Genomic DNA, 57503 nt, shown 5'->3' with positions numbered 1-57503 from the left:
AGCAACCCGTGTGCGCCGGCATGCTCGGCCTCGCGGGCGAGCTTGAGGCTGTGCGCGGTGTCGTTGGTGCCGGCTCCGGCGACGACGTGGGCGCGGTCTCCGACGGCCTCCACGACCGCACGGACGAGCTGGGATTTCTCCGCATCGCTGGTGGTCGGGGACTCGCCGGTGGTGCCGTTGACGATCAGGCCGTCGTTGCCGGCGTCGACCAGGTGGGTGGCGAGCCGCTGGGCGCCGTCGACGTCGAGCGCGCCGTCCGCGGCGAACGGCGTGACCATGGCGGTCAGGACCCGCCCGAAGGGCGTCTGCGGTGTGGAGGTCGGAGCCATGGGTCCCACGCTACTCGCAGGGGACGCCCGATCGCTCCCTCGGGGCTCTGGGAGAGGACACCGGCACTGCCTGCTCGGGGGTTCAGGCAGTGCCGGGTCCGTCCAACCACCCTAGAGGAACTTCGTGAAACGGTGCAATACGGACACAGTCGGCCTCTCGGGCGATGCCCTGTCCCGACCCTCGTCCCGACACCGGCCCCGATGGCGCGGTCTCACCCGGTCGGCGCGCCGGACGGCGTGTCCCCCGGGCGGCGTCAGGGCGCCACCCGGCCGTTCTTGTTGAACGCCGCGTGGGTGAGCGGCATCAGCTCGGCCCACTGCGCCTCCATCGCCTCCGCCACCATCTCGATCTCCCGCTGCGGGAACGAGGGCGTCTTCGCCAGCTCGTTCCGGGTGCGCAGGCCGAGGAAGTGCATCAGCGAGCGGGCGTTGCACGTCGCGTACATCGAGGAGTACAACCCGACCGGCAGTACGGCGCGCGCCACCTCGCGGGCGACGCCGGCGTCGAGCATCTCCAGGTAGGCGGTGTACGCCTGCTGGTACGACGCGGTCATCGCCGCCTCGACCAGCTTGAGCTGCTCGGGGGAGCCCTCCACGAACTCGTACTTGCCCGGACGGCCCTGCTGCACCAGCTTCCGCGCCTCGTCCGGCACGTAGAAGACCGGCTCCAGCTGCCGGTACCTCCCCGACTCCTCGTTGTACGACCATCCGACTCTATGACGGTGGAACTCGCGGAAGACGAAGAGCGGGGCGCTGACGAAGAAGGTCATCGAGTTGTGCTCGAACGGACTGCCGTGCCGGTCGCGCATGAGGTAGTTGATGAGCCCTTTGGACCGCTCGGGGTCCTTCTTCAGCTCGTCGAGGGACTGCTCGCCGGCAGTGGAGACCCGTGCGGCCCACAGCACGTCGGTGTCGGCCGCGCTGTGCTTCACCAGCTCGACGGTCATGTCGCTGCGGAAGCGGGGGCTGGGGGCTGTGCTGCTGTCGGCTTCGGGCACCGGCGGTTCCTTCCAGGTTCTTGCATCGCTGCGGCGCTGCATCGCTGCGCCGTTGCGTCGCGTTCGCGGCGGCGCTCAGCCTACGGGCCGCCACCGACAATGCGGGCATCCGGGGACACGGCCCACGGCCCGAGGTGGTTCACGCGGCGCCGTCTCGCTAGTCTCACCGGGCACGCCCCGACCGACCGCGACCGAGGAACCGCCGTGCCCCTGAACTTCCTGACGGCCGACCACGCCCCGGTCGCCCCCGCACACGATGCCGACCGTCCGCTCCCGCACGAAGAGCGCACACGCTGGCGGCGCCCGTACCGCCTCGGTCCGTGGCGGGTCGCGGGCGCGGCGGTGGTGCTGCTGCTCACCTCGTACGTGCTGATCTCCGCGGTCATCCTCGCCATGGCGGGGCAGCTCACCGGCGCCGCTGTCTTCGCCGCGGTGGCTGCGCTGATGACGGCCGCGGCGCTGCGCGCGCTGCGGATGGGCGTGTGGGTGAGCGGCGCCGGACTGCGTCAGGTCGGGCCGCTGTACACCGTGACGCTCCCGTGGGCGGAGGTGGCCGCGGTGCGCACCGCGCAGCAGCCGGTGAAGTGGCTGGGGCTGCCGCGGACCGTGCAGGGGCAGGCGCTGGTGGTCGAGCGGGCGCGCGGCGGTTCGGCTCTGCGGACCCAGCTCACCACGCACAACGCGGACTTCCTGAACCGTCCGGAGGCGTTCGACCGGGCCGCCGACGTCATAGAGGGCTGGTCGGCGGAGGCGCGCGGGGTGCAGGGCGAGCGGGGAGCGCGCTGAGTCGCCGCCCGCCGCCGGTCCTGGCGTGCGCAGGAGGCCCCGGCCGGGGCGGAACCGGCCGGGGCCTCCTGCGCGTCGCGGCGGTCAGCCCTCCTGGGACCAGTCGTAGAAGCCGCGGCCGCTCTTGCGGCCCAGGTGGCCGGCCTCCACCTTCTCCACCAGCAGCGCGGGCGGCGCGAAGCGCGGTCCGAGTTCCCGCTCCAGGTAACGGGCGATGCCGAGGCGGACGTCGAGGCCGACGATGTCGGTGAGCTTGAGCGGCCCGGTCGGGTGGCCGTATCCGAGGGTCATGGCGGCGTCCACGTCCTCCGCGGAGGCGACGCCGGACTCCACCATGCGGATGGCCTCCAGGCCGAGGGCGACGCCGAGGCGGCTGCTGGCGAACCCCGGTGCGTCCTGCACCACGACGGCCGTCTTGCGCAGCTGCTCCACCCAGGCGACCGCGCGCTCGCGGAGACCGTCGGCGGTGGACGGCGCGAGGACCACCTCGACCAGCTTGCTGGCGGGCACGGGGTTGAAGAAGTGCAGGCCCAGCATGCGCTCCGGGCGGGCGAGCGCATGGGCGAGGGTGTCCAGGGAGATGCTGCTGGTGTTGGACGCGATGACCGTGTCCGCGGCGACGGCGTCCTCGACCGCGCGCAACGTCGTCAGCTTGAGGTCGAGGTCCTCCGGTACCGCCTCGACGACGAGTCCGCTGCCGGCCAGGTCGGCGTGCGCGGTGACGGTGCGGAGCCGGCTCAGCGGCTCGGCCGGGTCGTCGATCTTGCCGCGGTCGGCGCTCGCCCGCAGGGCGCGCTCGACGCGTGCGGCCGCGGCGTCGGCGGCCTCCTTGTCCCGTTCCAGCAGGGTCACTTCGCTGCCGGCGAGCAGCAGGGCGTGGGCGATCCCGGCGCCCATCCGCCCGCCGCCGACGACGCCGCAGGCGAGCGGCAGCTGGGTCGGGGATGCGGTCGGCTGTCCGGTCTCGGTCATGTGCGTCCTCCCTGTCGTCGCAGGCCACCGGCGGAGTGACCTCGGTAGGTGTTCCTATCGCACGGCGCGGCCCCCGCTCCGGCCGGGTCAGCCTTCGCGCGGAGCGCGGCCGTCGTGCAGGGCGATGGCGCGCTGCATGGCCTTGCGGGCCCGGGGGGTGTCGCGGGCGTCGTGGTAGGCGACGGCGAGCCGGAACCACGTGCGCCAGTCGCCGGGCTCGGCCTCGGCCTCGGCCTTGCGGCGGGTGAAGACGGCGTCGGCGGAGTCCCGGTCGATGCGGCCGCTGGGGGTGCGCCGCAGTTCGTCCTCGGGCAGTCCGCCCTCCGCCTCCAGTTCGCGCGCCAGCCGGTTGGCGGAGCGCGCGAAGCGCGTGGTGTGCCAGAGGAACCACAGGCCGATCGCCGGCAGCGCCAGGACCGCCAGGCCGAAGGACACGGTGACCGCCGTGCCCTGCCGGATCAGCGCCACGCCCCGGCCGCCGACGAGGACGAAGTAGACGACCAGGACGGCGGCGAGGGTGACGTAGGTGAGGCGGGCGCGCACAGGCTCAGTCCAGGTCCATGAACGCGTCGAGACCGTACGTCAGGCCCGGCGCCGAGACCACGCGCCGCACGCCCAGGAGCACGCCCGGCATGAACGAGCCGCGGTTCATGGAGTCGTGCCGCAGCGTGAAGATCTCGCCCTCGTCGCCGAACAGGACCTCCTGGTGGGCGACCAGGCCGCGCAGGCGGACCGCGTGCACCGGCACGCCGTCGACGTCGGCGCCGCGGGCGCCTTCGAGTGTGGTGGACGTCGCGTCGGGCTGCGGTGCGCAGCCTGCCTCGCGGCGGGCGTCGGCGATGAGCTGCGCGGTGCGCACGGCGGTGCCGCTGGGGGCGTCGGCCTTGTTGGGGTGGTGCAGTTCGACGACCTCGACGGACTCGAAGAAGCGCGCCGCCTGCTGGGCGAAGCGCATGGTGAGCACGGCGCCAATACCGAAGTTCGGTGCGATGAGCACGCCGGTGTCCGGGGACTCGGCCAGCCGGGCGCGCACCGCGTCGAGGCGTTCGTCGGTCCAGCCGGTGGTGCCGACGACGCCGTGGATGCCGTGGCGGACGAGGAAGTCGAGGTTGCCCATGACGGCGTCCGGGTGGGTGAGGTCGATGGCGACCTGTGTCCCGGCGTCGGTGAGGGCGGCCAGGTCGTCGTCACGGTCGACGGCGGCGACCAGGTCCATGTCGTCGGCGTTCCGGACCGCCTTGACGGCCTCGGAGCCCATCTTTCCCTTGGCGCCGATGACGGCGACCCGCAGCGTGCTCATGCGTCTTCCAAGTCCTCGGGGGTGTACGGGGGTGCGGTCAGGCGACCGCGTCGTGGAGGTGGGCGGTCTGCCGGTCGGTGAGCGGGCCGATGGCCGAGAGCGACGGCCGGGCGGTCAGCACGTCGCGGGCGACGGCCCGCACGTCGTCGGGGGTGACGGCGGCGATCCTGGCGAGCATCTCGTCCACGGACATCTGCTCCCCCCAGCACAGCTCGCTCTTGCCGAGCCGGTGCATCAGCGCGCCGGTGTCCTCCAGGCCCAGCACGGTCGAGCCGGAGAGCTGGCCGACGGCGCGGCGCACCTCCTCGTCGGTGAGTCCGTCGCGCGCGACCTGGTCGAGTTCGTCCCGGCAGATCTTCAGCACGTCCGGCACCTGGCTCGCGCGGCAGGCGGCGTACACGGAGAAGAGGCCGCAGTCGGCGAAGCCGGAGGTGTAGGAGTAGGTGCTGTAGGCCAGGCCGCGCTTCTCGCGGATCTCCTGGAAGAGCCGGGAGCTCATGCCGCCGCCGAGTGCGGCGCTGAGCACCCCGAGGGCCCAGCGGCGTTCGTCGTTGCGGGAGACGCCCGGCATGCCCAGCACCAGGTGGGCCTGTTCGGTCGTGCGTTCCAGGACGTCGACGCGGCCGGCTCCGCGCAGGATCTTCTCGCCGGTGCGGGGGCCGACGGGTTCGGCGGCCGCCGTGCGGGCCAGCGCGCCGGCGCGTTCGAAGGCCTCCTGGACGCGGCGTACGACCAGGTCGTGGTCGAGGTTGCCCGCGGCGGCGACGACGAGGCGGGTGGGGTCGTAGTGCCGCCGGTAGAAGCGGGCGATCTGGTCGCGGGTGAGGCCGTTGACGGTGTCGACCGTTCCGAGGACGGGCCGGCCCAGGGGGGTGTCGCCGAACATGGTGCGGGCGAAGAGGTCGTGCACGCAGTCGCCGGGGTCGTCGTCGGTCATCGCGATCTCCTCGAGGATCACGCCGCGTTCGGCGTCCACCTCGGCGGGGTCGATGACGGAGTCGGTGAGCATGTCGCTGAGGACGTCGATCGCCAGCGGCAGGTCGGTGTCGAGGACACGGGCGTAGTAGCAGGTGAACTCCTTCGCGGTGAAGGCGTTCATCTCCCCTCCGACGGCGTCCAGCGCGGCGGAGATGTCGAGCGCGGAGCGCCGCTGCGTGCCCTTGAACAGCAGGTGCTCCAGGTAGTGGGTCGCTCCGTTCAGGGCGGGGGTCTCGTCGCGCGAACCGACGTGCACCCAGATGCCCAGCGTGGCGGACCGCACGGTCGGCAGCGTCTCGGTGACGACGCGCAGGCCGCCGGGGAGCACGGTGCGCCGGACGGTGCCGGCCGCGGTCGTACCGTCCGGGAGCGTCGATGTACGGGCGACGGCCCGCCCCTCGGTGGAGGGGCGGGCCGTCGCGCGGGGGTCGGACGTCACTTGGAGGCGTCGTCCTTCCCGTCCGCGCCGTCGTCGGAGCCGTTCTCCTCGTCGTCCAGGACGGGGATGAGGGACAGCTTGCCGCGCTGGTCGATCTCGGCGATCTCGACCTGGACCTTCTGGCCGACGCCGAGGACGTCCTCGACGTTCTCCACGCGCTTGCCGCCGACGATCTTGCGGATCTGCGAGATGTGCAGCAGACCGTCCTTGCCGGGGAGCAGGGAGACGAAGGCACCGAAGGTGGTGGTCTTGACGACCGTGCCCAGGTAGCGCTCGCCGACCTCGGGCATCGTCGGGTTGGCGATGCCGTTGATCGTGGTGCGGGCGGCCTCGGCGGACGGGCCGTCGGTGGCACCGATGTAGATGGTGCCGTCGTCCTCGATGGAGATGTCGGCGCCGGTGTCCTCCTGGATCTGGTTGATCATCTTGCCCTTGGGGCCGATGACCTCGCCGATCTTGTCCACCGGGATCTTGACACTGATGACGCGCGGGGCGTGCGGCGACATCTCGTCCGGGATGTCGATGGCCTCGTTCATCACGTCGAGGATGTGCAGCCGGGCGTCGCGGGCCTGCTTGAGGGCCGCGGCGAGCACCGAGGCGGGGATGCCGTCGAGCTTGGTGTCCAGCTGCAGCGCGGTGACGAAGTTGCGCGTACCGGCGACCTTGAAGTCCATGTCGCCGAAGGCGTCCTCGGCACCGAGGATGTCGGTCAGCGTCACGTAGTGCGTCTCGCCCTCGATCTCCTGCGAGATCAGGCCCATGGCGATACCGGCGACCGGGGCCTTGAGCGGCACACCGGCGTTCAGCAGCGACATGGTGGAGGCGCAGACGGAGCCCATCGAGGTGGAGCCGTTGGAGCCGAGCGCCTCGGAGACCTGCCGGATGGCGTAGGGGAACTCCTCACGCGTCGGCAGCACCGGCGTGATGGCGCGCTCGGCCAGCGCGCCGTGGCCGATCTCGCGGCGCTTGGGCGAACCCACGCGGCCGGTCTCGCCGACGGAGTAGGGCGGGAAGTTGTAGTTGTGCATGTAGCGCTTGCGGGTCACCGGGGAGAGGGTGTCCAGCTGCTGCTCCATGCGCAGCATGTTCAGCGTGGTGACGCCCAGGATCTGGGTCTCACCTCGCTCGAACAGCGCCGAACCGTGCACCCGCGGGATCGCCTCGACCTCGGCGGCCAGCGTACGGATGTCCGTGACGCCGCGGCCGTCGATGCGCTTCTTCTCCTTGATGACGCGCTCGCGCACCAGGGACTTGGTCAGCGTCCGGTAGGCGGCCGAGATCTCCTTCTCGCGCCCCTCGAACTGCGGCAGCAGCTTCTCGGCGGCCAGACCCTTGACGCGGTCCAGCTCGGCCTCGCGCTCCTGCTTGCCGGCGATGGTGAGCGCCTGCGCGAGCTCGTCCTTGACGGCGGAGGTGAGGGCCTCGAGGACGTCGTCCTGGTGGTCCAGGAAGATCGGGAACTCGCCGGTCGGCTTGGCGGCCTTGGCGGCGAGGTCGGACTGCGCGCGGCACAGCACCTTGATGAAGGGCTTCGCGGCCTCCAGGCCGGCGGCCACGATCTCCTCGGTGGGGGCCTCGGCACCGCCCTTGACCAGTTCGAAGGTCTTGTCGGTGGCCTCGGCCTCGACCATCATCACCGCGACGTCGCCGTCGGGCAGCACACGGCCGGCGACGACCATGTCGAAGACGGCGTCCTCCAGCTCGGTGTGCGTGGGGAACGCCACCCACTGGCCGTTGATCAGGGCGACGCGGGTGCCGCCGATCGGGCCGGAGAAGGGCAGGCCGGCCAGCTGCGTGGAGCAGGAGGCGGCGTTGATGGCGACCACGTCGTACAGGTGGTCGGGGTTGAGCGCCATGATCGTCTCGACGATCTGGATCTCGTTGCGCAGGCCCTTCTTGAAGGAGGGGCGCAGCGGCCGGTCGATGAGGCGGCAGGTGAGGACGGCGTCCTCACTGGGCCGGCCCTCGCGCCGGAAGAAGGAACCGGGGATCTTGCCCGCGGAGTACATCCGCTCCTCGACGTCCACCGTCAGCGGGAAGAAGTCGAGCTGGTCCTTCGGGTTCTTGGAAGCGCTGGTGGCCGACAGCACCATGGTGTCGTCGTCCAGGTACGCCACGGCGGAACCGGCGGCCTGCTTGGCCAGGCGGCCCGTCTCGAAGCGGATGGTGCGGGTGCCGAAGGAGCCGTTGTCGATGACAGCCTCGGCGTAGTGGGTCTCGTTCTCCACCAGGGATATCTCCTCGTCTGCGTCCGTCGCCCGTGTGGCGGCGGACCGTCTGCGGACGCTCCCTGGGCGGTGCCGGTCTTCGATCGAAGCACCCGGATCCGTGCGGCGCGCTGTGCGTCACTGTGTCCGGGGGCCACTACCGAGGACCGGCGTCGTGGGACGCGCCCGGCCTTACTCGGGTCGTGCGGGTCATGCGGTTGTGCTGTGTGGTTGTGGGACCAGGTTACTCACCTTCCGCCCCACACGAGATATACGAGGGGAGCGGCTCCCGTGTCGCGGGAGCCGCTCCCCTGTGTTCCGCTGCTAGCGGGCGGCGCCGGCCGCACCGCGGCGGATGCCGAGGCGGTCGACCAGGGCACGGAACCGCTGGATGTCCTTCTTCGCCAGGTACTGCAGCAGGCGGCGGCGCTGGCCGACCAGGAGCAGCAGACCACGGCGGGAGTGGTGGTCGTGCTTGTGGGCCTTCAGGTGCTCGGTGAGGTCCGAGATGCGCGCGGAGAGCAGGGCCACCTGGACCTCGGGGGAGCCGGTGTCACCCTCCTTGGTGGCGAACTCGGACATGATGGACTTCTTCCGGGCAGCGTCGAGAGACGACACGCGTACTCCTCATGGGTTGGGCCGCCGAGCGTCCCCGGTCTACTGCACAGGGAGTCTTCGGTCACTCGACAGGCCCGGTCAGCTTACCAGCGGTCGCGGACGCCTCCGCCCGCCCCCTTGCGAACACCGTGCGGCGTGGGCAGGGGGCGGGCGGAGGTCCGTCGTGCGCCGGGGCGGCGGGTGCCGGGTCAGCCGATGAGACCGCGCATCTCGCTGTAGACGTCGTGCACCGCGAGGCACAGTGGGATCAGCGTGAGCAGCACGAAGGTCTCGGTGATCTCCATGAAGCGGCCCCAGAACGGGGAGAGACCGGTACGGGGGATGATCAAGCCGATGGCCGTGACCAGCGCCGCGGCGGCCGCGAGGGAGGCGGCGATCCAGATGGTGCGGAAGTCCATGCCGGTGCTGTCGCCCAGGAGCATGTCGCGGACCAGCTCCGTCGGCGGGTTCAGGGAGAGGCCCAGGGCGAGCAGCGCCAGGGCGCCGAGGCCGGCGACCAGGGCGCAGGAGACCTGCGAGGTGTAGCGGAAGAGGCGGGCGCGGAGCAGCATCGCCAGGCCGGTGGCCAGGGCCAGGAGCTGCGCCCAGCCGTCGTCGGAGAAGCCGAGCACCGACGCGGCGCCGATGACCACGGCGCAGAAGCCGCCAACCAGGCCGACGAGGAGTTCGTGGCCGCGGCGGGCCTGGGTGGCGATGCGTGCGCCGTCGACCGGGCCCTGGATCTCGCGGCCGCCCTCGCGGTCGGACGCGCCGGGGCCGCCGGCACGCGGCTCGAAGCCGACGGGGAGGCGTGCGAAGCGTGCAGAGAGTCCGGGCAGGAAGGCGATGGTGCCGACGGCGAGCGGCGCGGCGACGGCGGCGGCCTCCACCGGCTCGATGTCCGACAGGATCGCGATGAAGGTGATGAGGCTGCCGACGGCCGCCGCGACGGCGGCGGAGACGAACGGCCCGTCTCCGCTGGGGGTGATGGCGATCAGCACGACGGAGGCGAGCAGCACGGCGACGCAGCCGAGGAGGAACTGGAGACGGCCGATACCGTCTCCTTCGCCGAGCGGCAGGGCCCCGGAGCCGGCGATCATGATGTGCGGCATGGCGCCGAGACCGAGCGCGATGGACGAGGCCCGGTCGTCGTAGACGCGGGCCCGGACGCAGGCGAGCGCGACCAGCAGCACGCCGGCCGCGGCGGCGATGATGCCCGGCAGGCCGTGCATGTCGTGCGTGACCGGGTCGGCGAACCAGAGCGCGAAGGCCATGAGGACGAGGAGGACGCCGCCGCCGGTGAGTCCGGCGATGCGCATCAGCTTCTCGTTCCACAGTGTGCGGTCGCTGCGGACCGCGGAGGCCACGGCGTCGCTGACGTCGTCGAACACGGCGGCGGGAAGCGAGTCGGCGAAGGGGCGCAGCAGCAGCACCTCGCCGTCGCGGATGCCGTTGCCGGCGAGCGAGAGGCCCGCCTCGAGCACCCCTCCGTCGCGGCGGACCAGGTGGTAGCCGGACAGCGACCCCTCGGCCGCGCCGCCGGAAAGCCGGGCGATCTCCGGGTAGACGTCGCTGAGCGGCACCCCCTCGGGCAGCGCGACATCGATCCGCCCGCCGGGAGCTACTACCGTGACGCGGCAGAAGCCGGTCGCTGCGGTCGTGGCCACCTTGATATTCCCCCTTGCTCGGTACGCGGTACCCGGCACGTCGGTGCGCGGTGTCCGGCGACTCGTTGAATCACGACAACTCGGGCGCTTACTGAACCGCCCGCATGCCCCTCGCCGCAGAATCTTCTCGGGGAGAGCGCGGGTCACCTTACCGCCCCCGGTCGGCGGTCACTCCTCCCGGAGTGCCCCTGCTCACCCGCTAGGATCAACGCCTGCATGACCGGTAGCTGTTGCAGAGGCGGGGGCATCGGTGCGCAATTGCGAATCTATCGTGAAGGATTGATGTATCGGTGAGTGTGGTCATCGTGAAGCGGCAGCCACGGGTCATGCCGCCGACCGTGCCAGAGGGGGAAGTCCGACTCGAATCGCCTCCGGAAATTCCGCGGGAAGGCGACCAGGACGTCTGGATGAATCTCCTGCCGGTCATGGGCATGGGCGGTTCCGTCGCGTTCTTCTTCATCAGCGACCAGGCGTACATGAAGGTCGTCGGCGGGCTCATGCTCTTCTCGACGATCGCCATGGCGGTCGCGCAGTTCGTGAAGGCCCGGCGCGGGGGGCGCGCTCAGATGCCGCAGGAACGGAGGGACTACTTCCGTTATCTCGACCAGGTGCGCAAGGACGTGCGCAAGACGGCCGAGACGCAGCGGCACGCGCAGCTCTACCAGCATCCCGATCCCGACCAGTTGTGGGCGATCGTCGGTGACGCGAAACGCCTTTGGGAACGGCGTCCGGCCGACAACGACTTCTCCTCGGTCCGCATCGGTACCGGCTGGCAGCAGCTCAACACCCCGCTCGTCGCCCCGGAAACGGCTCCCAAGGAAGAACTCGAGCCGCTTACCGCCGAGGCGATGAAGTCCTTTCTGGACATTCACCGTTCGCTTCCGGATCTCCCCATCGCGGTCAGTCTCCGCGCCTTCTACCACGTAGTCGTCACCGGCACCACGGACGAGGTGTACGGGAACGTGCGCGCATCCGTCGGCCAGCTGACGTCGCTGCACTCCCCCGAAGAACTGATGGTCGCGGTCGTCTCCCACCCGGGGTCGATGGCCGAGTGGGACTGGACGAAGTGGCTGCCGCACGCGCAGCACCCGTCGCAGGCCGACGGAGCCGGCCAGGCGCGGCTGTTCTTCGACGACCTCGGGCAGCTGGAGGACTCGCTGTCGAGCCAACTCGAGGGCCGCGCGCGCTGGACCCGGGACGGCACACCCGTCACGGACCAGGCGCACCTGGTCGTGATCCTCGACGGAGGGTCCATCCCGCCGGACTCGGTGCTCGCGGGCGCGGAGGGCCTCCAGGGCGTCACCTTCCTCGAGGTGGCCCCCGGCACCCTCGACGACCAGATGTCGGGCGGCCTCACCGTGCACGTGCGGGAGAAGGCGCTGGACCTGTACGTCGGCCGCGAGTCGGCGTACTCGGGACGCCCCGACCTGCTCAGCTACGAGCAGGCGGAGGCGCTGGCCCGGCAGATGGCACCGTTCCGCATGGGCAGCGGCGAGGAAGGCGAACCGCTGCTGTCCAACCTGGACTTCACCGACCTGATGGGCATCGGCGACGCCGGTTCGGTCGACGTGGCCCGCACCTGGCGGCCACGTTCGCTGCACGAGCGGCTGCGGGTGCCGATCGGCATCGGCGGCGAGGGCGAGCCGGTGATGCTGGACATCAAGGAGGCCTCGCAGGAGGGCATGGGCCCGCACGGCCTGTGCGTCGGCGCGACCGGTTCCGGCAAGTCGGAGCTGCTGCGCACCCTCGTGCTCGGCCTGGCCGTGACGCACTCGTCGGAGACGCTGAACTTCATCCTCGCCGACTTCAAGGGCGGCGCGACGTTCACCGGCATGGCCGACATGCCGCACACCTCGGCCGTCATCACCAACCTGGCCGACGAACTCACTCTCGTCGACCGCATGCGCGACGCGATCACCGGTGAGCTCAACCGCCGGCAGGAACTGCTGCGCAAGGCGGGCAACTACGCCAACATCACGGACTACGAGAAGGCGCGCGCCGCCGGGGCGGCGCTGGACCCGATGCCGTCCCTCGTCCTGATCATCGACGAGTTCAGCGAACTGCTGGCCGCCAAGCCCGACTTCATCGAGATGTTCATCCAGATCGGCCGTATCGGCCGTTCGCTGGGTGTGCACATGCTGCTGGCCTCGCAGCGTCTGGAGGAGGGCAAGCTCCGCGGCCTGGACACCTTCCTGTCCTACCGCATCGGTCTGCGGACCTTCTCCGCCGCCGAGTCGCGCACCGCGATCGGCGTGCCGGACGCGTACCACCTGCCGAACGTGCCGGGCGCGGGCTTCCTCAAGTACGACACCGAGACGATGGTGCAGTTCAAGGCCGCCTACGTCTCCGGCGTGTACCGCGCGGCGGGCCCGACGCAGGTCAGCCGGTCGGCGCAGACCCGGTCCGCGCTGTTCACCGCCACCCCGGTGGCTCTGCCCGTGCTGCCCGAGCCGGAGGTGGAGGACACCTCCGACCAGGTGGACGACGCGCTCGCGGACACCGTGCTCGACGTGATCGTGCAGAAGATGGTCGGCCAGGGCCCGTCGGCGCACCAGGTGTGGCTGCCGCCGCTGGACGAGGCGCCGTCCATCGACCAGCTGCTGCCGTCCCTCGCGGCGTCGCAGGAACGCGGCCTCACCGCACCCGACTACACGGCGCTGGGCCGCCTCACGGTGCCGGTCGCCCTGCTGGACAAGCCTTTCGAGCAGCGCCGCGACGTGCTGTACCGCGACTTCTCCGGAGCGGCCGGTCACGGCCTGTTCATCGGTGGTCCGCAGTCCGGCAAGTCGACGCTGCTGCGGACGTTGATCACGTCCTTCGGACTCACCCACACACCCGCCGAAGTGCAGTTCTACTGCCTCGACTTCGGCGGCGGCTCGCTGCTGGCGATGGAGGAGCTGCACCACGTCGGCGGCGTCGCCAACCGTCTGGACGGCGAGAAGGTCCGCCGTACGGTCAGCGAGGTCGTGGGCATCCTCAACGAGCGCGAGGAGTACTTCCGCTCCAACAACGTCGACTCGATCACCACCTACCGCCAGCGGCGGGCCGCGGGCCAGCTGCCGGACCAGAAGTGGGGCGACGTCTTCCTCGTCATCGACGGCTGGGCGACGTTCAAGAACGACTACGACATGCTCGAGGCCGACATCACCGACATCGCCACCCGCGGTCTCGGTTTCGGTGTCCACCTCGTCCTCACCGCCGCCCGGTACACCGAGGTGCGGCCGGCGCTCAAGGACCTGCTGCAGAACCGCGTCGAACTGCGGCTCGGCGACCCGTCGGAGTCGGAGATCGACCGGAAGATCGCGGCGAACGTGTCCGCCGGCATGCCCGGCCGCGGCCTGAGCCCGGACAAGCTGCACCTGATGACGGCGCTGCCGCGCATCGACGGCTCCTCGACCGTGGAGGACCTCTCGGACGCGACCCGGCAGACCATTCACGCCGTCAACGAGCACTGGACCGGGGAACCGGCGCCGTCCGTGCGCCTGCTGCCCACCATGCTGGACGCGGCCCGGCTGCCGAAGGGCTCCGACTACCCGGACTACGGCGTCGCCTTCGGCATCGACGAGTCCTCGCTCGCACCGGTCTTCGTCAACTTCGAGACCGACCCGCTGTTCGTCGTCTTCGGCGAGAGCGAGTCCGGCAAGAGCGCGCTGCTGCGGCTGCTCATCCACCAGATCACCGAGCGGTACTCGCCGGACCAGGCGAAGATCGTCGTCGGCGACTACCGGCGTGCGCACCTCCAGGGCGTCCCCGAGGCCCACCTGTCGCGGTACTGCGCGGCGGCGCCGGCGCTCCAGGAGACGCTGGAGGGCCTGGCGGGTTCGATGTCGCGGCGCATGCCCGGCCCGGACGTGACCCCGGAGCAGCTGCGCAACCGCAGCTGGTACGACAGCCCGGACGCGTTCGTCGTCATCGACGACTACGACCTGGTGGCCACCGGGCAGAACCCGCTGATGCCGCTGCTGGAGTACCTGCCGTTCGCACGGGACGTGGGCCTGCGCGTCATCCTGGCCCGCTCCTCCGGCGGCGCCAGCCGCGCCCTGTACGAGCCGGTGATGCAGCGGATGAAGGAGCTGGGCGCACAGGGCCTGGTCCTCGCCGGCGAACGGTCCGAGGGCGCGCTGCTCGGCAACATCTCGCCGTCGCAACTGCCCGCGGGCCGGGGGTACTTCCACACCCGGCGCCGCAGCGGCCAACTCGTCCAGACGGGATGGATGCCGGCCCGCCACTGAGGCGTCCGGGCGTCGCGACCGCACCGGAGCCCGGGCGGGGGAGCCCTTCCCCGCCCGGGCTCCGGCCGTTCCCGGCCCGGCAGCGAGTGGCGGCGCCGGGACCGGGACCGTCGCGGAGCGGCCGGAGCCGTCCGATCCCCGCCCGCGCGCAGGCCCGTACGTGCGATGATGACGCAGGGCGACGGCCTCGTACCGTCCCCGACACGTCACGACGAAGGAGGCGAGCGCCGATGGGCACGCAGCAGGAGAAGGACGAGCTGTACGCGATGGACATCTCCGACGCCGTCTGGGAGTCCGCACCCGGCGGCCCCGAGGACGAGAAGGTCGAGATCGCCCACCTCCCCGGCGGTGCCGTGGCCATGCGCAACTCCAAGCACCCGGAAACGGTGCTCCGCTACACCGAGGCCGAGTGGCGCGCGTTCGTCCTCGGCGCCCGCGACGGCGAGTTCGACCTGGACCCCACCCCGGAGAACGGCGGCGTCCAGACGTCCTGAACCGGGACAGGGACCGGGAACGTGATGTGGGCCCGACCGAGCAGCGGCTCGGTCGGGCCCGCATCTCACGGGGCGCAGCGTTCCGCGGTGCTCAGCTCCGCGCGGCGCCCCGGAGCACGCTCTCCAGGTCTCGGCCGGGGGTCGTGCGTTCGCCGCTCAGGTTCGCCTGCGAGCGCTGCGCGTTCATCGGGCCCGCCCCGCCGGGGAGGGCGAGGACGCCGTACACGCCGGGCTCCCCGGCGAACCAGGCGCCCTGCTCCAGCTGCGGGTCCCAGCGGTTGTACCGGCGCGGGTCCCGCGCGGCCATCGTCGGCGACCACGCCGACTCGTCACCGGGGGCAGGAGGCGTCCCCTCCGACAGGCCGATCTGCACGGTGACGCCCGTGCCGTCCTTGCCTCCCGGGGCCTTGCGCACCGGCACCTGCCGCCAGGGGCAGACCTCCAGCACCTTCCGGGCCTTCTTCACCCGGGACAGCGCGCCCAGGCAGGAGTAGAGCACGAAGACGTACCAGAGGAGGGCGAGTCCCCCGATCGCGGGCCCGAGCTGGTTGCTGCCGCGCTTGACGTAGTCGGTCTCCGCCGTCGCGTTCAGGACCACACTGAGGGCGAAGAGGCCGACGAAGAGCAGGCTCCACAGCAGGAACCGCGCTCTGATCCGGTTGCGCGTCCCCTCCCAGGCGGCGCGCGTCTCCGGGTGCGCGAACGCCGTGGAGTGCGGCGGCTCTTGTGACCTGTACATCGTGATGACTGCCCCTTCTCCGGCCGTTGTCCGGCCCTTCTCCGGTCGCCGTCCGACCGGCCCTCGTCTCCGGCGGGAGACCGACCCGACAGGCCGGAACTACTGCCCCCCGCCGCCGATGCCGGCACGCTTCGCCCTGTCCCTGCGCTCCGGCGCGGCGGCCTGACGCTCCGGTCGCAGCGCCGGACCGTCGTTCGGGGCCACCCAGACCACGTCACCGCTACCGGGCACCAGCAGCACCCCTCCGAAGAGCTCGTCGCCCGCGAACCAGGCACCCTGCGAGAGGTCCCTCGTCCAGTTCGCCTCCGACCTGCCGACCTGCCTGCCGAGCAGCTTCGGCGATTTCTCGCCGCCCCGCCCCAGCCGGAGGATGTGCCCCCGGCCCCCGCTCGCCCGGTTGAGCACCTGCACGCGCTCCTCGAGCACGAACGGGTACACCTCCAGCACCCGCCCGCACCGGCGCAGGGCCACGAGGCGGCCCAGGCAGGTGTACGACCCGAACACCAGGGTCATCATGGCGAACGGCGCCAGCGGGACGAGGTAGTCGCTCTGCACGAGCACCACCGCTGCCACGAGGGCTGCCACCACGGCCAGCAGCACGGGGTAGCGCTTGAGCAGCGCGGACCGGAGCTCCGCCACGGGCACGAGCGGCTCTCCGGTGTCCGTCGGCGAGGGCCCGGTGACGGGAGAGCGGCCGTCCAGAAGCGCCGTCGAGGCGAAGGAGCCCAGGACTGCCATGCCGATGATCCCCGGCATGGCGAGGAGGAACCAGCCGTCGGTCAGCACGAACAGCGTCAGCGCGTGGAAGAGGACGAACAGCCCTCCCCAGAAGGCCACGCGTCGCCCCGCGGAGGGCCGGCCGGCGCTCCGCGCCGGGCGCGCGTCCGTCCGGGACGCGCTCCCGTCCGCTCGGTCCTCCGGTGTCATCCGAAATCGTTCCTCACTGCCTCGGCCGCGGAGCCCGGCTCGGGCTCCACGGCTCCGCTCGCGCCGTCGGCGAGCGCGGGATTGGTGAAGCTCACCGTACTCGCCACGCCCCGCAGCACGTTGCGGTAGTCGTCCGCGAGGTCCACGGAGGAGGTCACGAGCTGCACCGCGATGATCGCCGAGGATCGCACGTCCGGAATGGCGATGGTGCCCTGCCACACCGGCTGCTGTTCCGGCTCGTCTCCCCCGCCCTCGGGACGTCCGGGCGCCATCGTGCGACGGACCGTCTCCGTTTGGAACCCCAGCCCGCACGGCAGCTCGACGGGGACGATGCCGGTCTCCGCCGACTCCCCGGCTCCGGAGGCCATCAGCGTCACGAGCGCGGCCTTCGGGTCGACGTTCCGGGTCTCGACGCTGAAGAGCGTCAGCACCGACGTGGTGACGCCGCCCCGGTCGTCGGGATGCATGCCCATGGCGCAGCCCTGCACGAGCCGCTTCTGCATCTCCCACATCACGATGCAGTAGAGCCGGAACACCTCGTCCGCCCGCTCCCGCACCTCCTCGGGCAGCGCGAGGATCTGCCGGGCGAGGTCGTCCAGGCGTTCCGCCGTGGGGTAGACGTCCAGCCGCAGATAGCCGTGCGGGATCTCGTACCAGAACGCCGGCGGCAGCTGTATGCCCCCGGCGCCCTTCGGCGCGCTCACAACCGGATGCCCGTCACGAGTTCACCGAGCCCGTACTGCAGGTCGGAGATGCCGCCCGGCACGCCGTACGCGGCGGCTCCGGCCTTGGTGTACTCGGCCGCGTTGTGGCCGGCACCGGAGTCCGGCAGCACGCCGGCCGTCTCCAGCGAGGAGGCGGAGTTGGCCAGGACGTTCGCGCCGTTGATGCCGTACTGGAGAAGGCCCGTGTTGGGGTCGGTGGCCACGTCGAGCGCCTTGAAGTTGAACGCCTCCACACTCTCCCGGCCGAACGCGGTCGCTCTCGCGCCCATGGACATCGCCTCGCCTCCCTCCCTGGCGGCACCGGCGAGCATGCCGACCTCTCCGCCGGCCCGGGACAGCGCGCCGACACCGGGGATCATGCCCATGCTGTCCCCGGCCATGGACGCCCAAGCGCTGAAGGCGGCCATGCCGCCGTGTTTGCCCATGAGCGAATCGCGGAAGTCCTCGCTCGCGAGGTTCTTCGCCATCGACGCGGCACTGGCGACGACGGCGATACCGGCGAAGAGCGGCGCGAGCGGGGTGGGGAAGAGGGCGAGCAGACCGGCGATCGCGCCGATGGTGCCCGCGTGGTCGAGCAGGAACTGGCCGACGGCCTTGAGCCCGTCGCCGATCGCGTTCAGCGTCCGCTCGAACCAGCCCGGCTCCTCGGGGGCCAGCCCGTCGTCGGCGACGTCGAGCGCTTCGGCGATCTTGTCGGCTTCCCGCTTGTGCTCGTCCTCGAGGTCCTTGGCCTTCTTGATGACGTCGTCGAACGCCTTGTTGGCGGCTTCGACCTTGCCCGCGGCCTCCCGGAGACGGCCCTCCGCGGCCCGCAGACGCGACGTGGCGGCGTCCGCCTCCGCCTGGCTGGGGTAGGTCTTGCCGCCCAGGTCCAGGTCCGGGTCCTTCTTGACGTCGTCGTAGTCGCCCTGCGCGGTACTCGCCGCGCTCTTCTTGTCCTTCGCCTCGTCGTCGTACTTCTTGGCCAGGTCGCGGTTGGCGGTGAGGTCGCCGTCCCACCGTGCGAGCTGGACCGAAGCCTTCTCGACCGACTCGGCGGCCTTCTTCATGTACTCGGGCAGCTCACCGTCCAGCGCGTCGCGGAACGCCGACGCCGCGTCGCCCTCCCAGTGGCTGCTCTCGCCGAGCAGACGCTCGATCTGCTGGTGCGACGACCGCAGGGCCTTCGCGGCCCGGTCGACCTTGGTCTTGAGCGAATGCACTTCCGACGGCACACCCGGGACGGGGTTCCAGCCGAGGTTCGGATACGGGTTCGTCATCACTTGCCCCCGCCCGAAGTGCCCTGCTCGGCCATCTTCTTGAGGGCCTCCTCGAGGTTCTTCTCCATCTCCTCGTAGCTCAGCTTGTTCGCTTTCACGCCCTCACTGATGTTGCCGATCATCTCGCTCATCTGACCGGCCCCGTACTTCCACTGCTCCTGGAACTTGTTGCACGCCTCATCCAGCCGCGACGTCCCGATCTCCGCGGACCGCACGTGCGACAGCGCCGTCCGCGCCTCGTCCAGGTTCTCGACGCTGTCCTTCAACGTCCGTACGAACTGGTCCAACTGGTCGGTGTCGGTCTTGAAACCGTCCCCCATGAATACACCTCTCCCGCGCAGCGAAGGCAGCCGATGGGCAAGGCAGGAAGGGAAGAAACCGGTCGAACACCCCAGGCAGAACCGCTCGCGCCTCGCGATGGTGGCTGATTATACGAGCGGAGGCATCCTGCGTGGACAGGGCTGCGGAGAAGTACCAGGCATCCCCCGGGGCACGAATGAGGCCGGGAACGCAGGGTGGGGCCGCAGATCCCCTGCGGCCCCACCGGGGCTGCCCACCACCGGGGGCTGTGCCTCGTTACAGCTCGAAGGCCACCAGCGACGAGTCATGATCCTCGCCGAGCGCACCGATGTCCTCGAGCGCACCGATGGACCCCTTGTTGGACACCGAGGCGAGGAAGAGCCGGCCATCGTCAAGGTAGGCCGCGCTCCAAGCGGCCACTTCGCTCACTTGCAGACTCGTCGCCCCACGTATGTTCAATACCCCTCCATACGCCGGACGTTGACCTCCACTCATCGCAGCGAAGGCAGCCCGGATGATGCGCAGCCGTCGGGTGCATCGCGTACCCCACCTGCAACGCAGCGTGAAGACTTCGTAACGATCCGGCGAGATCGCGGACTCGAGAGGAGATCCGGTGATCTTGTGCGGGATCCTTCTCCGGTTGTCAACTAAGGGCTCTCGTCCGGGCATCCGGGGCGAGGAGGGAGATCGGGGGGCCGCGCATGGGCTACGAAGTCGATCCGGAGACGTTGCGATCGGCGGCCAAGAAGATCAAGGACGCCGTCTCGAAAGCAGATGACGTCAAGGTCAAGGAACTTGGCGCCACCACTCCCGACTTCGGCCACGAGGAAGCGCAGAAGGCGTACTCGGAGCTGATGGCCACATGGGACGAGGCGCTCGCGAACACGCTCAAGAAGGACGCTGAAGCTTCCGCGGAAAAGCTGGAGAGCACGGCTTCGAACTACGAATCGGCGGAGACCGCGGCAGACAACTCCTTCACGTCACCCGCACTCGGACCGATGTAGCAGAGGGGGAAACGTGGCGAGTCTGGGTGACACTCAGAATCCCAAAGAACTGATTCCGGGCGATCCGGAGGCGCTGCACAAGGACGCCGACAAGCTCACCAAGTGGTCCGGGAAGCTCGAGGAAGTCGGCGACGACCTCGGCGCGGTGCGCGTACCAGGATGGACCGGAAAGGCGAGCGACGCCTTCTGGGACACCTTCTCCGGGCAGAAGAAGCGATGGTTCAAGGCTTCCGACGCCCTTGCCGCGTCGGCTACGGCCCTTCGCTCCCACGCGGACACCCTCGCGGGGGCGCAGAGCGACGCGAAGACGGCCATCGAGGACTACGCCCGCGGTGCCGTACTCGACGCGGAGATGACCCTCGCGTCCGCACGTGCCCGCGTGGAGACCAGCGGCCAGGACACCGCCAAGAAGCTCAAGGAGCAAGGCGGGTCCGCATCCGACGCCCCCGACTGGCTCTTCTGGGCGGCACAGGCCACGCAGACCAGCGAGGGCTCGACCAAGATGACCCTTGCTGAGCGGGAACGCCTGCCACCGACCCTCAAGGACCGGTATTGGGGCAACCGTGGAGCCGGCGCCTCGCGGCCGGACGGCACCGTCACGATCGCGGGACACTCCGGCCAGGTGAAAGCGGAGGTCTGGGGTGCCGAGGCCAAGACACGGGGGAAGGGGCTTGGCGGGGAGTACTCCGCCAAGGCGGGTATGAGCACGCTCGGCGCAGAGGCCAAAGCAGGTTGGGGCACGAACGGTGCCAACCTCGCGGGCCAGGCTTCTGCAAAGGCCTACCTGGCACAAGCTTCTGCAGAGGGCAAGTACCAGGCGGGTCTCTTCGAAGCCTCAGGTAAGGCGGAAGGCATGGTCGGGGCTGACGCCAACGTCCGCGGGTCCGTCGGCCTGGATGGTGTCCACGTCGGCGGCGAGGCGTTCGCCGGGGCCAAGGCCGGAGTCGAAGGACACGCCTCCGTCGCCGGAGTCGGCGTCGGCGGCAATGCCGAGGCTTGGGCCGGCATCGGGGTCGAGGCGAACCTCGATGCCGGTATGCAGAACGGCAAATTGGTCATCGGCGGGGATCTCGGCGCCGCCCTCGGGGTAGGCGCCAAGGCGGGCGTGTCAGTGGAGATCGATCCCGGGAAGGTCACCGATGCCGTCAGCGATGCCGCGGACACCGTCGGAGACTGGGGTGGCGATGCGGCCGATGCCATCGGTGACCTGTTCTGACCGATACCGGAAGAGGCCCGCCCCAGGCGCGGGAGCACAGACGCAGTCTGCCGTACTGCGGGGCCGGCCTGCGGGAATCCGCACGACAAGGAGATGATCCATCATGCCGGGCACACTGCCTGTACCCCTCACCTGCGAGTTGCCGCAGGGCTGGCAGGCGGCCCCACCGGACGAGGTCGGGGCCCCACAGGCAGCCCTCGTCGCACTGCATCTGGCGTCGAAGGGACAGGGCTTCGTCCCGAACATCACCGTCACCGGGCGCACCCGCACCGATGCCGCAGGCCTGATCCGGATCGCCGAGGAGTCCATCCGACGGCTCCAGGAAGCCGTCGGAACCGTGCATGTGGTCAAACGAGCCGAGGTGGGCACGTCGGAGGCGCCCGGGCTGGTCGACGCACCGGGCCTTGTGCAGAACTTGCACATCGACGCCACGGTGAACGGGCAGCCCATGAAACTGGCGCAGAGCCAGTTCTTCCTGATCCTGGAAAACGAGCAGCGGCCGAATGAGCGCGCCGAGATCGAAATCGCTCTGACCGCCAAGGCGGATCAGCTGCACGAGGTTCTCAAGGACTTCCAGGACTTTCTGCGCACTGTTCGCCCTGCTTCTCAGGACGAAGTGGACGGCAGTCAGACGTAGCGGCAGACCCTAGGGGAAGGCCGGGGCATCGACTTAGCCCCGGCCTTCGCTTGCATTACCCGCTGAGCGGGACGACATCCTCCTCCAGTACGCTCCGGTTCTCCGCGGGAGTCTCCGTGCGATCCAGAGTGCCGACCACCTGGGCCATGAACTCCAACGCCGGCTCTACGTCGGGCGGACTGAACCGGTCCGTGAAGGAGCAGAGGAGCCTGTCCCCCAGGAACCACAACGGATAGTCCTTGCTCCGGGAGTCGTTGAGCAGAAACTCCACGAGCGATCCACGAAGCACCTGCTGGGCAGCAATTGGCTCATGCCCGTTCACGGTGAACTGTTCGTCGAACTCGGGGTGCCCGACCTGCACGTCGTTCTGCCCGAACATCCGTCGCGCCGACGAGTGCTTCCGGACGGAGAAGTATCCGACGTAGCACGGGAGTTGTACGGTGTAAACGGACCTGACGACCCGCACGCCGCCACTTTCCCCGTCGCCCATGGCACCGCGGGTCGAATACTCCCATCCGAAGCAGTAGAAGGGATGTCCCTGGTAGTTTCCACACAGATAGTCGTGCACGTCGGGGGATCGCGGTTCCGTGGCCCACTCCACCCCGGCGAACCGCTCCGCACGCGCTTGCGCCTTGGGTGCGTAGGTGCCCCCGTACCGCTCGGCGAGCGCCTGGAAGCGCGGAGCGTTTCGCCGCCTGCGCAACCATCGGAAAGTCGTGATCACCAGTCCCAAGATGAGGCCGTAGATGATGATCTGTATGAATGACATCTCATCACCACTAGCCAAAAGCATTGCCGTTGTCGACGCCATCGGGCCCTCCCTGCACTAGATGCGTACACACGCTAGCCCTGCACGGCTCTTCCACTTCCTTCGCCCTCCCCATGTCCGCGTACCAGCCACTGGACAGTCGCAGGACCTGCACACTACTGAGTCGGGACCATACGATGTCAGCTCAGCAGGGCGGTGGCAGCGACGACGAACCGAGGATGACATTGCGAGCAGAGAGTCCGGGAGTTGACGGTCCTGAGCGCGTGCAGAGATCGGTACTCGATGAGCCGAAGATTCGAGCGGCGCTGAAGCACGGTGACTTCTCCCGTTGGCAGCAGGCCGGCGGATACGCACTTCAAGAAGACCTCATTGCGGGCGAGCCTGCCCGGATCTTCATGTTCCAGGTCGACCACCGATGGTACGTCGGCTACAAGACGCTTTCGGACTACTTCGTCTATCACGACGTCTCGGGGATTCTTTGCAGCCGCATCTACTGGCACAACGTGGTCGGTCACCTGGACGGGATCCGCATCTCCGACACGGATGTACGGGTGGCCTTCCGTCCGGTCGGGATCGGCGAACGGCACGCGGTGTTCGATGCCATCGCTTCCACCACGGCGATCACGCACCCGTTCGTGAACCACAGCGAACGGGGCCAGGAGGAGACGAGCGAACCGGACGGCTGGCCGGTCACCAAGGAGCGCGCCGAGTCCCTGAACGTCGCCGAGGAACACCTTCGACGCTATACGAGAACGTTGTTCGCGCCCATCCTCGCGAACCTGGCAGAGCACGTTACGGTCTACGATCCTGCCTGTTCCACAGGGCACTTCCTGGCGGAGTTCGCCGACATCGACCCGGCGCGGATCCGCACGGTCGGCCAGGATCTCAGTCGCCCCATGACAGAACTCTCCAAGACCCGCATCGAAGAGGTCCACCACGGCGACGCCAGACGCCCGGCGCCGGAGGCCGGGACGGTGGACATCCTCTTCTCCCGGTTCCTGAACTCAGAGGTCGTCACCACACAGGACGCCAGGGAAATCCTCCCCCGGCTCGTCTCCACACTGCAGCCGGGAGGCCTGATGGTGCTCCTGGGACACAGCCCGGTGCTCCTCGACGTTCCAGACCTGGAGGCTGCCGGCCTCCGCGTTCTGCAGACGACCGGCCGCCAGGACGACTACGTGTTCCAGTACTACGTCTGTCGGAAGTCGATCTAGACAAGTCGAAGGGGGTGTTGGTAGACCGGCCGGTCTACCAACACCCCCCTCAGCACTCATCGAGGCGAGGGTGGCTGGTTCGGCGGCGGAGGCGGCGACGCCGGGGGGCCGTAGTACTGCCCCGCCTGTGTCGGATGCTGCTGACCGAACTGCTGAGGCGGCACCCCCGACCAACCGTTCACCGGCCCAGCACCGGGCGCGCCCGCGAACGACTGCGCGTTCTTCCGCTTGCCCTTCATTACGAGGAAGACGACGAGACCGAGGACTCCCAGGGCAGCGACGGCGATGACTCCGATCAGGACTCCGCCAAGCCCACTCGACTCCTCAGCGGCCGCCGAGTCACCGCCAGGAGCCTGCGAGTCGTCTGACCCACTGGAGGTAGACGTCTCTTCCTCTGAAGACTGTGCCAGCGGCCCTTCCTCTGGACCAGCCGGGATGTCGTGAGTCACAGCACGCAACGGCCGAATGATGCCGTAACCAAACTTCTCATCAGGAAGATTCGAGTTCGCATCCTCATTAGCGGGGACTTTCGCGGTCTTGACCAGACGGTTGATGACCTGTCCCGCTGTAAGGTCCGGGTGTGCTTCGATGACCAGAGCCGCAGATGCGGAAACATACGCTGCTGCATCCGAGGTCCCGTTGGCCAGTCCGTACCCAGACTCGTTATTCGTGTTGGTTACGACGTTATTCGTTGCCGGACCGACAAGAGTCGTGCTAGATCCCCACGAGGAGTTTTCCCAGACGCCGCCGCTATTGTCCACACCTCCAACGGCTACCACACCAGGGTAAGCCGCCGGATAGCTCTTTCTCTTGACCCCTTCATTGCCCGTTGAGGCGACTACGACCACATCATTCTTGACGGCATATTCGATCGCCTCTTTCTCTCGCAGGTCACGCACCGTGCCCCTCGACACGTTGATGACGTCTGCGCCTTGGTCAACCGCGTACCGCACGCCCTCGGCCCACGTCACGCCCAGCTCACTATCCGAGTGAGTGAAGCGGACAGGTAGAATCTTGGCATCAGGAGCAAGCCCCATGACGCCAGCCTTCCCCCCAGGCCCGTGGCCATGGCCGGCAATGAGCCCTGCCATTCCCGTTCCGTGACCGTCGGTGTCTTCTCGAGCGCTCGTACCCTTTCCGGTAAAGTCTTTCCCATTCAGGATCTGCCCCGTCAGGTCAGGGTGAGACGCATCGACACCTGAGTCCACCACGGCAACAACTACGCCTTCGCCTGTGGCGTGCTGCCAGATCTCCTCCGCCGCGAACGCATCCAACGCCCACTGGCGGTCCCGGATGTCATCGGCGGATGCGGGCGGGGCGGTTCCGAGGAGCAGGGCTCCCGTCAACGCTCCGGCGCCCACCAGATGTAGCGCTCGTCGGAGTTTCAACTTCTGCTCCTCTTCCTGCTCTCGTGCAATGGCCCCCGTGAAGTGAGTCTTTCACGGGGGCCATCTGCGATCTTCAGTAGCCGGCTGGTGCTCTTACTCGATCGTCCGGGGAACACTGCGATTGTCCTCCGGCGTCCAGGTCTCTTCGTCCTCGACGAGGTAGTCGGGACGGTGTCCCTGCTCCCGCTCATCGTCGCCGGGCCGCTGGTTCGAGCCCATCCTGCCGCCGAGCATGCCGCCGCGGCCGCCGTTGCCGGACGCGCCGCCACGGCCCTTACCCAGACCTGTGCCACCGGGTGTTGCGGGCCGGCCGCCCGCGATGCCCTTCGGAGCGCCCAGGACGCCTCCCTTGGCACGGGCCAGCGGGCCACGCCCGGTAGCGGCTCCGCCTCGACCGCCTCCGGCGCCACCACCCATGGCACCGCCACCACGGAAACCGGCACCTGCAGCAGTGCCGCGGCTCCCAGCACCGCCTCCGGGTGTGCCACTGATGCCGCCACGGATTCCCGCGCCGCGTCCGGTTGTTCCGCCGGACCGCGCACCGCCGATGATGCCTCCTCCTGGGATGCCGTGAGGAGAACCAGGACCAGCGGTCGTAGCGGGACCACCCCGCGCTGCTCCGCCTCCCGCAGGGCCGGGGTCCGCAGCGGGGCCTGAGATCCCGGTAGGCAGGCTGTCGAGCTTGGTCTGACTCACCGGGACTTGCTTGCCGCCAGAGATGCCTACGTCCCGCGGACCTGTTGTCGCGGGTGTCTTGGCTCCAACAGGTGTTGTGCTCGACCATTTCCCCTTGCCGCTTCCGCTCGGCGTAGGAGAGGATCCCGAGAATGCCGGGATGGGGGCAGGCATTGGAATGGCAGGGTTTGAAGGCGGAATCGCCTGCTGATCGTCTTGCCCACCGTCCGGTTTGATCCGCTGCTTATACGCGACGTAGTTCCGGCCCAGCGTCTCCATGATTGAGGCGGCTTGGAGCTTCACCTCCATGCCCTCGCTGAGGTAGTTCTCGTCGATCTGAGCGAGGACGTCCTTGGGAAGGTTCTTGTTCTGAATGTCTTCCTGGGTGTAGGAGTCGTCTCGACCCGCATCACCAAGAAAGTCGCCGGCGCGCTCGAACCAGTTGGGCTCTTCCAGCTCGTCGATGCGCTGCTTCTGGTTGCGCAGGTCTTCGGCCGCCTGCTTCGTCGCGGCGGAGACGGTGTCGCAGTGCGTTCCCGTGTTGTAGATGTTCCGCAGAATCTCGTTGGCCTTGGTCCGGAACTGGTTGGCGCTCTCGCCTTCCCAGTGTTCCAGTACGTTGTCCACGGCCTTCTTCAGCTGACCGTAGGCGCAGTCACCTGAGCCGCTGCCGTCGGCACCTACGAGCTGGTCGTGCGTCTTCTTCCAGTTCGCGCTCACGCCCTCGATGCCCGCCGCATTCGAACTGGCCAGCATGCCCTTCAAGCCGTCCAGGCTGTAGTCGAGGAAGGTGGTTTCCAGGCCGTACTGCTCGTTGGCGTACTGGTACGCCGCAGACGTGCCCTGGTGCTGCTGGACGGCCTCGTCGCGGCTCTCCTCCCTCGCTTCCTGCTGGACCTGCTCTCTCTCTTCCGCCGTCATACCCGACGGGTTGGAGTACGAGCCTCCCACGTCAGTTCACTCCCCACCGTTCTCGCGGTACATACGACCTAGCTGAAGTCCGTGTCCTGCTTGACCCCGTCCGAGGTCCGCTGCTCCTGGTCGTCGTAGTTCCTGCGCACCTGTGCGGCGTCGGAGCTGAACTTGACGATCAGGCCCTGGAGCGAGTCGATGTAACCCTCGATGTCGGCCTTGACGCCGTCATGCGTCGTCCGGAGGCCTTCGGCCTCCTTGAAGTCCGCGTTGCCGAACCATCCGGTCGGGATGTTCGTCTCGTACCTGGCGCAGGTCTTCGGGCTGCCCATGCCGTCGACGACCTGGTTGAGCTTCTTGATGACCTCGTCGAGGGCACTGAGGTCGACCTTGTAGCCGTTACCCATATCCCCGTCTCCTCTCCCCCTGCTGCTTAGTTCCGCGTGGAAGTTGTGCTGTCGGCGGTGGTGCCGGCGGTGCGTTTGCGGCGACGGTCGCGGGTGGCGATGGCGGCGCCGCTGACGAGGAGGGTGAGGACCGTCGCGGTGCCGATGACGTAGACCGCGTAGCGCTCGGTGCGCTCTTCCTTGCTCTCGCCGATGGTGAGGGTCATCGGGGCGACGCGGCCGCCCTCCCGGGGCTTGTCCTCGACGGGCTCCTGCTGCGGGGTGTCGTCGCCGGTGAGGGCTGCGACGGGGTCGACGACGCCCCAGCCGAGTTCCGCGTCGGGGCCGGTGCCGGGGCGGTCGGCCGTCTGCATGAGGCGGGCGGCGATCTCCTGGGACGTCCAGTCGGGGTACTTCTCGACCATCAGGGCGGCGACGCCTGCCACGTACGGGGCGGCGAAGGAGGTGCCGTCGGCGGGGCACTGCCCGCCGTTGGGCACGGTGGAGACCATGCCGACGCCTGGGGCGGCGATGTCGACGAAGTCGCCGGACTGGGAGAACTGGGCGCGCTCGTTGTTGCGGTCGGACGCGGCGACGGCGAGGACGCCGTCGTAGGCGGCGGGGTAGGTCTTCTCGTGCTTGCCGTCGGCTCCGTCGTTGCCGGCGGCGACGACGACGAGGATGTCGTTGGCGACGGCCTGGGCGACGGCGGCTTCGAGGCCGGTGTTCGGCTTCTTGTCGGCGGTGTCGGAGGAGATGTTGATGACGTCGACGTCCGCGGCGACGGCGGCCTTGATGGCCTTGGACATCGTCTCGGAGTCGCCCTCCTCCTCACCGCCGGTGTAGCGGAGGGGGAGGATCTTCGCGTCGTGGGCGAGGCCGGAGAAGCCGGTGCCGCCGATGGGCTGGGCGGCGATGATGCCGGCGACGCGGGTGCCGTGGCCGTTCTCGTCCTCGGTTCCCTTGGTGCCGCCGACGAAGTCGTCACCGGGGAGGAGGGCCGGCTCGATCTGGGGGTTGTCGTTGTCGACGCCGGTGTCGATGACGGCGACCTTCACGCGCTCGCCCGTGGCCTGGTCCCGGAGCTCGTCCAGGAGGACGCGCTGGAGCGACCAGGGGGTGCTCTTGATGTTCTCGCCGCCGAACTTGCACTCGGAGGTGCTGGCCAGGCCCGTGCCCGGGCCGGCGGCGGGGGCGTCCGCCGGGGCGGCCGCTGCCGGGGCGGCGGAGCCCAGGGCGAGGAGACCGAGTGCCGCGAGCACGCCGAAGGCCCGCTGCGTGCAGCGGGCGGTCCGGGGCCGTCGTTCCGTGACCCCCACGTGCGGGTCCTCTCCTGTGGCTCGCGTGATACCCATCGACATCGTGTCTCTCCCCCAGGGGCATCGGGGGCCGCGCCCGTTCGGGCGGACGGAAGCGGGCCGGCCGGTGTCGGGCCGGCCCACTCCGAGGCCCGGGCGTTGCCGTTCTGCCGGTCAGCCCCAGACGTTCGCGTTGGCCTTCTCGGTGGACTGGTAGTTGTCCGCCGAGTTCTGCAGCGCGGTGGAGATCTTCATGAGGACCTGGTGCAGGTGGTCCGCGGTCTGGTCCCACTGGCGCTGCTTGTTCTGGTAGCCCTCCTGCGCGGAGCCCTCCCAGGTGCTGGCCACGCGCTTGACGGCCGCCTCGAGGTCGTCGAGCTGGCTCTTGATGTTGTTCGCCGTGGTGCGGACGTCCGAGGACGCCTGCGACACGGTCTGGAAGTTGACGAGAATTCCGGACACTGTGCGTCTCCTCTTTCAGCGACTGGCGGTGTTGGAAGCTGCGAACTCGCGCGGAACGTCAGCCGATCGGGGGGCGTCCCCGGTCAGCCGAAGTCCGACATGATCTTGCTGACCTCGGAGTTCTGCTGCTCTTCCGTCGCCGAGTAGTTCTGGCGGGTCGCGTCGACGGCATCCTTGATGTCGTTGAGGATGTTGTTCATCTTGCGCGCGTCCTCGTTCCACTGCTGCTGAAGGCGGTGGTACGAGGAAGCCGCCTGGCCCTGCCAGCCGGAAGCGATCCCGCCGATGACCCCGTCGAGGCGCTTGACCTCGCCCTGGATCGAGCTGTTGACCTGGCTGATCTTCGACGACAGAGCCTTGAGCTCGTCCTCGGTTACCCGAAACTGTCCTGCCATGGCGCACCTTCCCCCATGCTCATCCTCGCGTGAACGTCTCAGTGGCCCGACCGGGCCGCGGGTCCTTACTCGGCTGCGCGTACGGCGACCGCCGGTTGAGACCCTGAGAAGAATATCGTGTCCCACCGACACGGTTGTTCGCACGCCCGTTACCGTCACGCGGTTAACACAGTGCCGCGACCTGTCCGTGATCGCTTTTCCACCGGGAGTTCACAGTTTGCCGTCCGGAGTGGGAGGCTCCGGGCCGGTAGGTCCCGAAATGCCGTAACTCCCGCTCGCAGAACGGGAGTTACGGCCTACCCGGAAGTCCTCCGGGTGATGCGTGTCACGGTCGGCGCACCGTCAGAAGCCCTGCTCCTGGGAGGCGCTGTCGGTGTCCAGCTTCGGCCCCTTGGGCAGCAGCTGGGACCAGTTCTGCGGAACGAGTGCGGCCTTGGTCTTCTCGTAGCCGAGTCGGGCGCTCGCCTTGGTGTCCACGCCGTGGCGCAGTCCCGAGTCGGTCAGCAGGAACTTCCCGCCACCGCCGCCGGTGCTGCCGCTCACCTCCTGGTAGAGCAGACCGGAGCCGGAGCTCACGTAGGCGCTGGCGGTCCCGGCGACGACCTTGGCCGGGTACGCGCTGCCGGCCCAGGCGGCCAGCTCCGGCCCCTCGCCGGTCATCGTGCCGGTGTAGACGCTGCAGGACACCGTGCGGGAGCTGCCCCCGATGCCCTGTGCGGCACGGTTCACGTGCTGAAGGACCTCCTTCGGCCAGCCCTTGCCGCCCCGGTCGACGTCGAGATCGGCGCCCGCCGCGGTGGCGTCGCGCTGGGAGACGGGAACCGGGTCCCCCTGACCCTGACCACCGCGCATCAGGGCCGCGTACAGGGGGCTGACGCGCTGCAGGCCGTCCGCACCCACGACGTAGTAGTACGGCGCCCCGCCCGGATTGGCCTCGAGGACGGTACCGACCGTCCTGGCCCTCTCCGGGAGCTGCTCCACGCCGTCGAACTGTGCGGGCGCCCCCGCCCCCTCGGGACTCGGGACGGAGAGGGGCTCACCCGGCAGGAGAGTGTCGAGCCACTCGGAGGAGACCTGCTGCGGCTCGCCCGGATCGCGCAGGACGAGCGAGGTGAGCAGTCCCTCCGGGTCCGAGGCGTTGTCCAGCAGCAGCTTGGTGCCTTCACCGTCGACGATGTACTGGGCGCCGGTCTCGGAGTCCTGCACGTACAGCGCCTCGCCGTCCCCGAGGCGGCTCTTGCTCTGGAGAGCATCCTTGTCCTGGCCGCCGAGCACGAAGACGGCCTGTTGCGGCTCGCCGCCCTGGCTCGGCTTCTGGCAGACGGCCCACTCCTTGGCCGCCTCGGCGTCCTCCGGGCTGGGCAGCCGGTCGGGGGCGTAGGGGATGCCGATGGTGGCGCCGCGGGAGATGCCGCTGGCGTCGATGTCCTTGCCCGCGACCTCGGTGACCTCGCCCTTGCCCTTGTCGAGCACGAGCTTGGCGGAGGCGTAGTTGAGCACCGGGTGCAGCTGCTTGGTCTTCTTGCCGTCCTTGCCCTCGGCGGGGAGGACGACGTAACGCGTGGTGGAGTCGGTGTCGACGATGATGTACTCGCCCGTCTCGTCCCAGCCGGGAGGCGCGCTGGGGGCGATGGCGCCCCACGCGATGCAGCCCACGACCAGCACGAGACTCATCACGGTGCCGGGCATCATGGCCCGCACCGGGCGCGGAGCCTCCTCGTCGGAGACCCTGGACTCCGGCTGTAGGAAGGCCGCAAGGGTGCGCTTCCGTGCGAAGGTGTGGGCGCTGAGCTCGTCCCGCCGCTCCATCGGTCCCCGTCTCTTTCGTGTCCCCTGGTGATACCAGGTCGTCCCTGGTGTGCTGCCTGGTGATGCCCGTCGCGGGCGTCCCCCGGAGGCTGAGCCGTTCCGGGGCGGCGACTTCGGGCCGCTCCCGTCGACCGTCCTCGGCTGCACTACTATGCCGCCCGGCGGCGAGGACGCAAACGGCCGGGTGAGGCGGGAGGTCGCGGCATCCGCACAAGGCCCTCACGAACGCCCTCGTGGACCCTGCTGCCGCACGCGGACCCGGTGAGTATCCTGGCTGCCCGGCCGGCGCCCGCCCGGTGCAGGCCGGTGGGCTGCGGGGGAGCCGGGCGACGGCACAGTAGGCCCGCGGGGTCGTGCGGTGGTGGTCGCCGTTCCACCGGCCCTCCGACGGCCACTCGCACCACGATGCCGGCGCCGCCGAGACGCGGACCGCGCGGTCCGCGGCCGGACACCGGCCACCCGAACTGCTGCGCGCAGCAGTGCCACGAGAACCTCGAAGGGGAAACACGGGGGATGACGAGCGCCACCCGCAGCCGGTCCCGGGGCCGGCGCGCCCCGCGCCAGCGGACAGACGAGCAGTCGGCGACGACGCCGGAGCAGCAGGGACCGACGACGGCGACACTGCGCCTGCACCGGAGGCCGGGCAGTCTCGGCCCGGTGCGGCTTCAGCAACTCGTGCTCATCCAGATCGCGGCCGCCCTGGTGCTGGTCGCCTGGATCGTGGAGTCGTGGCTGGTGGTCCCGGCCGCGGTGGTCGCCGGACTCCTGACGCTGGTGGCGCTGGTGAACCGCCGTCAGCAGGCGCTGTCGGAGTGGTACGAGGTGGGGCGCGCGCTGCGGCGCCGCAAGCGCGAGGCGAAGCTGCCGCCCCCGCCGGGCACCGACCCGGGCATGGCGCCGGTGGTGGAGTGCGATCCGGCGGTGCAGACGTCGACGTACGTGACACGTGAGGACCGTGCGATCGGCATGGTCGGGGACGGCACGTTCCTGACCGCCCTGATCGCCGTGGAGGGCAAGGACGCGCCGCTGCGGCCGGGCCGTCCCGGTCGTGTGGAGCGTCCACTTCCGCTGAACCTGCTGCACGACGCGCTGCTCACCGACGACATCCGGCTGGAGTCCGTCCAGGTCGTGCAGCACACGCAGCCGGCTCCGGCGCCGCACCTGCCCGAGCACTCGGTGGTGGCGCGGTCGTACGGGTCACTGAAGGAGGCGTCGGGCATCCCGTCGCTGCGGATGACCTGGGTCGCGCTGAAACTCACGCCCGAGCTGACGCCGGAGGCGGTCCAGGCGCGCGGCGGCGGACTCGGGGGCGCGCAGCGCTCGCTGGTGCGCGCGGCGGACCAGCTCGCGAGCCGCCTCGAGGGTGCGGGGTTCAGCGCCACGGTGCTCAACGAGGCGGAGATCGTGCAGGCGCTCGCCACCTCCAGCTGCCTCAACCCCCGGGTGAGCAACGCGACGTCGGGTGCGGGCGACCGGCGGGGGGCGCAGCGCCGGACGGAGGAGTCGGTGCGCGGCTGGCGGTGCGACGACCGCTGGCACGCGACGTACTGGATCAGCCGGTGGCCGCAGGTCGGCCCGAGCGCGGTGAGCTCCGCGCACCTGGCGTCGATCCTCACCTCGCTGCCGGTGTTCACCTCGGTGTTCAGCCTGACGCTCGGCCGCGGCGACGGACGGTACGCGTCGGTCGCGGGCCATGTCCGCATCGTGACCCGCAGCGAGAACGACCTGTCCGACGCGCGCCGTGAACTGCAGCGCCGTGCCGGTCGTGCGAAGACCGGACTCGTGCCGCTCGACCGGGAGCACGTCCCCGGTGTGCTCGCCACCCTGCCGCTCGGAGGTACCAGCGAATGACCAGCCCGGTGATGCCCCAGCAGACCGGCATGCCCGGTGCGGGACTGGGCCGCCCGCAGCAGCAGGGCGGCGCGGCGCCGGCGCAGCCGCGGCACGTGGCGACGCCCTCCGACACGGGGATGATCCCGATCGTCGGACGGGAGGACGAGCAGGAGGCGCCGCGGCCGCGCCGTCCCGGTTTCGGGCTGCGCGGCCCGCGTTCGCTGCGGCACCGGGTGGCGGTGGAGGAACTCGCCGCGATCGGCGTGCCGTTGGGCGACGACGGTGTGGTCATTGGTACGGACGCGCAGAACCAGACCGCGGTGCTGGGACTCAGCCGCCGCACGGCGTACGACCTGCTGCTCATCGGCGGTCTGTGGACGGCCCAGGTGCTGGCGCTGCGGGCGGCGGGCACGGGCGCGCGGGTCGCGGTGGAGACGGGACGGGCGCACGTGTGGACGCCGCTGGCGCAGGCGGCGGGCGCGGAGCAGCAGTGCATCACCCTGCACGACGTGGGGCACGTGCCGTCGCTCGGTCCGTCGGTGAGCAGCCCGGTCGTGGTCATCCGGGACTGCGGCATGAAGCCGCCGCGGGGACGGGTGAACTCGGCGCCGTGGCAGGCGGTGGTGACGCTGCTGCCATATCTCAGCCCCGCTGCGCCGCGGTTGCTCCAGACGTCGTCGCTGGTGGGCATCCAGCGGGTGTCGCCGGACGAGGCGCGGCATCTGTCCCGGAAGATGCGGCTGCCGCAGGAGGAGACGGAGTCGCTGCCGACGCTCGGCGACGGCGTGACCCTGTGGTGCACGCGCAAGGACCGGTACTACTCGGTGACGCAGCCGACGGACGCGGAGGTCGGGCTGCTCGGTCACGCGCGGCGTCTGGACTGACGCGGCTCCTGGACGCCGGGGGCGGCCGGGAGGACGTCTTCCACCCGTCGGCCCGCGGTGCCCGCCTTCGGCGGAATGCCGGATCATGAAGGCTTTGCCGGTCTGGACGGCCGTGGTCCGCAGGGAAGTTGACCGGCGGAGCGCGGGCTCCGAGACTGGATGACGACCTCCGACCGGCGGGTCGGACCGAGACGTGCCACGACGGACCGGGTCGCGCCGATCGGGGCGAAGCGCGTGAAGTGAGAGTGGCCCCGGCACCGAGCACCGACGGGGCCACAGTGCCGTGTCCGGAGTCGGGAAGTCTAGGCTGGGTCACTGCGCAGCACATCGGGGTGTGGACCAGCAGGAGGCATTGTGAGTAGCGATCGGGACGAATTCCGCGTCGGGGGTGCGAACCGCGACAGCGATCGTTTCGACGCGGAGAACGAGTCCGATCTCGACCCGGAGTCGACGGGGCAGTTCACCATCGACTACACGCCGCCGGCCTGGTACACGCAGGACGCCGAGCCGACGCCGCCGCCCGCTCCCGCGCCGCCGCCTCCGCCGCCGCCGCCCGTCGGGCAGGGACCGTACGGACACGGGTCGGCGCAGCCCCCGCAGGCCGCCGACCCGCGCAGCTACGGCGCCGGGGTGCCGGGCGGTCCGTTCGGGCCGCCGGCCGAGCAGGGGCCACCCGCCGGTCAGGGGCCGCCCGCCGGTCAGGGGCCGCCGCCGCACGTGCCCGGCCCGCCGCCCGCTGCGCCCGCGCCGCCGTCGTTCCCGCAGTTGAGCCCGGAGGACAACGCTCCGGGCCGCCCCGACGCACCCGCGCCCGGCCCCGGGGGCCAGGGCCCGGGCGGCGCGAGCGGGCCGGGGTCGTTCGCCGACGCGCCCGCGGAGCAGGTCGCCGGACAGCCCGCGGGTGAGGGCGGCGACCTGGAGAGCGGGGACACGGTCCGCTTCTCGGCCGCCGCACTGCGGCGGGAGATGGAGCAGTTCCGGCGCGAGCGCGAGGAACGGGAGGCGACGCAGGAGGAGTCCGCACCGGATGCTCCGGTCGCCGCGGACGAGCAGGACGCCGTCGCCGAGCCGGTCGCCGGCCCGGGCGACGATTCCGGGAATTCCGTCTCTTTGGAGGAGTCCTCCGTCGAGAGCGCGCCGGAGAGCGCGGACGACGGCGCAGCCGCTCCGCCCTCCGCGGAGAGCGGAGCGACGGGCGCGGAGGCCGAGGACGAGGGCGACAGCGACGGGGAGGAGTCCTCCGCCGCCGCGGACGCGGACGCCGGTCCGCTCACTCCCGACGCCACTGACGCCCCCGACGTACCGTCCGCCCCGGCCGAGGTTCCGGAGGCTCCCGCCGCACCCGAGGCTCCCGCGCCGCCCGCACAGGACGGCGCTCCCGGGGCCGAGGGCCGACCCGCGCAGGCCATGCCCGCCGCGCCGCAGTTCCCCGAGGGAGCGGGCGCCGGTCAGGGCGGACTGCCGCCGCTGCCGCCGCAGTTCCCGCCCGCGGACCCGGCGCAGCAGGCCGGCGGACCCGCCACTCCCCCGCCGGGAGCGCCGTGGGCGGCGTCGGGGGACGCGCCGGGCACGGGTACACCCGTGCCGCAGCAGCACGGCGAGGGGTACGCCCCGCAGCAACCCTCCATGCAACCCCAGCCCCAGCCCCAGCAGGCCGGGTACGGCTATCCGCACCCGGCCCACGGGGCCGTGCCGCCCGCCCAGCACGGCGGTTACGGCTACCCCGGCCCGGCCCAGCCGCAGGCGCAGCCCCCCGGGCAGCAGCCGCAGGGCGGGCATCCCGGCGTGCCCGGCCCGCAGGGCGGTTACGGCTACCCCGGCCCGATGCCGCCACCGGCCCAGCACCAGCCGCAGCAGCCGTACCCGGCGCAGGCACAGCCGGGTCAGCAGCCCGCGCCCGGCGGCTACGGCTACCCGAACGCCCAGCAGGTCCCGCAGCAGCAGGCTCCGCACACCGCTCAGCCGGGCCAGCAGCCTCCCGCGGCGCCGAACGCCCCCCAGCAGGCTCCCCAGCCGCCGCCGCAGCAGGCGCCGCAGCAGGCGCCGCACCATCCGCAGCACGGCTCGCACGGCACCGCCACGGGTCCGCAGCCGCACGGCGTGGGCGACCCGGCGCAGGACCCGCGCCGCCAGTCGCACGCCGGTTCGCCGCTGGGCTACACCGCGGCCGTGGAGCTGTCCTCCGACCGGCTGGTGAGCGGCAGGAACAAGAAGCCGCGCTCGCAGAACCCGGCGAAGGCCGGATCGCGTTTCAAGCTCGGCGGCAAGAAGGAGGAGGCGGAGCGGCAGCGCAAGCTGGAGCTGATCCGTACGCCGGTGCTGTCGTGCTACCGGATCGCGGTCATCAGCCTCAAGGGAGGTGTCGGCAAGACCACCACGACCACCGCGCTCGGCTCCACACTGGCGACGGAGCGGCAGGACAAGGTCATCGCGATCGACGCCAACCCGGACGCGGGCACGCTGGGCCGCCGCGTGCGCCGGGAGACCGGGGCGACGATCCGCGACCTGGTGTCGGCCATTCCTTACCTGAACAGCTACATGGACCTGCGCCGGTTCACCTCGCAGGCGCCGTCGGGTCTGGAGATCCTGGCGAACGACGTGGACCCCGCGGTCTCGACGACGTTCAACGACGACGACTACCGCCGGGTCATCGACATCCTGGGGCGGCAGTACCCGATCATCCTCACCGATTCGGGCACCGGCCTGCTGTACTCGGCGATGCGCGGGGTCCTGGACCTCGCCGATCAGCTGATCGTCATCTCGACGCCGTCCGTGGACGGCGCGAGCAGCGCCAGTACGACGCTGGACTGGCTCTCCGCGCACGGTTACGGCGACCTGGTGCGACGCAGCATCACGGTGATCTCCGGGGTCCGCGAGACCGGCAAGATGATCAAGGTCGAGGACATCGTGTCGCACTTCGAGACGCGCTGCCGCGGCGTGGTGACCGTGCCGTTCGACGAACACCTCTCCGCCGGCGCGGAGTTGGACCTCGACATGATGCGGCCGAAGACGCGGGAGGCGTACTTCGACCTCGCCGCGCTGATCGCGGAGGACTTCGCCCGCGCCCAGCAGGAGCAGGGTCTGTGGACCTCGAACGGCACGAGCGGCAATCCGCCGCCGCAGCAGGCGCCGCCGATGCCCGGTGCGCAGGGCTACCCGCAGCAGGGCTACGGCCAGCAGGGCGCCCAGCCCGGCTGGGGCCAGCAGGGGTACGGGCAGGGGGTGCCGCAGCAGCCCTACGGGCAGCCGCAGGGCGGCCAGCCGCAGCAGCCGTACGGTCAGCCGCCGCAGCAGGGTGGGCACCCGCAGGCCGGCGCGGGCTGGCCGCAGCAGCCGCCCCAGCAGTGAGGGGTCGGCGTCGCCGGGCCGCTCACCCCTCACGGTGACGGCCGGCGACGCCGCGGGCCTTCCGGCGTCGCCGCCGGTTCAGCCGCCCTCGCGCGGACCTTCGGGGCGCAGCACGTCCTCCAGCACGTAGTGGTGGGTGTCCCCCGCCGGGTCGAGGCGCACCAGTGGCAGCGGCTTGTTCTCCGGGTTGCCGTTCCGGCCGAAGGAGAGGGGTCCGCTGACCCCGCGGACGGCCGTCTCCCCGTTGATCGACCCGAGCATCTGGCGGACGTCGCCGGGGGAGAGTTCCTTGTCGGTGTTCTCTCCGGTCGCGCTGCGGACGGCGAGACCGACGGCGAAGGTCGCGTCGTAGCCGAGTATCGCCTGCCCGCTGTACAGGTCCGCCTCGCTGGTGAACCTCTCCTCGTACCATTCCAGGAAGTCGGTGTAGGGGTTCCTCGTGGCGTTCGCATAGATCGTCGCGGCGGCGTCCGGGTGGGCGAGGGCGGTGTACTGCACCTTCACGGCGCTCTGGTCCCAGCGCCGCAGGAACCTCCGGTAGCCCGCGGCGTCCTCGAACTGGGTGAGGTCGAAGAACATGCCGACCGCGTCGTCTGCGGAGTAGACGGTCGTGGGGCAGGTGCGTCCCTGTGCGCCCGCGGCCTCGATGAAGGTCTTGAGGGCGCGGCCGCGGCCGGCGAAATAGACGGCGTCGGCCCGGGAGGAGTCGCCGCAGACCTTGTCGGCGACGGTGGCCAGCGCGTTGCCGGCGCTGTTCTCGTTGGAGAGGAACCGGAGGGTGACGGGATCGACGCGGAGGCCCTGCTCCCGGGCGGCCCGCACGAAGCCCTGCCGCAGGGAGCGGCTGTAGATGTCGTGTTCGTTGCCGTCCTCGACGAGCCGGACGGTGAAGTCCTCGTCCTCGCGCTGGCGTTGGCGGAGGTGTTCCACCACTGCCGCCGTCTGGTCGCTGTTGGGCGCGACGGCGCGGAAGAAGCTGGTTTCGCCGCGTTCGCTGAGTCCGTCGGCGGTCACGGTCGAGCCGACCATCGGGATCCTGTGCTCCCGGAACCGTTCCACGGCCTTCTTCGTCGTGGCTCTGCTCTGACCGAAGCCGGCGACCGCCACGACCGGGTTCGGACCGTCGGTCATGCCGAGGATCTGCTCGACGACCGTCTCCCACTGGGCGGAGCCGCTGCCGGGGTTGGCGAGCAGGAGTCTGATCTGCGGAGCCGAGCCCTCCCCGCCCAGGCCGGGCCGGTTCAGGGCGTACTGGGCGAGGTAGGCGCCCTGGAGTTCCTGTTCGATGCTGCTGGTGCCCTTGTCGCCCTCCCCCAGGGTCATGGGCTCGAAGTAGGCGATGCTCACCCACGGCTCGCCGGATTCCTCGACGCGGCGGTTCTCCTCCCGGATGAGACCGATGACCTCGGTCAGGTCCTCGTGGAAGACGTAGTCGCCGTCGGTGACGCCGATGCAGGCGTCGTCCGGTCCGACGCGGCTGACGCCGTCGGCGCAGCGCACGAAAAAGTGCCGGTAGGCCCAGAGGCCCCCGGCCACCAGGGCGCAGACCACCACGAGTATGAGCCCGATGCGGAGCCACCAGCGCGGGGGCGGCTGCGGGATCTCCAACTGCTGTTCCGTCACCACCAGGGCCTCCTTCGGTACTGCTCGGACTTCAGTAGGAGCACGTGCCGGTCCGTGCCGTCGTCGACCATGCCGCGGAGGGTGAGGAACTCCTCGCGGATGTCGTCGTACAGATCGGCGAAGGGGTCTCCGAGGGGGTTGCGGTACGGGTCGCCCACCAGGTCGGTGACCGGATCGTCGGCGGGTTCCGGGCTGATCCAGCAGGCGGCGAGCAGGCGGGTGACGGTCTTCGTGCGCGCGCTGCGCGGGCGTCCGTCGTCGGCGAGAAAGGCGACCAGGTCGCGGAAGAGCCGGCGCGGCGGCTCGGGCGGGGCGCCGCCGCGCGTCCGGATCGGGGCGCGGCGGAGGCGGCAGAGCTCGGTGCACCACTCGGCGGCGGGGATCTCTGTGAAGCGCCCGTCGAGGTAGCGGGCGGCGCTCTCCACCCGGCCGGAGGCGAGGTCGTGGTACGCGAGCGCCCAACGGTCGTCCTCGTGGCCCTCCGCGAGGCGCGAGCGGACCCGGTTGCCCAACGCCGTCTGGGCGGCGTCCCACGCCTCGGTTCCGTCGTCGGCGGGTGGTGCGCCGGCGAGTTCGCGGAGCAGCAGGAAGCGCAGCAGGGGGTGCAGCATCTCGTGGGCGCCGTCGGTGCGGTCGTCGCCGGTCTCGATGCGCATCGTGCACAGCGGATCGCCGGAGAAGTGCCGGAACTCGCTGCCGAGCGCCTCCCCCGCGTCCTCCCACAGGTCGCGCGCGGCCCCCGCGTCGCCGAGGTTGACGGCGACGGCGGCGCGGGCGAGCTGGGCGCGGAACTCGAGGCTGGTGCGCTGGGGCAGCAGGCGGTCGAGCAGGACGCCGACAAGGTCGGGCGTGAACAGCTGCCGGAGCCGGTCGGGCCACGTCTCGGCGTCGCCCCGCAGGCACAGCGTGCCGACGACGGCGGCGGTGGCGGCGGGCTGGCCGCGGGTCAGCTGGTGTACGAGCCAGCCGAGCCACTGCCCGGCGTTGTCGACCTCGGGCGGTTCGACCTGGCGGGCCTGGCTGCGCAGCGCGCTCTCGACCACCGCGTCGACCTCGCGCGCGTCGAGGTTGCGGAGCGGGCCGACGTGCAGCAGGTCGTCCACCGGAACCGGACGGAACCTGCGGGGTTCCTCCCATGCGCGCTGGTAGCCGCAGTGGTCGCGTCCGGTGCTGCCCTCGCGGCGCATCAGCACCTCGGGTCGGGCGGCTGCGGTGGCCACGACGAGCAGCGGGTCGGAGTGGCCGGCCCGGTCGCGCGCCTCCAGCAGGAGCCGGAGGAAGTCGTCGCCCTGCTTGCTGTCGGCGTTGTCCAGCAGCAGCAGGCAGTGGGAGGTGCGGTGGTGGTTGCCGCGGCGGCTCCGGTAGGCGTCGTGGAGGTCGGCGAGGAACGCGTCGAAGAGCGCCGCCTCGGCGAGCTGCCGCTCGGCCTCCTCCTGTTCGTTGTAGAGGCGGTTCAGGGACACGACGACGTCCTGATGGGAACCTCCGCCGTGGCGGCGGCGGAGTCGGACGAGCTGGCGCCGCGTGCGCACACTGGCCCAGTCGGAGTCCCAGCCGGGCAGCAGCCGCAGTGCCGCACCGACGGCGGCGGGGCTGCCGGCGATGGCGGCCGCGGTGTCGACGAGGGCCTCGACGACTCCGCGCATGTGCTCGCCACCCCGCCCGGTGCGCGAGTTGAGCGCGGCACGCATCTGCTGGACGGCGGTCTCCCGGCTGTCCCGGTCGACGCGCGTGGACAGGGCGAGCGCCAGCACACCGTAGGTGGGGAACGTCAGCTTCGGGACGCGCGGCTTGTCCGCGTGCAGGTCGAAGACGATCCGGGCGAGCAGGTCGATGGGCTTCGCGCCCTCCGTGTCACCGAGCCGGGACAGGTCGAGGTGGGCGACGGGGCCGGCGACGGCCCAGTGGCGCAGGTGGTGCAGCAGTGTGGTCTTGCCGCTGCCCCGCGCTCCCAGCAGGAGCAGCGTGGGCAGTTGGGGGTGCACGCCCTTGGTGCGCAGGAACCGGGTGCGGACCCACTCCCGTATCGCGCGGTCCCGTTCGGAACGCCCCGCGAGTTCCAGCGCGTCGCCGGCCAGCTCCCGCATCGCCGTACCCCCTCCCCCGTCGGCTGTGCCCGCGTGACCGACCGTGCGGTACGCGTCACAGAAGGGTCGACCCAAGTCGCCGTGGGTGCAAGGCATTTGAGCGAAAAGTGAGTGTCAACGGGTGCGCGCGGGGCGCACACCGAGGAACTGTGGCGGGCAGGCCGTCTCCCGGGCCGCGGCGACGCCGTGCGGGTCAGGTGCGCGGCGTGGCTCCGGCGGCCTCGGCCTCGGCGACGAGCGTGCGGCACAGGTCGACGTCCTCGGTCATGCGGTCGGTCAGCGCTCCGAGGCTGTCGAACTTCTCCTGGCCGCGGACCCAGGCCAGGAAGTCGACGGCGACGTGCAGGCCGTACAGCTCCAGGCCGACGCGGTCGATCGCATACGCCTCGACGGTGCGTTCGGTGCCGTCGAACTGGGGGTTGGTGCCGACGGAGACGGCGGCGGGCATGGCCTCCGGCGTGCCCTCGCCCAGGACCGTGAGCCAGCCGGCGTACACGCCGTCGGCGGGCACCGCCGTGTGCGGCAGCGTCTCCACGTTCGCGGTGGGAAAGCCGAGCGCACGTCCGCGCTGCGCACCCCGGACGACGACGCCCTCGACACGGTGGGGGCGGCCGAGCACCTCGGCGGCGCCGGTCACGTCGCCCTCGGCGACCAGCGTGCGGGTCAGGGTGGAGGAGAACGGCGCGCCACCACCGGCCTCACCGCGCGCGAAGAGGTCCACGACGTCGACGTCGTAGTCGTAGGTGGCGCCCAGCTCGGCGAGGATGTCGACGTTGCCGGCCGCCTTGTGGCCGAAGCGGAAGTTGGGGCCCTCGACGACGGCGCGCGCGTGCAGCTTGTCGACGAGGACCTTGACGACGAAGTCGGCCGGCGAGAGCTGCGAGAACTCCTGCGTGAACGGCAGGACGAGCACGGCGTCGACGCCCAGCTCGGCCATCAGGTCCGCACGGCGGTGGTGCGGCGCGAGCAGCGGCGGGTGGCTGCCCGGACGCACGACCTCGCTCGGGTGCGGGTCGAAGGTGACCACCACGGCGGGCACGCCCAGGTCGCGGGCGCGCTCGACGGCCTTGCCGATGATGAGCTGGTGTCCGCGGTGCACCCCGTCGTACGAGCCGATGGTGACGACGCTGCGTCCCCACCCCTCCGGGATGTCCTCCAAGCCACGCCAGCGCTGCACGGTGCTGCTCCTCGCGGTTACCTGATGAAACGGTGCGGGTCCAAGGGTGCCATGACGGTGCCCCGCCACCGCAGCGGACCCGGTGTGTTCTCGCGGACACCTGCCGAGGTCACGGGGGCGGGCTCGCTCCCGATCGCGCCCCCGGGTGTGCCGCATGCGCCCCGAATCCCTCCGCGCGCCCCGCTGCGCGGGTGATTCCGCGGCCGGGGAGGGACAGACACTCAGTGCCCGAGGGAGGGAGGCCGTGGGCCGGGCCGGCGCGAGGCGCGCCGCGTCCCGTCCCACGGCGGGCGTGTCAGGCCGGGGCGGCGAAGACGGCGAGGCTCTTGGCGCGGCCGCGGCGTGCCTCTACGAGCGCGAGGAAGCGTTCCTCCGGGCCGAACGCGGCGACCGGGCCCTCGTGGGCGGCCAGCACGCCGGGCATCGTGATCTGTGCGCCGTTGAGGAGCAGTTGCGCATGGCGCGCGTCGACGTCCCAGCGCGGGAAGGCCGCGGCGGCGGCTTCCCCGAGGGGGAGCAGCGAGACGGCATCGGACTCGTCGCGCTCGGCCTGGAGCTGTTCCAGCGTCCGGGCTCCGTCCAGCCGGTACGGGCCGACTCGGGTGCGGCGGAGCGCGGTGAGGTGGCCGCCGACGCCGAGGCCGGCGCCGAGATCGCGGGCCAGCGCCCGGATGTAGGTGCCGGAGGAGCAGACCACGGAGACGAGCACGTCCACGACGGGCGTGCCGTCGTCGGCGTGGTCCTCGTGCACGCCGTGCACCGCGAAGGCGGAGACGGTGACCGGCCGGGCGGGAATCTCGAAGTCCTCGCCCTCGCGGGCCCGCTGGTAGGACCGCTTGCCGTCGATCTTGACGGCGCTGACCTTCGACGGCACCTGCAGGAGAGCACCCGTCAGTGCGGCCACACCCGCCTCGATCGCCTCACGGGTGACGCCGGAGGCGTCCTTCGCCGAGGTCGTCTCCCCTTCCGCGTCGTCGGTGAGGGTGGTCTGGCCGAGCCGGATCGTGCCGACGTACTCCTTCTCGGTCAGCGCGAGATGGCCGAGCAGCTTGGTGGCGCGCTCGACCCCGAGGACGAGCACGCCGGTGGCCATCGGGTCCAGGGTGCCGGCGTGGCCGACGCGGCGGGTGCGGGCGATGCCGCGCATCTTCGCGACGACGTCGTGCGAGGTGAATCCGGCGGGCTTGTCGACGACGACCAGCCCGCCGGGCTCCAGCGGATCCCTGCGCTTCACGCGGACCGGCCCTCGTCGTCCTCGTCGCCCGTGCCATCCGACGCGTCGGCGCCTTCGGCGTCTTCGGCGTCTTCGGGGGGCCGACGGTAGGGGTCGGCCTCGCCCGCGTACACGGCGCCGGAGGACGCCTTGCGGACCTCCTCGTCCGAGGCCTTCGCCCGGGCGAGCAGGTCGTCGATGGTCTTGGCGTTCTCGGGGAGGGCGTCGGGCACGAAGGTGAGGGTGGGGGTGAATTTGACCCCCGCCGCCGCGCCGACCGCGGAACGGAGGACGCCCTTGGCGCTCTCCAGGCCCTTCGCGGCCTGCTCGCGCTCCTCGTCGTCCCCGTACACCGTGTAGAAGACGGTCGCCTCCCGCAGGTCGCCGGTGACCCGCGTGTCCGTGATCGTCACGTGCGAGCCGAGGCGGGGGTCCTTGACGCCCCGCTGCAGCTTCCTCGCGACGACCTCACGGATGAGGTCCGCCAACCTCTTCGCCCGTGCGTTGTCGGCCACTGGTCCGTCTCCTGTCGTTCTGCTCGGTGGTGCTCGTTCTGCTGTGGTGCCGGATGGTGCGGTGTGCTGCCGGCGGTGCCGGTCAGGTGTCGTCCTCGCCGTGGAAGCGCCGCCGGACGGACAGCAGTTCCACCTCGGGCCGGGCGGCGACGAGCCGCTCGCACCGGTCGAGGACATCCGTCAGGTGCCCAGGGTCGCCGGAGACCGCCGCCAGGCCGATGCAGGACCGGCGGTGCAGGTCCTGTTCACCGACCTCCGCGACGCTCACGGCGTACTTGCGCTGGAGCTCCGCGACGATCGGACGGACGACGGACCGCTTCTGCTTGAGCGAGTGGACGTCGCCCAGCAGGAGGTCGAAAGAGAGAGTCCCCACATACACCCGGTGATCGTAACGGCAGCAGCCGGGGCCGATCGACGGAGTTTCCGCTCCGCCGACCGGCCCCGGCACGCGTGCGCGTCAGACGCGGGGCTTCTCCCGCATCTCGTACGTCGCGATGACGTCGTCCACCTTGATGTCGTTGTAGCTGCCGAGGTTGATACCGCCCTCGAAGCCTTCCCGGATCTCGGTGACGTCGTCCTTGAAGCGACGCAGGCCCTCGATGTTGAGGCTCTCCGCGACGACCTTGCCGTCGCGCAGCAGGCGGGCCTTGGTGTTGCGCTTGACCTCGCCGGAGCGGATGAGGACACCCGCGATGTTGCCGAGCTTGGAGGAGCGGAAGACCTCGCGGATCTCCGCCGTGCCGAGCTCGACCTCTTCGTACTCCGGCTTGAGCATGCCCTTGAGCGCCGCCTCGATCTCCTCGATGACCTGGTAGATCACCGAGTAGTAGCGGACGTCCACGCCCTCGCGGTCGGCCAACTGCGTGGCACGCCCCTCGGCGCGCACGTTGAAGCCGATGACGATGGCGTCGGAGCCGGTCGCCAGGTCGATGTCGGTCTCGGTGACCGCACCCACACCGCGGTGCAGGATGCGCAGGTCGACCTCTTCGCCGACGTCGAGCTGCAGCAGCGAGGACTCCAGAGCCTCGACCGAACCGGACGCGTCGCCCTTGATGATGAGGTTGAGGTTCTGTACCTGGCCGGCCTTGAGCGCCTTGTCCAGGTCCTCCAGGGAGACGCGACGGGTGCGCTTGGCGAACGAAGCGTTCCGCTCGCGGGTCGCACGCCGCTCGGCGATCTGACGTGCCGTGCGGTCCTCCTCGACGACGAGGAAGTTGTCGCCGGCGCCCGGGACGTTGGTGAGACCGAGCACCAGGACGGGGGTCGAGGGACCCGCTTCCTTGATGTGCTCGCCCTTGTCGTCGAGCATCGCGCGCACCCGGCCGTGGGCGTCGCCCACGACCATGGTGTCGCCGACGCGCAGTGTGCCGCGCTGCACCAGCACCGTGGCCACCGCACCGCGGCCGCGGTCGAGGTGCGCCTCGATGGCGAGACCCTGAGCCTGCTGCTCGGGGTTGGCCCGCAGGTCGAGGGCGGCGTCCGCGGTGAGGACCACGGCCTCCAGCAGGGCGTCGATGTTCTCGCCCTGCTTGGCGGAGATGTCGACGAACATGGTGTCGCCGCCGTACTCCTCGGCGATCAGCCCGTACTCGGTCAGCTGGCCGCGGACCTTGGTCGGGTCCGCACCCTCGACGTCGATCTTGTTGACCGCGACCACGATCGGCACCTCTGCCGCCTTGGCGTGGTTCAGGGCCTCGATCGTCTGCGGCATCACACCGTCGTTGGCCGCCACCACGAGGATCGCGATGTCGGTCGACTTGGCACCGCGGGCACGCATGGCGGTGAACGCCTCGTGACCCGGGGTGTCGATGAAGGTGATCTTCCGCTCTTCCTCGTTGACCTCGGTCTTCGCCTGGTAGGCGCCGATGTGCTGGGTGATGCCGCCGGCCTCACCCTCGATGACGTTGGTCTTGCGGATCGCGTCGAGCAGACGCGTCTTGCCGTGGTCGACGTGACCCATGACGGTCACCACCGGCGGGCGGGCCACCATGGCCTCTTCGCCGCCCTCGTCCTCGCCGAACTCGATGTCGAAGGACTCGAGCAGCTCGCGGTCCTCCTCCTCCGGGCTGACGATCTGGACGACGTAGTTCATCTCCTCGCCGAGGAGATGCAGCGTCTCGTCGGGCACGGACTGGGTCGCGGTGACCATCTCGCCCAGGTTGAACATCACCTGGACCAGCGACGCCGGGTTGGCGTTGATCTTCTCCGCGAAGTCCGTCAGCGAGGCACCACGCGACAGCCGGACGGTCTCGCCCTTGCCGCGCGGCAGCATCACACCGCCGACCGACGGCGCCGACATCTGCTCGTACTCCTGGCGCCTCTGCCGCTTCGACTTGCGGCCACGACGCGCCGGACCGCCGGGACGGCCGAAGGCACCCTGCGTGCCGCCGCGGCCACCGGGGCCACCGGGGCGTCCGCCGAAGCCGGGACGACCACCGCCGCCGGGACGACCGCCGAAGCCGCCGCCACCGCCGGGACGACCGCCGAAGCCGCCGCCACCGCCGGGACGACCGCCGCCGCCGGGACGACCGCCGCCGCCCGGACGACCGCCGGGACCGCCGCGGCCGGGGCCGGGACGCGGGCCGGCAGCGGGACGCTGCGGCATCATGCCCGGGTTCGGACGGTTGCCGCCGCCCGGCCGCGGACCGCCGGCGCCGGTGCCGGTGCCCTGCGGACGCGGCATGTTGCCCGGGGTGGCACGGCCGCCGCCCGGGGCCTGCGGACGCGGACCGCCCTGGCCCGGACCGCCGGCCGGACGGCCGCCGCCCGGCTTGGGGGCGCCGCCCGGACGGGGCGCCTGCGGGCGCGCCATGCCGGTGGAGCCGCCGGAGGTGAAGGGGTTGTTCCCCGGACGCGGGCCGGCGGAACGACCGCCGGGCTTGGGCGAACCGGGACGGGCGCCGCCCTGACCGGGCTTGGGCGCACCGGGACGCGGGCCGGCGGCACCGGGCTTGGGCGCCTGACCCGTCGGGGAGGTGAACTCCGGCTTCGCAGCCGGCGCGGGCTGCGCAGGCTGAGCCGGACCCGGCTTGGGCGCCGGGGCCTTGGGGCCGGGCTTCGGCGCGGCCGCGCCCGGCGTCGGGGTCTCGGCCACCGGCTTGGGGGCCTGACCCGGCTTGGGTGCACCCGGCTTCGGGGCACCGGGCTTGGGGGCCTGGGCGCCCGGCTTGGGCGCGGCAGGCTTGGCCGCCGCCTTCTTGGGCGCGGCAGGCTTCGCCGCGGACTTCTTGGCACCACCGGTGCCGCCCGCGTCGAGCGCGTCAGTGAGTTTGCGCACGACCGGCGCCTCGATCGTCGAGGAGGCCGATCGGACGAACTCGCCGAGTTCCTGGAGCTTGGCCATGACGACCTTGCTCTCGACTCCAAGCTCCTTGGCGAGCTCGTATACCCGGACCTTAGCCACTTCGCTCCTTACGGTCCGGGGGTGGGTCTCCGCCGGACCTTCGCTACTTGTGCATGGGCGTACTCATCGCGTACTCATCGAGTGCTCATCGCAATCTCGACCTACTTCCGACTCGCGAGGTACCTGACCCGCGCGGGGTTCCGCGCAGGCTTTCCTACGGTTCTGTGTGCTTACGGAGACTGCAGATGCTGCAGTTCCGCGGTGTCGAGCGGCCCCTGGGCCCGGAAGGCCCGCTGGAACGCCCGGCGGCGGACCGCCAGATCGACACACCGCTGTGCCGGGTGCACGTATGCACCCCGGCCGGGCAGCGTACCGCGAAGATCGGGAACGATGCGTCCCTCGATCATCACCACACGCAGCAAACCGGCCTTGCCCGCATGTTCCCGGCAGCCCACGCAGGTGCGTTCGGGGCATGCTCGGGCGCGTGTCCGGCGAGACACTGCTTAAGTCTACCTCCTCACACCGGGTGATCCTCCACGGGGAGTGCCGCCCGGTGCCCCGTCAGGACTGCTCGGCGCCCGTGCCGGCCTGCTGCCCCGCGGCCGGCCCGGCCGTCGGTTCCGCCGCCGGGGTGTCCGGCCGGATGTCGATGCGCCAGCCGGTGAGACGTGCGGCGAGACGGGCGTTCTGGCCTTCCTTGCCGATGGCCAGCGACAGCTGGTAGTCGGGCACCGTCACGCGTGCCGAGCGGGCCGCCATGTCGACGATCTCGACCTTGCTGACCCGGGCCGGGGACAGCGCGTTCGCCACCAGCTCGGCCGGGTCCTCGGACCAGTCGACGATGTCGATCTTCTCGCCGTGGAGCTCGGCCATGACGTTGCGCACCCGGCCGCCCATCGGGCCGATGCAGGCGCCCTTGGCGTTCAGGCCGGAGCGGGTGCTGCGCACCGCGATCTTCGTCCGGTGGCCGGCCTCGCGGGCGATCGCCGCGATCTCGACCGAACCGTCGGCGATCTCCGGGACCTCCAGCTCGAAGAGCTTCTTCACCAGGTTGGGGTGGGTCCGGGAGAGGGTCACGGACGGCCCGCGCACGCCCTTGACCACGCGGACGACGTAGGTCCGCAGCCGGGTGCCGTGACCGTACTCCTCGCCGGGCACCTGCTCCTGCGGCGGCAGGATGGCCTCCAGCTTGCCGATGTCGACCAGCACGCTGCGCGGGTCCTTGCCCTGCTGGACGACGCCGGCGACCACGTCGCCCTCCCGGCCCGCGTACTCGCCGAAGGTGACCTCCTCCTCGGCGTCGCGCAGGCGCTGCAGGATGACCTGCTTGGCGGTGGTGGCGGCGATCCGGCCGAAACCGCTCGGTGTGTCGTCGAACTCGCGCGGCTCGGCGCCCTCGGGCAGGTCCTCCGGGCTCTCCTTCGCCCACACCGTGACGTGACCGGTCTTGCGGTCCAGTTCGACGCGGGCGTCGCGGCGGCTTCCCCCGGTGCGGTGGTAGGCGATCAGCAGAGCCGACTCGATCGCCTCGACCAGCAGGTCGAAGGAGATCTCCTTCTCCCTGACCAGTCCCCGCAGGGCACTCATGTCGATGTCCACGGCTACGCCTCCTCCTGGCTCTCGTCGTCGGCGGACGCGGACATGCGGTCTGCCTTCTGCTGTACGGCCTTCTCCGCGGCCTTGCGGTTGAACTCGATCTCCACGCGGGCCTGGGCGATCTCGTCGAACTCCAGGCGGCGTGCGGTGGGCTTTCGGCCCTTCACGCCCGGCACCTCGACGTCCAGTCCGGTCTCGTCGACGGACAGGATGCGGGCCGTGAGCTCGCCGCCCTCGTGGAGCTGCGCTCTGACCAGGCGGCCGACGGCGCGGCGGAAGTGCCGCGGCTCGGTCAGCGGGCGGTCGGCGCCGGGCGAGGTGACCTCGAGGACGTAGGGGGCGCCCCCCATCACGTCGGACTCGTCGAGGGCCACGGAGATCTCGCGGCTGACCTCGGCGCAGGTGTCGAGCTGCACGCCCTCGTCGGAGTCGACCACGACGCGCAGGACACGCCTGTTCCCGGCGGGGGTCACCGTGATCTCCTCGAGATCCAGCCCCCTCTTGCCGGCGAGCGGTTCCATCAGCCCGCGCAGCCTCTCGCTCTGGGTGGTGCTCATCCGGGTGACTCCTCGGCCGCGTGTGCTGTTGTGGAGGGAAGTTCGCGTGTCCGGGGCCAGCCTATCGTCTGCGGCGGGTCCTCCGGACCGGGTGGGGACACCGTGTGACACCCGCCCTCCGCGGCTCCCGTACCCGGAGCACGGGAGCCGACACGTCCGCCGTGAGGACGTGTCCGGGCCGGATGGAGTACGGCGCGTGCCCCACCGGAGTGCGCCCCTGGCGCGCCACACGCGCCCCGGGCGGAAAGCAGGAAATCGCACAGGTACTCTCACCTGGCGTGATCACCGCCCGCCGAGCCGGTGCGGGCCGCGCCCGTGCGATCCCGTTCCCGCACGACCGGCGGGCGCGAACCACTGCTTCTGGGAGTGCACCATGCCGTCCACGACGCCCGGCGGGACCGCCGGTCCCGGTGCGCCCGGCCCCCGTAGCGGTCCCCCACGACGTGCCCTGCTGGCCGGAGCGGTCGGGGCCACGTTCGTGGCCGGCACCACCGCCGGCTGCACGGACCACGGGGAGTCGCCGGAGGAGCGGCGCCGCCGCGTGGACGCCACCCGACGCCTGCGGCGTGCGGCCGCGGCGGACAGCCAGGACCTGCTGACCCGGTACACCAGCACCGCCGCGGTGCACCCGGCGCTCGGCGGGCTGCTGGCACCGCTGCGCGAGGCGGTGGCCCGGCACCTGGAGGCGTTCTCCGCGCCGCACCGGGCGGGCGGCGGCCAGGACGGCGGGGCCGGCGACGACCGGAAGGGCGGCGGTGGCGAAGGCCCGGCGGGCGGCCCGCCCGCCGGAAACCGCACGGCCGTACCGGGCGACGAGAAGCGGGCGCTGACCGCGCTGGCCGAGGCCGAACGCCGCACGGCCGGCACCCGGATGCGCGACCTGGTCGACGCGCCGCCCGAACTGGCCCGCCTGCTCGCCTCTGTGGCGGCGGCCGGCAGCGCCCACGCCCTGCTGCTCACGGAAGGCGACGCCGCATGACGACCGCACGGCAGGCGGAGCCGAACCCCGCCGTCGACTCCGCCACCGAACTCACCGCGCTCCAGGCGGCACTGTCCGCCGAGCACGCCGCGGTGTACGGCTACGGCGTGGTCGGCGGCCGGATCGCGCAGGACCGCCGCAGCGCCGCGCGCGGCGCCTACGCGGCGCACAGGGCACGCCGCGACGCGCTGCGCCGCCGGGTGCGTGACCTCGGCGGCACCCCGCAGCCCGCGGCCGCCGCCTACGCGCTCCCGTTCGACGTACCGGACGAGGAGGCGGCGCTGCGCCTCGCGGCCGAGCTGGAGGACCGGGTGGCCGCGGTCTACGCCGACCTCGTGCGGGCCTCGGCCGACCAGCGGCGGCGCGACGCCGCGGCGGCGCTGCGCGAAGCAGCCCTCCGCGCGGTGCGCTGGCGGGGCACGGGCGTAGCCTTCCCTGGGCTCACCGAACGGTCGGTGCCGGGACGGACCGGCGCACCGGGCCGGCCGACCAAGGAGTCCCACCCGCTCTGACCGTCCGTCGCCGTCGCGAAAGGCCCCGTCCGGCACATGCCCTCCGTACTGCCCCTCGACCCACCGCAGCGGCTGGTGCGCGCCCTGCACGGCCACCCGGACGCGGACGAAGCCGCGGCGGCCGCGAAGTGGCTGGAGAAGCTGCCCGGCCTGCTGGAGACGCTGCTGGAGCGCTGGGAGCTGACGGACGAGCGGGTGGTCTCCCCCGGCGGGCGGACCAGCCTGCTGGTGCTGGTGCGGCAGACGGACGGCACCCCCGCCGCCCTCAAGCTGACCGCCCCCGGCACCTCGGCCGCACGCGAGGCCGAGGCGCTGGCGTGCTGGGACGGCCGGGGCGCCGTACGGCTGGTGCGCGCGGCCCCGGAGGACGGCGCGCTGCTGCTGGAACGCCTGCACGGGGAGGTGTCGCTGCGGTCGCTGCCCGAGGCCAAGGCGATGCTGGAGGCCAGTTCGGCGCTGCGCCGCCTGTGGGTACCGCCCGCGGACGGGCACGGCTTCGAGCAGGTGGCCGACCGTACCGCCGCGGAGGCGGAGATGATGCGGACGTACACGCCCGGGGAGGCGCGTCCGCTGGTCGACGAGGCGCTGGAGCTGCGGGAGGGGCTGCTGTCCGGCACGCCCCGACAGGTGCTGCTGCACGGAGACTTCCGGCAGGGGGCGGTCCTGTCCGCCTCCGCGGAACGGTCTCCGTGGCTGACGGTCGGACCGGACCCGCTGGTGGGCGAGCCTGCGTACGACCTGGCGCGGCTGGTCCGCGACCGGCTGCACGACCTGATGGCCTCGGCGGGCGCACCGGCGGCGACCCGGCGCCGGATGCACCGGCTGGCGGACGGGCTGGAGCTGGACCGCGAACGGCTGCGGGGGTGGGCTCTGTTCCGGGCCGTCCGGTCCGGCGTGCGCCACGTGTGGCGCGGCGACCGGCAGGACGGCGAGGCGCTGCTGGAGTTCGCCGGCTGGCTGTGACGCGTCCGGCAGGACCGGCCCGGACCCCGCTGTGGAGCAGGTGTGGAGCCGGGGAATCCCCTGCTCGGCCCGGAGTAGGGTGCCGCGCATGAAGATCTTCGGATGGGTGCTGCTCGGGCTCGGGCTCTACTTCCTCGCACAGGGTTTCGTCATGCCGCTGGTGGCCGAGCGGTCGGACGTGGAGAGCCTCGAGTTCCAGCAGATACGGGAGGCCGGCTCGCACCTCGGCATCGGCCTCATGATCGGAGCGGTGGCGTGCGGTGTGCTCGCACGCGTGCAGGGCGGGAGCACGCCGCGCGCTCCGCAGGCGCCGCCGTACCCCGCGCAGGCGCCGTACCCCGCGCAGGCGCCCTACGGCGGGCAGCAGCCGCAGGCCGGCTGGGGCCCGCCGCACCAGGGCTGATCCGCCGAGCCGGCGGCGGGTGCCGGAGCCCCGCCGCCCGTCCGGCGGTCGGTCAGCCGAGTGCGGCCAGCCGGGCCACCGCGTCGGCGACCGGCATCTCCTCGCGCTCGCCCGTCCGGCGGTCCTTGACCTCGACGACGCCCTCCTTCGCGCGCCGCCCGGCGACCAGGATGGTCGGCACGCCGATCAGCTCGGCGTCGGTGAACTTCACGCCGGGCGACACTCCCGCACGGTCGTCGACCAGCACGCGTACGCCCGCGGCGCCGAGTTGCTCGGACACCTCCAGCGCCAGCTCGGTCTGCGCGGCCTTGCCCGCGGCGACGACGTGCACGTCGGCCGGGGCGATCTCGCGGGGCCAGCACAGCCCCTGCTCGTCGGCGGTCTGCTCGGCCAGTGCCGCCACCGCGCGGGAGACGCCGACGCCGTAGCTGCCCATCGTCACGCGCACCGGCTTGCCGTCCTGGCCGAGCACGTCCAGCTCGAAGGCGTCGGCGTACTTGCGGCCGAGCTGGAAGATGTGGCCGATCTCGATCGCCCGGTCGAGGGTGATGCCCTCGGCGCAGCGCGGGCAGGGGTCGCCGGGCTCGACCACCACGACGTCGAGGTACTGGTCGACCTCGAAGTCGCGGCCGCACACGACGTTGCGGGCGTGGGTGTCGGCCTTGTTGGCGCCGGTGACCCAGCTGGTGCCGGGGGCGACGCGCGGGTCGGCGAGGTAGCGGAACGCCTTGCCGGCCATGCCGCCCTGCGGGCCGACGTAGCCGCGCACCAGGTCGGAGCGGTCGGTGAAGTCGTCGGCGGTGACCAGCTCGACCTCGGCGGGCGCCAGGTGCTCGGCGAGCTTCCCCATGTCGACCTCGCGGTCGCCGGGAACGCCCACGGCGACGATCTCGCCGTCGACCTTGACCAGGAGGTTCTTGAGGGTGGCCGAGGCGGGGACGCCGAGGTGCTCGGCGAGCGTCTCGATGGTGGGGGTGTCGGGGGTGTCCAGGTCCTCGACCGGCGGGTGGCCGGAGCCGTCGACCGGCGTCAGGGCGGTCGTCATCGCCTCGGTGTTGGCCGCGAAACCGCAGGCCGGGCAGTAGACGAAGGTGTCCTCGCCGGCCGCGGCGGGCGCGAGGAACTCCTCGGACGCGGAGCCGCCCATCGAGCCGGAGACGGCGGACACGATGCGGTAGTCCAGGCCGAGCCGCTCGAAGATCCGCTGGTACGCCTGGCGGTGCAGCCGGTAGGACTCCTCCAGCGCGGCGTCGCTCACGTCGAAGGAGTAGGAGTCCTTCATGGTGAACTCGCGGCCGCGCAGGATGCCGGACCGGGGGCGGGCCTCGTCCCGGTACTTGGTCTGGATCTGGTACAGCATCACCGGCAGGTCCTTGTAGGACGCGCACTGGTCCTTGACGACCTGGGTGAAGATCTCCTCGTGGGTCGGCCCGAGGAGGTAGTCGCCGCCCTTGCGGTCCTTGAGGCGGAAGAGCAGGTCGCCGTACTCCTCGTAGCGGCCGGACTGCTCGTACGGCTCCTTGGGCAGCAGCGCGGGCAGCAGCACCTCCTGGGCGCCGATGGCGTCCATCTCCTCCCGCACGACGCGGGTGACGTTCTCCAGCACCTGCTTGCCCAGCGGGAGCCAGGTCCAGATTCCGGCCGCGGCGCGGCGGACGTATCCGGCCCGGACGAGAAGCTTGTGGCTGAGCGTCTCGGCGTCGGCCGGGTCGTCGCGCAGCGTCTTCAGCATCGTGCGGGACATGCGCTGGACTCGGGCTGCCATCGGGGGTCTCCTGCTGGTGGTGAGGTGCGGTGCCGCCGCGCGCCGCGGGCGTGAGGCGGTGAGAACAGGAGGTTATCCGTTGTCGGCGGCCGGGCGGAAATGCGTATCCGGGGCGCCGGTGGCCGACGTCCACGGGGGCGCTCCTCCTGTTCCCGCACGCCCGTCCGCCCCGACCCGTCTCACCGGCCGGTGCTAGGACCCGTCCGGGGAGCGGCGGAGGGGGAGGTGCGCGCCCATGACGACGTAGGGACAGCTCGCGGAGGGGAAGCGGACGCGACGAGCCAGGTCGCGGTAGCCGAGCGAACGGTAGAGCGCGCGAGCCGGGGACTCGGTGTCGAGCGCGGAGAGGATCGACCGCGGCTCGTCGGCCCCGTCGGTGATCCCGGTGATGAGCGCGCGGCCCAGACCGCGGTTCTGGAAGGCGGGCAGGACGTGCAGTTCGGTGATCACGAACGCGTCACCGAGCCACGCGTCGTGGCCCTCCTGGCGCAGGTAGGGGTGGACGACGGTGGACCACCACTGGGTGCGGTCGTTGGGCATGCCGTAGACGAAGCCGACCAGTCGGTCGCCCTCGTCGGTGGTGGCGCCGAGGGCGCGGGCGCCGGTCATGGTCAGGTGGCGCAGCACGATGTGGTGCCGGACGGCGACCTCGTCGTCGGTGAGCCCGAAGGCCAGCGCCTGCACGGCGAGAGCTTCGTCGACGCGTGCGGCCAGGTCGAGGGGGCCGATGGACACCGCTCGGGGGTCCGGGTGGTGGTGTCCGGAGGTATGCCGCATGGCGGGGAGGCTACTAGCTGATCGTCCGTGGGCGCGCGTCAGAAGAGGACGCTCATGAACGCGCCGACCTCGCGGAAGCCGACGCGCCGGTACGAGGCGCGGGCTGCGGTGTTGAAGTCGTTGACGTACAGGCTCACCACGGGGGCGATCTCGGTCAGCGCGTAGCGGAGGACGGCGGCCATGCCGGAGACGGAGAGGCGGCGGCCGCGGTGTTCGGGGGCGACCCAGACGCCCTGGATCTGGCATGCGTGCGGGGTGGCGGCGCCGATCTCGGCCTTGAAGATCACGCGGTCGCCCTCGAAGCGGGCGAAGGAGCGGCCGGAACCGACGAGTTCGGCGACGCGGGCCTGGTAGATGAGGCCGCCGTCGCCGGCGAGCGGCGAGACGCCGACCTCCTCGGTGAACATCGCGATGCAGGCCGGCATGACCAGGTCCATCTCGTCCTTGCGGACCCGGCGGACGAGGGGGTCGGGGGCGACGTCCTGCGGAACCGTTTCGGTGACCATCAGCGGCTGGTGCGGGCGGACCTCGCGGGCGGGGCCCCAGTGCGGCTGGAGGCGGGACCAGAGCGCGGCGGTGGGGGCCGCGGGGCCGACTATGGAGGAGCAGCGGCGGCCCTGCCGCCGGGCGCGTTCGGCGAAGGCGCGTACGGCCTCCGGGCTCGCGCAGAGCGGCACCAGATTGGCGCCGGCGTAGCAGAGGGACTCCAGCCGGCCGTGGCGGTACCAGCCCCAGAGTTCGCCGCCGAGACGCCACGGGTCGAGGCCGGAGGCCTGGACGCGGGCGGCGACGAAGGCGTTGTTGACGGGTTCGCGGTGGAGCACGGACAGTGCGGAGTCGAGCTCGTCGGGTTCGAGGACCCGTATCGAGGTGGTCGTCAGCACGAATCGCCTCACCTCGCCGGTACGGGGGCCGTGGCCCGCTGGATCCCTGCGGGAACTCTAACTCCGGCCGCGCCGTCCGGCTGGCGCTCCCCCGTGGACGCCGTCACCCGGGTGACGGCACCGCCGCACCCGGGTGAGGTCCGTCGCGGCGTTCAGCCGGCGACGGAGACGGCGGGCTCGCCGGAGGCGACGCCGTCCTTCTCCATCTGCTCGGCGATCTTCATAGCCTCGTCGATCAGCGTCTCGACGATCTTCGACTCGGGAACGGTCTTGATGACCTCCCCCTTGACGAAGATCTGGCCCTTGCCGTTACCGGAGGCGACGCCGAGGTCGGCCTCGCGGGCCTCACCGGGGCCGTTGACGACGCAGCCCATGACGGCGACGCGGAGCGGCACCTCCATGCCCTCCAGTCCGGCGGTGACCTCGTCGGCCAGCTTGTAGACGTCGACCTGGGCGCGGCCGCAGGACGGGCAGGAGACGATCTCGAGGCGGCGCTGGCGCAGGCCGAGGGACTCCAGGATCTGGATGCCGACCTTGACCTCTTCGGCGGGCGGCGCGGAGAGGGAGACGCGGATGGTGTCGCCGATGCCCTCGGAGAGCAGGGCGCCGAAGGCGACCGCGGACTTGATGGTGCCCTGGAAGGCGGGGCCGGCCTCGGTGACGCCGAGGTGCAGCGGGTAGTCGCACTGCGCGGCGAGCTGCCGGTAGGCGTTGACCATCACGACCGGGTCGTTGTGCTTGACGGAGATCTTGATGTCGCGGAAGCCGTGCTCCTCGAAGAGCGAGCACTCCCACAGCGCCGACTCGACCAGGGCCTCGGGGGTGGCCTTGCCGTACTTCTGGAGCAGTCGCCTGTCGAGCGAGCCCGCGTTGACTCCGATGCGGATCGGGGTGGCGGCGGCGGACGCGGCCTTGGCGATCTCCTTCACCTTGTCGTCGAACTGCTTGATGTTGCCCGGGTTCACCCGGACGGCGGCGCAGCCGGCGTCGATGGCGGCGAAGACGTACTTGGGCTGGAAGTGGATGTCGGCGATGACCGGGATCTGCGACTTCCTCGCGATGGTGGCGAGGGCGTCGGCGTCGTCCTGCGTCGGGCAGGCGACGCGCACGATCTGGCAGCCGGAGGCGGTCAGTTCGGCGATCTGCTGGAGCGTCGCGCCGATGTCCGAGGTGCGGGTGGTGGTCATGGACTGGACCGAGACGGGGGCGTCGCCACCCACGGCCACCGGGCCGACCTGGATCTTCCGGCTGACGCGGCGGTCGGCGAGCTTGGTCGGTACGTCCGGCATTCCGAGCGAAATCGCTGTCATCGGCGGTGCAACCCCAAGGTGTGGATCATGGTCCCGAGATCGTCGAGCGGGCTCCGGATCCGAGATTACGGCACCCGGTGCGCGGTCAGCACATCGCGCCGGTCAAACCCACACGAAGGGTGACGGCCGGATGCCCGCGGACGGGCGTACGGCCGTCACCCTTCGAGGGGCGGCGCTACCCGGTGAGACGGACCGGGTTGACGATGTCCGCGGCCATCACCAGCAGCGTGAAACCGACGAAGACGCCGGCGACCACGTAGGCGACGGGCATCAGCTTCGCCACGTCGAACGGGCCGGGGTCGGGACGCCGGAGCACCTTGGCCACGCCGCGGCGCAGCGACTCCCACAGCGCGCCGGCGATGTGCCCGCCGTCCAGCGGCAGCAGCGGGAGCATGTTGAAGAGGAACAGCGACAGGTTGAACGCCGCCACCATCTGCAGCATCATCGCGATCTGGTACGTGGCCGGGATGTCGAGGGAGAAGATCTCCCCGCCGACGCGGGCCGCGCCGACGACGCCCATCGGTGAGTCCTGCCGGCGTTCCGCGTCACCGAACGTGGCGGCCCACAGGTCGTCGATCTTCGACGGCAGGTCGATCAGGGCCTCGAACCCGGCGACCATC

The 57503-nt window shown here is 71.2% G+C and carries 52 protein-coding genes (2 of these 52 only partly in view); 14 read left to right on the top strand and 38 right to left on the bottom strand.

Features of this window, described 5'->3' with window-relative positions:
• Both dapA and thyX read right to left on the bottom strand, forming a co-directional pair.
• Window positions 1–329, bottom strand: partial view of a 4-hydroxy-tetrahydrodipicolinate synthase gene (gene dapA / locus K304_RS0112080; protein WP_027763961.1) — the 5' end (the start) only. 571 nt of this gene lie to the left of the window's left edge; 329 of the gene's 900 nt are visible here — the first part of the coding sequence; the start codon lies at window positions 327–329; its stop codon lies off the left edge, out of view.
• Between the two features lie 254 nt (window positions 330–583).
• Window positions 584–1276 (bottom strand): FAD-dependent thymidylate synthase, encoded by a 693-nt coding sequence (gene thyX, locus K304_RS0112075; RefSeq protein WP_051308361.1) that lies wholly within the window; start codon window positions 1274–1276, stop codon window positions 584–586.
• 255 nt (window positions 1277–1531) lie between these two features.
• Between thyX and K304_RS0112070 the strand changes: the two genes are divergently transcribed.
• Window positions 1532–2113, top strand: coding sequence for a hypothetical protein (locus tag K304_RS0112070; protein WP_027763959.1), 582 nt, complete (start codon window positions 1532–1534; stop codon window positions 2111–2113).
• A gap of 84 nt (window positions 2114–2197) precedes the next feature.
• Here the strand turns inward: K304_RS0112070 and K304_RS0112065 are convergent, their stop codons facing one another.
• The 7 genes from K304_RS0112065 to eccD form a co-directional block, all read right to left on the bottom strand.
• Window positions 2198–3085: a 3-hydroxyacyl-CoA dehydrogenase family protein gene (locus K304_RS0112065; RefSeq protein ID WP_027763958.1), complete on the bottom strand. Its 888-nt coding sequence runs from the start codon at window positions 3083–3085 to the stop codon at window positions 2198–2200.
• A gap of 87 nt (window positions 3086–3172) precedes the next feature.
• A complete protein-coding gene (locus K304_RS0112060; protein WP_027763957.1) occupies window positions 3173–3628 on the bottom strand; it encodes a hypothetical protein in 456 nt (151 codons plus the stop codon).
• A 4-nt stretch (window positions 3629–3632) separates the two neighbouring features.
• Entirely contained in the window at window positions 3633–4385 is a 753-nt protein-coding gene (dapB, locus tag K304_RS0112055; RefSeq protein ID WP_027763956.1) for a 4-hydroxy-tetrahydrodipicolinate reductase, read from the bottom strand.
• 37 nt (window positions 4386–4422) lie between these two features.
• Window positions 4423–5802 carry a M16 family metallopeptidase gene (locus K304_RS0112050; protein WP_027763955.1) on the bottom strand — a complete coding sequence of 460 codons (1380 nt, stop codon included), beginning with the start codon at window positions 5800–5802 and terminating at the stop codon, window positions 4423–4425.
• The gene (locus K304_RS0112045; protein ID WP_027763954.1) at window positions 5799–8030 is read right to left on the bottom strand and encodes a polyribonucleotide nucleotidyltransferase; all 2232 of its coding nucleotides are present in this window, start codon (window positions 8028–8030) and stop codon (window positions 5799–5801) included. Before K304_RS0112045 ends, K304_RS0112050 begins: the two co-directional genes overlap by 4 nt.
• A 303-nt stretch (window positions 8031–8333) precedes the next feature.
• On the bottom strand, window positions 8334–8627 hold the full coding sequence (gene rpsO, locus K304_RS0112040; protein ID WP_027763953.1) for a 30S ribosomal protein S15: 294 nt from the start codon (window positions 8625–8627) through the stop codon (window positions 8334–8336).
• A 188-nt stretch (window positions 8628–8815) separates the two neighbouring features.
• On the bottom strand, window positions 8816–10273 hold the full coding sequence (gene eccD / locus K304_RS0112035; protein WP_027763952.1) for a type VII secretion integral membrane protein EccD: 1458 nt from the start codon (window positions 10271–10273) through the stop codon (window positions 8816–8818).
• Between the two features lie 290 nt (window positions 10274–10563).
• On the opposite strand from eccD, the gene K304_RS0112030 reads away from it, so the two are divergent.
• The gene (locus tag K304_RS0112030) at window positions 10564–14505 is read left to right on the top strand and encodes a type VII secretion protein EccC (protein WP_027763951.1); all 3942 of its coding nucleotides are present in this window, start codon (window positions 10564–10566) and stop codon (window positions 14503–14505) included.
• 230 nt (window positions 14506–14735) lie between these two features.
• Window positions 14736–14999: a DUF397 domain-containing protein gene (locus K304_RS0112025; protein WP_027763950.1), complete on the top strand. Its 264-nt coding sequence runs from the start codon at window positions 14736–14738 to the stop codon at window positions 14997–14999.
• Between the two features lie 91 nt (window positions 15000–15090).
• Here K304_RS0112025 and K304_RS0112020 read toward each other — a convergent pair whose 3' ends face one another.
• The 6 genes from K304_RS0112020 to K304_RS33345 all read right to left on the bottom strand — a co-directional run bounded on the left by K304_RS0112020 (window position 15091) and on the right by K304_RS33345 (window position 19378).
• The gene (locus K304_RS0112020) at window positions 15091–15738 is read right to left on the bottom strand and encodes a hypothetical protein (RefSeq protein WP_027763949.1); all 648 of its coding nucleotides are present in this window, start codon (window positions 15736–15738) and stop codon (window positions 15091–15093) included.
• A gap of 99 nt (window positions 15739–15837) precedes the next feature.
• Window positions 15838–16575, bottom strand: a complete 738-nt coding sequence (locus K304_RS0112015; RefSeq protein WP_158687337.1) for a hypothetical protein — start codon at window positions 16573–16575, stop codon at window positions 15838–15840.
• Window positions 16576–16661: 86 nt separating this feature from the next.
• A complete protein-coding gene (locus K304_RS0112010; RefSeq protein ID WP_051308346.1) occupies window positions 16662–17369 on the bottom strand; it encodes a hypothetical protein in 708 nt (235 codons plus the stop codon).
• Window positions 17366–18649 carry a putative T7SS-secreted protein gene (locus tag K304_RS0112005; protein WP_037790084.1) on the bottom strand — a complete coding sequence of 428 codons (1284 nt, stop codon included), beginning with the start codon at window positions 18647–18649 and terminating at the stop codon, window positions 17366–17368. The genes K304_RS0112010 and K304_RS0112005 overlap by 4 nt, the downstream gene beginning before the upstream one ends.
• Window positions 18649–18969 (bottom strand): hypothetical protein, encoded by a 321-nt coding sequence (locus tag K304_RS0112000; RefSeq protein ID WP_027763945.1) that lies wholly within the window; start codon window positions 18967–18969, stop codon window positions 18649–18651. Before K304_RS0112000 ends, K304_RS0112005 begins: the two co-directional genes overlap by 1 nt.
• Before the next feature lie 256 nt (window positions 18970–19225).
• The gene (locus K304_RS33345) at window positions 19226–19378 is read right to left on the bottom strand and encodes a hypothetical protein (protein WP_158687336.1); all 153 of its coding nucleotides are present in this window, start codon (window positions 19376–19378) and stop codon (window positions 19226–19228) included.
• Window positions 19379–19650: 272 nt separating this feature from the next.
• On the opposite strand from K304_RS33345, the gene K304_RS0111990 reads away from it, so the two are divergent.
• From K304_RS0111990 to K304_RS0111980, 3 genes are all read left to right on the top strand, one after another.
• Window positions 19651–19953 (top strand): hypothetical protein, encoded by a 303-nt coding sequence (locus tag K304_RS0111990; protein WP_027763944.1) that lies wholly within the window; start codon window positions 19651–19653, stop codon window positions 19951–19953.
• A 13-nt stretch (window positions 19954–19966) separates the two neighbouring features.
• Window positions 19967–21169: a putative T7SS-secreted protein gene (locus K304_RS31690; RefSeq protein WP_051308343.1), complete on the top strand. Its 1203-nt coding sequence runs from the start codon at window positions 19967–19969 to the stop codon at window positions 21167–21169.
• Between the two features lie 103 nt (window positions 21170–21272).
• Window positions 21273–21806, top strand: a complete 534-nt coding sequence (locus tag K304_RS0111980; protein WP_027763943.1) for a hypothetical protein — start codon at window positions 21273–21275, stop codon at window positions 21804–21806.
• A 55-nt stretch (window positions 21807–21861) separates the two neighbouring features.
• Here the strand turns inward: K304_RS0111980 and K304_RS0111975 are convergent, their stop codons facing one another.
• Window positions 21862–22617 carry a hypothetical protein gene (locus K304_RS0111975; RefSeq protein WP_027763942.1) on the bottom strand — a complete coding sequence of 252 codons (756 nt, stop codon included), beginning with the start codon at window positions 22615–22617 and terminating at the stop codon, window positions 21862–21864.
• A gap of 134 nt (window positions 22618–22751) precedes the next feature.
• Here K304_RS0111975 and K304_RS31685 point away from each other — a divergent pair, with 134 nt between their 5' ends.
• Window positions 22752–23789 (top strand): class I SAM-dependent methyltransferase, encoded by a 1038-nt coding sequence (locus K304_RS31685; protein ID WP_158687335.1) that lies wholly within the window; start codon window positions 22752–22754, stop codon window positions 23787–23789.
• A gap of 56 nt (window positions 23790–23845) precedes the next feature.
• On the opposite strand, the gene mycP (K304_RS32085) is transcribed toward K304_RS31685, so the two are convergent.
• The 7 genes from mycP (K304_RS32085) to eccB form a co-directional block, all read right to left on the bottom strand.
• Window positions 23846–25177 carry a type VII secretion-associated serine protease mycosin gene (gene mycP, locus K304_RS32085; protein ID WP_158687334.1) on the bottom strand — a complete coding sequence of 444 codons (1332 nt, stop codon included), beginning with the start codon at window positions 25175–25177 and terminating at the stop codon, window positions 23846–23848.
• 93 nt (window positions 25178–25270) lie between these two features.
• Window positions 25271–26773: a hypothetical protein gene (locus tag K304_RS0111965; protein ID WP_027763941.1), complete on the bottom strand. Its 1503-nt coding sequence runs from the start codon at window positions 26771–26773 to the stop codon at window positions 25271–25273.
• 68 nt (window positions 26774–26841) lie between these two features.
• Entirely contained in the window at window positions 26842–27171 is a 330-nt protein-coding gene (locus K304_RS28625) for a hypothetical protein (RefSeq protein ID WP_037790081.1), read from the bottom strand.
• A gap of 26 nt (window positions 27172–27197) precedes the next feature.
• On the bottom strand, window positions 27198–28469 hold the full coding sequence (mycP, locus tag K304_RS28620; RefSeq protein WP_486591642.1) for a type VII secretion-associated serine protease mycosin: 1272 nt from the start codon (window positions 28467–28469) through the stop codon (window positions 27198–27200).
• Between the two features lie 153 nt (window positions 28470–28622).
• Window positions 28623–28910: a WXG100 family type VII secretion target gene (locus K304_RS0111950; RefSeq protein WP_027763940.1), complete on the bottom strand. Its 288-nt coding sequence runs from the start codon at window positions 28908–28910 to the stop codon at window positions 28623–28625.
• Window positions 28911–28993: 83 nt separating this feature from the next.
• A complete protein-coding gene (locus K304_RS0111945; protein WP_027763939.1) occupies window positions 28994–29305 on the bottom strand; it encodes a WXG100 family type VII secretion target in 312 nt (103 codons plus the stop codon).
• 342 nt (window positions 29306–29647) lie between these two features.
• Entirely contained in the window at window positions 29648–31114 is a 1467-nt protein-coding gene (gene eccB / locus K304_RS0111940; protein WP_027763938.1) for a type VII secretion protein EccB, read from the bottom strand.
• 513 nt (window positions 31115–31627) lie between these two features.
• On the opposite strand from eccB, the gene eccE reads away from it, so the two are divergent.
• From eccE to K304_RS0111925, 3 genes are all read left to right on the top strand, one after another.
• Complete coding sequence (gene eccE / locus K304_RS0111935) at window positions 31628–32965, top strand: type VII secretion protein EccE (RefSeq protein ID WP_037790078.1); 1338 nt, start codon at window positions 31628–31630, stop codon at window positions 32963–32965.
• Window positions 32962–33831 (top strand): hypothetical protein, encoded by an 870-nt coding sequence (locus tag K304_RS0111930; protein ID WP_486591641.1) that lies wholly within the window; start codon window positions 32962–32964, stop codon window positions 33829–33831. Before eccE ends, K304_RS0111930 begins: the two co-directional genes overlap by 4 nt.
• A gap of 354 nt (window positions 33832–34185) precedes the next feature.
• A complete protein-coding gene (locus K304_RS0111925; protein ID WP_027763935.1) occupies window positions 34186–37179 on the top strand; it encodes an SCO5717 family growth-regulating ATPase in 2994 nt (997 codons plus the stop codon).
• A gap of 78 nt (window positions 37180–37257) precedes the next feature.
• Here K304_RS0111925 and K304_RS32890 read toward each other — a convergent pair whose 3' ends face one another.
• The 10 genes from K304_RS32890 to rimP all read right to left on the bottom strand — a co-directional run bounded on the left by K304_RS32890 (window position 37258) and on the right by rimP (window position 49290).
• Entirely contained in the window at window positions 37258–38805 is a 1548-nt protein-coding gene (locus K304_RS32890) for an ABC transporter substrate-binding protein (protein ID WP_051308338.1), read from the bottom strand.
• Window positions 38799–40889 carry a hypothetical protein gene (locus tag K304_RS32885; RefSeq protein WP_051308336.1) on the bottom strand — a complete coding sequence of 697 codons (2091 nt, stop codon included), beginning with the start codon at window positions 40887–40889 and terminating at the stop codon, window positions 38799–38801. The genes K304_RS32890 and K304_RS32885 overlap by 7 nt, the downstream gene beginning before the upstream one ends.
• Before the next feature lie 193 nt (window positions 40890–41082).
• Window positions 41083–42066 (bottom strand): bifunctional riboflavin kinase/FAD synthetase, encoded by a 984-nt coding sequence (locus K304_RS0111910; RefSeq protein WP_037790073.1) that lies wholly within the window; start codon window positions 42064–42066, stop codon window positions 41083–41085.
• A 295-nt stretch (window positions 42067–42361) separates the two neighbouring features.
• Entirely contained in the window at window positions 42362–43300 is a 939-nt protein-coding gene (gene truB / locus K304_RS0111905) for a tRNA pseudouridine(55) synthase TruB (protein WP_027763932.1), read from the bottom strand.
• On the bottom strand, window positions 43297–43794 hold the full coding sequence (gene rbfA, locus K304_RS0111900; protein WP_027763931.1) for a 30S ribosome-binding factor RbfA: 498 nt from the start codon (window positions 43792–43794) through the stop codon (window positions 43297–43299). Before rbfA ends, truB begins: the two co-directional genes overlap by 4 nt.
• A gap of 82 nt (window positions 43795–43876) precedes the next feature.
• Window positions 43877–44173: a DUF503 domain-containing protein gene (locus K304_RS0111895; RefSeq protein WP_027763930.1), complete on the bottom strand. Its 297-nt coding sequence runs from the start codon at window positions 44171–44173 to the stop codon at window positions 43877–43879.
• Window positions 44174–44251: 78 nt separating this feature from the next.
• Window positions 44252–47197, bottom strand: coding sequence for a translation initiation factor IF-2 (gene infB / locus K304_RS0111890; protein ID WP_027763929.1), 2946 nt, complete (start codon window positions 47195–47197; stop codon window positions 44252–44254).
• Between the two features lie 170 nt (window positions 47198–47367).
• Window positions 47368–47637: a YlxR family protein gene (locus K304_RS0111885; RefSeq protein WP_078528960.1), complete on the bottom strand. Its 270-nt coding sequence runs from the start codon at window positions 47635–47637 to the stop codon at window positions 47368–47370.
• 61 nt (window positions 47638–47698) lie between these two features.
• Window positions 47699–48736, bottom strand: coding sequence for a transcription termination factor NusA (nusA, locus tag K304_RS0111880; RefSeq protein WP_027763927.1), 1038 nt, complete (start codon window positions 48734–48736; stop codon window positions 47699–47701).
• A gap of 2 nt (window positions 48737–48738) precedes the next feature.
• Window positions 48739–49290, bottom strand: coding sequence for a ribosome maturation factor RimP (gene rimP, locus K304_RS0111875; protein ID WP_027763926.1), 552 nt, complete (start codon window positions 49288–49290; stop codon window positions 48739–48741).
• A 373-nt stretch (window positions 49291–49663) separates the two neighbouring features.
• Between rimP and K304_RS0111870 the strand changes: the two genes are divergently transcribed.
• From K304_RS0111870 to K304_RS0111855, 4 genes are all read left to right on the top strand, one after another.
• Complete coding sequence (locus K304_RS0111870; protein ID WP_078528958.1) at window positions 49664–50269, top strand: hypothetical protein; 606 nt, start codon at window positions 49664–49666, stop codon at window positions 50267–50269.
• Window positions 50266–50781 (top strand): ferritin-like domain-containing protein, encoded by a 516-nt coding sequence (locus tag K304_RS28605; protein ID WP_051308334.1) that lies wholly within the window; start codon window positions 50266–50268, stop codon window positions 50779–50781. The genes K304_RS0111870 and K304_RS28605 overlap by 4 nt, the downstream gene beginning before the upstream one ends.
• 36 nt (window positions 50782–50817) lie before the next feature.
• The gene (locus tag K304_RS0111860) at window positions 50818–51744 is read left to right on the top strand and encodes an aminoglycoside phosphotransferase family protein (RefSeq protein ID WP_027763924.1); all 927 of its coding nucleotides are present in this window, start codon (window positions 50818–50820) and stop codon (window positions 51742–51744) included.
• An 88-nt stretch (window positions 51745–51832) separates the two neighbouring features.
• Window positions 51833–52147, top strand: coding sequence for a hypothetical protein (locus K304_RS0111855; protein WP_027763923.1), 315 nt, complete (start codon window positions 51833–51835; stop codon window positions 52145–52147).
• A gap of 52 nt (window positions 52148–52199) precedes the next feature.
• Here the strand turns inward: K304_RS0111855 and K304_RS0111850 are convergent, their stop codons facing one another.
• The 5 genes from K304_RS0111850 to K304_RS0111830 form a co-directional block, all read right to left on the bottom strand.
• The gene (locus K304_RS0111850; protein WP_027763922.1) at window positions 52200–53912 is read right to left on the bottom strand and encodes a proline--tRNA ligase; all 1713 of its coding nucleotides are present in this window, start codon (window positions 53910–53912) and stop codon (window positions 52200–52202) included.
• Window positions 53913–54104: 192 nt separating this feature from the next.
• A complete protein-coding gene (locus tag K304_RS0111845; RefSeq protein ID WP_051308332.1) occupies window positions 54105–54689 on the bottom strand; it encodes a GNAT family N-acetyltransferase in 585 nt (194 codons plus the stop codon).
• Between the two features lie 38 nt (window positions 54690–54727).
• Window positions 54728–55573 carry a GNAT family N-acetyltransferase gene (locus tag K304_RS0111840; protein ID WP_027763920.1) on the bottom strand — a complete coding sequence of 282 codons (846 nt, stop codon included), beginning with the start codon at window positions 55571–55573 and terminating at the stop codon, window positions 54728–54730.
• A gap of 152 nt (window positions 55574–55725) precedes the next feature.
• Entirely contained in the window at window positions 55726–56883 is a 1158-nt protein-coding gene (ispG, locus tag K304_RS0111835) for a flavodoxin-dependent (E)-4-hydroxy-3-methylbut-2-enyl-diphosphate synthase (protein ID WP_027763919.1), read from the bottom strand.
• Between the two features lie 175 nt (window positions 56884–57058).
• Window positions 57059–57503 carry the 3' end of a site-2 protease family protein gene (locus tag K304_RS0111830; RefSeq protein WP_027763918.1) on the bottom strand. It continues 866 nt past the right edge of the window, so only the last 445 of its 1311 coding nucleotides appear in the window; the start codon falls outside the window, past its right edge; it ends in the stop codon at window positions 57059–57061.

Source organism: Streptomyces sp. CNS606, assembly GCF_000426325.1.
The sequence above is the reverse complement of the archived record's forward strand: the minus strand, read 5'-3'. Positions and strand labels throughout refer to the sequence as shown.

Excerpts from the sequence above, each read along its gene's own strand:
- K304_RS0111965 (WP_027763941.1), bottom strand. The coding sequence starts at position 26,773 with ATGACGGCGGAAGAGAGAGAGCAGGTCCAGCAGGAAGCGAGGGAGGAG.
- K304_RS0111990 (WP_027763944.1), top strand. The coding sequence starts at position 19,651 with ATGGGCTACGAAGTCGATCCGGAGACGTTGCGATCGGCGGCCAAGAAG.
- K304_RS0111850 (WP_027763922.1), bottom strand. The coding sequence starts at position 53,912 with ATGGCAGCCCGAGTCCAGCGCATGTCCCGCACGATGCTGAAGACGCTG.
- K304_RS0111870 (WP_078528958.1), top strand. The coding sequence starts at position 49,664 with ATGCCGTCCACGACGCCCGGCGGGACCGCCGGTCCCGGTGCGCCCGGC.
- K304_RS0111930 (WP_486591641.1), top strand. The coding sequence starts at position 32,962 with ATGACCAGCCCGGTGATGCCCCAGCAGACCGGCATGCCCGGTGCGGGA.
- eccB (WP_027763938.1), bottom strand. The coding sequence starts at position 31,114 with ATGGAGCGGCGGGACGAGCTCAGCGCCCACACCTTCGCACGGAAGCGC.
- K304_RS32885 (WP_051308336.1), bottom strand. The coding sequence starts at position 40,889 with ATGCGGGAGCTGGCCGGCGACGCGCTGGAACTCGCGGGGCGTTCCGAA.
- dapB (WP_027763956.1), bottom strand. The coding sequence starts at position 4,385 with ATGAGCACGCTGCGGGTCGCCGTCATCGGCGCCAAGGGAAAGATGGGC.
- K304_RS31685 (WP_158687335.1), top strand. The coding sequence starts at position 22,752 with ATGTCAGCTCAGCAGGGCGGTGGCAGCGACGACGAACCGAGGATGACA.
- K304_RS28625 (WP_037790081.1), bottom strand. The coding sequence starts at position 27,171 with ATGGGTAACGGCTACAAGGTCGACCTCAGTGCCCTCGACGAGGTCATC.
- K304_RS0112000 (WP_027763945.1), bottom strand. The coding sequence starts at position 18,969 with ATGGGGGACGGTTTCAAGACCGACACCGACCAGTTGGACCAGTTCGTA.
- K304_RS0111975 (WP_027763942.1), bottom strand. The coding sequence starts at position 22,617 with ATGGCGTCGACAACGGCAATGCTTTTGGCTAGTGGTGATGAGATGTCA.
- K304_RS0112020 (WP_027763949.1), bottom strand. The coding sequence starts at position 15,738 with ATGTACAGGTCACAAGAGCCGCCGCACTCCACGGCGTTCGCGCACCCG.
- K304_RS0112005 (WP_037790084.1), bottom strand. The coding sequence starts at position 18,649 with ATGACGAACCCGTATCCGAACCTCGGCTGGAACCCCGTCCCGGGTGTG.
- thyX (WP_051308361.1), bottom strand. The coding sequence starts at position 1,276 with ATGACCGTCGAGCTGGTGAAGCACAGCGCGGCCGACACCGACGTGCTG.
- K304_RS0111980 (WP_027763943.1), top strand. The coding sequence starts at position 21,273 with ATGCCGGGCACACTGCCTGTACCCCTCACCTGCGAGTTGCCGCAGGGC.
- K304_RS0111860 (WP_027763924.1), top strand. The coding sequence starts at position 50,818 with ATGCCCTCCGTACTGCCCCTCGACCCACCGCAGCGGCTGGTGCGCGCC.
- K304_RS0112025 (WP_027763950.1), top strand. The coding sequence starts at position 14,736 with ATGGGCACGCAGCAGGAGAAGGACGAGCTGTACGCGATGGACATCTCC.
- ispG (WP_027763919.1), bottom strand. The coding sequence starts at position 56,883 with ATGACAGCGATTTCGCTCGGAATGCCGGACGTACCGACCAAGCTCGCC.
- eccE (WP_037790078.1), top strand. The coding sequence starts at position 31,628 with ATGACGAGCGCCACCCGCAGCCGGTCCCGGGGCCGGCGCGCCCCGCGC.
- K304_RS0111845 (WP_051308332.1), bottom strand. The coding sequence starts at position 54,689 with ATGCGGCATACCTCCGGACACCACCACCCGGACCCCCGAGCGGTGTCC.
- K304_RS0112065 (WP_027763958.1), bottom strand. The coding sequence starts at position 3,085 with ATGACCGAGACCGGACAGCCGACCGCATCCCCGACCCAGCTGCCGCTC.
- K304_RS0111945 (WP_027763939.1), bottom strand. The coding sequence starts at position 29,305 with ATGGCAGGACAGTTTCGGGTAACCGAGGACGAGCTCAAGGCTCTGTCG.
- K304_RS28605 (WP_051308334.1), top strand. The coding sequence starts at position 50,266 with ATGACGACCGCACGGCAGGCGGAGCCGAACCCCGCCGTCGACTCCGCC.
- rimP (WP_027763926.1), bottom strand. The coding sequence starts at position 49,290 with ATGAGCACCACCCAGAGCGAGAGGCTGCGCGGGCTGATGGAACCGCTC.
- K304_RS0111855 (WP_027763923.1), top strand. The coding sequence starts at position 51,833 with ATGAAGATCTTCGGATGGGTGCTGCTCGGGCTCGGGCTCTACTTCCTC.